Source organism: uncultured Abiotrophia sp., assembly GCF_938010525.1.
GTDB lineage: Bacteria > Bacillota > Bacilli > Lactobacillales > Aerococcaceae > Abiotrophia.
Genome location: NZ_CALLVK010000019.1, coordinates 1 through 45,512, shown reverse-complemented (window position 1 = coordinate 45,512; position 45,512 = coordinate 1). Strand labels below are relative to the sequence as shown.

Genomic DNA, 45,512 nt, shown 5'->3' with positions numbered 1-45,512 from the left:
CCGATAACTCGATAAAGAAAAGTGCCGCAAAACAGAGGGCAAATAAGAGAAATGCTAATAGACTGTCGGGTTGCCTCAATAGATAAGAAAAATTATTAATGTCTAAATGGGTCTGGTTGCCCAGAACGAGAGCTAAGCGAAAAATCAGTTTGAGAAGATAGCCCCCCACATAGGTAATGGCTACTTGGAGGAGGGCTGCAATCGTCACAAAACTTAACAAATGACGAAATAAAAGCAAGAACAATTGCTTCAATGAGTGTCGCATGGTCTGCTGCATGGTCTCCCCTCCCCTTCAAGATTTTTTAAACACTTTCTATTGTAACCTAAAATCAGTCTGTCCTTATCAGTCCAAGGGCTGAATTAATCGGCAAAAAACCCGTTCTTGACGTAAGAACGGGTCCTAAGACACTGGTTATTTCTTGACGTAAATTGATTTGAGATAAAGGCTACCAATGCCATCAATTTTACATGCAATGTCGTGACCATCAACTGGCTCATCAATTAAACGGATGTTTTTAGCCTTGGTCCCTTGTTTAATCGTTGTCGTCGCATTCAACTTAAGATCCTTAATGACCGTGACACTGTCACCATTCTCAAGTTGATTGCCGTTGGCATCGCGAATAATCCCGGCTTCAGCACGAGCAACTTCGTCTTCCTGGGTCCATTCATGGGCACACATTGGGCAGACAAAGAGCTGGCCATCTTCGTAGGTATATTCAGAATCACATTGCGGGCAATTTGGTAATTTAGACATCTTCTTCCTCCTTTTTGCTTAGTCTCAGTATAGCAGAATCAGCTAAGAGGAATCAAGAATATTTTAGTAACTAGCGCTTAACAAAGGCTAGAATCTCCTCTGGACTTAGGGAGCTGTCACACTTAACATGAACCCCTTCTTTGTCCGAAAAGAGGAAACCTGGCACAGTTGGAACTTGCCATTGATCGCGTAATTGTTGCACCTGGCTCAAAGTTTCTGGATTTTGCGAGTGCAGATAAGCCACTTTTAAGCCAGCTTCTTGTGCTAATGGACTAAGTTTAGCCACAAAACGACGGCAGTATGGGCAGCTTTCACGGCCAATAAAGAGGATGCCACCATCTTTGGCGTCCATCAATGCCTTGGCTTCTTCAGGGCTGACAGCTTGGAATACTTTGACTTGTTCTAGGTAGTTTGCTACTTCATTCATGAATTAATCACTCCTTTGCATTTTACCCTTTTATTATACGATTTTTCCTGCCCATCACAAAATGCTTTGCTTAGTCAAAATGAATGTCTTTGAGTTTCTTGCGTTCGCGATAACGCCGGTAGAGATAGATAGCTACAATGACAGCTGCTAAGCCACAAAGTGCCAAGGCTAATGTCATGTAAAAGGCTTGCTCGCCTGTATCAGGCAACTTGACACTGCCCTTGCCCTTGTCTTGACTACTCTCATTGGCTTGATTTGAATTGGCTTTTGCTTTAGCTTGCTTTTTAGATTGGCCGGACGGGGTTTGATGCTTGGATTTGCTCTGATGATTGGAATTCTTAGCCTGCCGTTTATTGAGTCGCTCCTTAAGTCGCTTTAGTGTCTCGGGATTATTATCTCCTGACGATTCCGAGCTAGACTCTGACTGCTTTTGACTTGAGCTTGAAGTTTCTTGATGCCCTTGACTGCTAGGGTCTCTTGTCTGCCTATCATGGTCGGACGGTGTCCATTCTCTAGTAGAATTATGATAGTTGCTATCATCCAACTCACTATTTGAACTGTTAGTCTCAGGATTTTCTGACATCAAATCTGGTATAGTCAGGAAGCTTTCCTCCTCATCTTCAACTAGCTGCCACTTTTGACTGGTCTCATTATAATTCACTAAATGTAATTGATAATGCTCCACCAAGGCTTGCAATTTTCCTTGGGCTTCAGCACCATAGTGGTGGGCGTTAAGATAGTCGGCTAAACCTTGTTTAAGGGCTTGAAAAACCTCTTTGTTAATGGATGTCAGATAACGATATTGGCCGATTTTGAGTTGGTAGACTTGATCGAACTTTGCTTGCAAAGTCGCCTTATCACCTGATTGGTAGTAGTGACGCAGGGCTAGATTAGCCAAAATTTCTACGTCAAATAACGATAGTTCCTGCGCATACTGATAATAGGTCTCTCCTTCTGGTGAAAGTCGCAAGTCCTGTTTGCCCTCCAATAGCTTGTTAACCTCATCAAGATTGCTAGTTTCAGGTGAAAATAGTGTCTCAATCTCTTGGTACTTAAGCTTTTGATAGGCTAAGGGAACAATCTGCTTGAGCACTTGATTGACCTGTACCAAATAGTCAGCCAAGGTCTCACTAGCAGGATTGAGCGCTAGGCTCTCGGCACTAAGATAGTGACTAGAGTAAGGATAAAGCAAGCAGGCATTAAGTGCCGTCTTATTGGATTTGGATTGCTCTAATTGGTCTTCTTTATGGTCATGCTCATAATCCAAATTGGCTATATCTGACTTGATTTGGTCTAACTTGGTCTGATTTTCTTGTTTTTCAGCTTGCGCACTCGATAAAGCATCTTGCAAACTGGCCACTTGAGGTTGATTGGCTAAAGTGGCTGCCTGCTGGTCTTCACTAGCTTGAGCTAATTCAGGATTTTCTTTTACTAAATCTTGATAGGCACTATCTAAGACTTGATCTAACTGGTCGTGTAGGGTTTTGATTTTATCGTCTAAGCTAGCTAGCTCAGCTTGTACTTGCTTGGCTTGATCTTCTAGGCTGGCTAAGCTAGCTTCTTGATCCCGCATCTGACTTGCTAAGTCCTGGGAACTGCTAGTGTCGTTTGCATCTGCTTGGGTCATTTGTCGAATAAGGCTGACACAAGTTGAGGCCTCAACTGGTATCTTATTAACAGACTGAGATAAAACATAGGCTGATTGTGCCCCCACCTGACTAGCCACCATGACAACTAGTATGGAGCCAGTTGTCAAGATGCCCTTAAATTTTACTTTCATACTGCTCCCCTCCATATATATATACCCAAAATAGGCTAATTATATCCGAAAAATCGACATAAAAAAAGAAAAGCCCATCCCATCAGGCTTTTCTTTTATATAAAATATGTATGATTAATCCAGGTAGTCAACGACTTGAACCTTGTTAGTAAAGCGCGTCATACGTTGACGGATTTCGTCCATAAGGGCTTGTCCATTTGCAATATTGTATTTCTGCCAGTCAGCCAGTGGTACAACCAGGTATTCAGTAGACTCTGGTAGGCCAATATTATAAGTTGGCATAAAACGCATGCTATCCAGAACAACCTTACCATCATTTAGCTTACGGTAGGTAAATTCTGTGATCCCCCCAACCTTGGTTGCTGTCTCGTATTGACCCGTCAGGAAGTTACCATGTGAGAAGAGTCCCGCTTGAGATTCATTATAGTAGATAAAAGGCTCTAAAACGTGTGGATGACCACCTAAAACGAAGTTGGCACCAGCATCACGAGCCATTTGATGAGTAGCTATTTGGTCTGCCGTCGGCATGGTCTCATACTCTTCACCATTTTGAATAATGACTACTGAAACATCGACCTTACTATTCAAGTCCTTGATTTCAAGTGGTATGAGCTGCTTGTCGATCAGTGTTGCTAGATACTGCTGATTCTGAGGACGTTCCAAACCATTAAGGCCATATGCATAAGCCAAAAAACCAACCTTAATGCCGTTTCTTTCAATGATGCGAGGCGTATTATAGTCCTCCCAGCTCTCATAAGAACCCACATACATCATGTCTCGTTGTTTGAGGGCCTTAATGGAAGCTAATACCCCTTGTGCCCCCATATCCATGGTATGGTTGGACACATTGTTGACGATATCTACCCCAACATTTTTAAGGCTGTCAACAATCTGTGACGGTGCATTGAAGAAGGGATAGGTACCTAAGCCAACAGACTCCCCTGCTACAATGGTTTCCATATTAGCAACGGTAATGTCGGCATTTTCTAAATAGGACTTGACTGGCGCTAACATGCTATCAAAATTATAGCCATTGGCAGTTCGTGCCCGTTCATAGACAAAGTCATGCAAGAGAATATCGCCAATAGCACGCACGCGGACTGTTGATCCCTCTTGGCTCGACTCACTGCTTTGGCCTACGGACTGCATGGCTGACTCATTTTTATCAATGGTCATTTGAGCCTGAACCAATGACAGGGGCGTCCATAAAGTCAATAGACTCATGACTAAAAGAAGTTTGCGCTTCAACTTGAATTTGAATACTTGTTGGGCTTGCTTATTTCTTAGCTGCATAGGCGATTCCTCTCTTATTCTTGGATAGTAAATTTTCCCTTATCATTGACGTAGTTGGGGATGGACCAGATACCCTTTTTAGCATTCTTAGCTTGTTTTTGGGCCTGTCTTAGAGTCTTTTCTTGACTGTTGTTAGGGGGATTGACATAGGAAACCGAGGCCAAACCTTCCTTGACTAATTCTAGGGATACTAACTTGTCATCGGCATAGACATAGGCAAGCGCCCGGTCATAATCATCGGCATAGGGTCCCTTGTCGAACTCAAGGGTAACCTGCTTAGCATTGGTCAATAATTCTTGGTTGCGATGGGCCGCATCTTTACCAAATGGCTGTGGCTTGAGACCTTCCTTAACCGATTCTGGCGTATCAATCATCAGATAACGGGTCCGAAATTCATGTCCGTTTAAGGAGAGGACAACTGTATCCCCATCTACAATGCGGACAAAGTTAACCGGAATTTTCTGGCCTTTTGGCAGGACTTGATAGTTGGTCCCAGTAAAAGCCTTGATATCAAGCTTCTCACTAGTAGAGCCAGAATTTTGCGATCCTTGGCTAGACTCAGGGCTGTGATTCTTGTCCTTAGGGCTATCTAGGCCACCAGGACGGAAATACCAGATTAGGACTAGAATCAAGAGTCCAATTACTAAGCGAATCCAGTCTTTGCTTGTATAGTCTTTAAAGTTCATATATCCTCCTAGGGCTTTACAGTTTTTTGCATATGGTGGTAGTCATGGCCTGAGAAAGTAACTTGGTCACTGACTTCAAAACTCAAGCGATGGTAAAGGGCCTTGGCTCTGGGATTGACTAAGTCACAATTAAGGCCTAAAACAGTCCCCTCTGAGTGAACAGATTCAAGGTGCTTAACCAGGGCGGTCGCAATGCCCAATCCCCGAGCTTGAGGAGCAACGACTAGCATATCAATGTACCATTCATCGTCTCGACTTTCGCGAGTCAAGGAGAAATCTCCTAACTCTGTGTGATCACCAAAATGCTGCTCTATGAGGCGATCATATCTAGGCTCTAAATGGCCAGGGTAACCTAAGACAAGCCCCTGAATCTGGCCCGTATGTCTAGATTGATAGACCCAGCAATTTTGGTAATTATACTTTTGCTTAGTATCTAAGAGATGTTGAACCATAGCCTCTTTAAAAGTCTGAGAATCTAGTGTAACGTATGGTTCAAACTCCATATCTTGCCAGATAATGGCCATTAAATCATAGAGAGCAGGCACATCACTGGCCTGGGCTGGGCGTATCATAGGGCACTTCCTAACATTTACAAAGATTGAAAAACAAGCCCAAACCAAGGGCCTGGACTTGTTCTAAAGCTTAAAATACATAGGTTGCTTCTTCGGACGGAATCCGTCTTACTTCAACCTTAGTCCCTGCTTGAGCCTGACTATCCAGCCAATCCATTTCCTCTTGGCTTAAGGAAGTTGAGGCTGCAATATGACGTTTACCAGGCGACATATCCAAGTTACCAATATTGATATATGGGATTTTAACTCCTGCAGCTACCAAGCTACGTAGGTCTTGGATATTCTCAAAAATGAGTAACATTTTTTTATCTGAAGTCAGATTAGGCAGCTTGTCAATGGCTTGTTGTAAGGTGCAGTAGCGTGTATGGTATTCATCTGGAACAGCCATATCTAGCAAGCCTTGTTGTACCTTGTTTTGTGCAACAGCATCGTTGACGACAATGATTGTATTGATTTCGAGTTTACTGCACCATCGAACTGAAATCTGGCCATGAATGAGTCGATTATCAACTCTGGCCATTTCGATTGTTGGCATTGAGATTTCCTTCCTCTCATGACTAAATACTTTCTACAATCAATAGTATAATGCTATTTAAGGCTAGATACAACTGTATTGATGGAATCTTAGACATTTTTAATTTATCCTTTTTAACTTTTAGGACATTTTTAGTGATTAATAGCCAAAATTGAGGTATACTAAAAAGGTAAATATGTTATAAATATTAGGGGTGATCCTATGTACATTAAGACATCCGCTTTTGCTCACGCTGACTATTTTGATACCCTCACTAATTTTGAATTTGATAGTCATAAGCATACCAAAAAAGCCCTCACCATCAATCGTCAGAAGTCAGATAGTTTCCTGAAATTTCCTGATACTGTTACAATCACCGCTCACAGTGGTATTGCGCTGATCATTATGACCCACAATCCCTATCTAGTGGACACTTACCAAGAGTTTGTTTTACAAGGCTCGATTGAGTTACATTCTAATATTTGCTTTAACATCTTATCTATTACAGATGAATGTAGCATTCTGTTAGAACCCCGCTTTAACCATCGTCCAGAATTAGTGGCTGCTAAGCAAGCCCTTAAAGTCAGAGACTTTGTAGAAGAAATCAAAATTGAAAAAGTCTATGGTTTCTTCTATCAAGTCAAGACTGCTCCTTACCGTTTCGTCAACGATCAACATGACTACTTTGAAATGACAATTGTTGACCAAGGTGAACTTGTCCATGAAGTAGAAGGAATGAAGCATGTTGCCAAGCGGCATGATTGTATGCTCTATTATCCTAATCAGCGACACAGCCAAATGGTTAAGAAAGATGGCGTATCTACCTATCTATCTATTATGTTCCAAGCAAGTGGCATTAGTCCTGAACTTAAAAATAAAATTGTACATCTCAGCAATCACTACACCCAAGTTATCGAAAAAATGGTGGAATTATCTAATCGACCAAGTGCTCCCTTTTATGCTGATGAAATGATTACCCTCTTCAAGTCGGTCATTATCCAAATGCTTAAAAGTGATCAGGCCTTCTATGATGAACCAAGTACTTCTATGCGAGAAAATTACGAGAACGAACTTTTCCAGTCCATTGTCGATTATCTACATCATCATGTGGAAGCTGAGAATCAGGTCAATGATTTGGTTAATCACTTCAGTTTATCGCGCTCAACCCTACAGTTGCTATTTAAGAAATATGCCAACATGACACCTAAAAACTATATCAACCAACTTCGCCTAAAGCGTAGTAAGCTTCTAATCAAAGAATCTAAATTAACCCTATCTGAGATTGCTGAAACCTTGGGATACGGATCCCTACAGTACTTTTCACGAGTCTTCACCCAGGAATACGGCATGAGTCCTTCACACTATGCAAAACAACTTCTAAAATAAAAGAGCCCGGTTTACTCTATAAGGCGTAAACCGGGTCTTTTCTTTTATGCCAATTGTTCAAGCATATCTGGACGGAAACCAAAAAATGGTTCAACACCGTCCGCTACGACTACAGGTAGCGATTGGAAGCCTAGAGCTTGCACACGAGCCAGGGCATCACTATCTTGCATAACGTCTACAGCTGTATATTCCAGATTGTGCTGATCTAAGAAACGCTTAGTAAAATCACACTGCATACAGTTTGGTTTTGAGTATACCGTTATTTTCTTCATCGTTCGAATCCCTCCTTCGAATTTACTTTACTATCATACCCTGTTTCGAAGGAAAAGGCAATCTATATATAGTGAAAATTTTTGGTTTAACAAATTTTACCTACTACATATAGTGCTGCTTCACGAACGTTAAGCAGCATCTAGCCAGACAAAGTTCACTATTTTTTGGATGAGTTCCATGTCTTTTTTAGTTATTCGGAAGAGTTACATCACTAATACTATGATAAATAAAAGGAGCCAGGGGGAAACGATGCCCCAAATAGAAATTTTCGGTGATGGCTGTCTCCGTCATACTACTAAGATAGTCCACTAAAATTGGGCGCTGTCCCTTGTCGTCCAATTCATTGAATTGCCCCAGACAAATTTCGCTTAAATCATCTAAAGTAATTAACTGACTAAGCTGGACTAGCATGGACTGGATTCGCTCTAAGGAACCCGAACTAGCTTCCAGGTATAAGCGACGTCCTACTATATCTTGTGGCCAGAAACTAGTGCCGGCCAGTTTTAGAAAACAACGAATGTTTCCGCCAAAAGCTTGCAAATGGCCTTCTTGCTTATTTTGTAAGAAAGCCTCAAAGTTAGCGCGCGAAGCGCTATCTAACACCAAGGCCAGGGGAAAGAAATTCACCGGCAGAATCATGTCATGAGCCAAACAGGCATTAAGGATCACACTATTATCACTGTAACCCATATAGTAGACGGGCTTTTGACGATTTAGCTGCTGGAAGAATTTTTCCGGTAAGGCTGCTAAGGTTTGATTAGCCAAGTCTCCACCTGTCAAATCCATTATCCAGTCTACCTCAGAATCAGCTAAGGCCTGAGCCAAATAGTCTGCCCTAAGCTCGGCTGAACAGTGACCACCCGTTTCCTCATCTAGCCAAATACTAGGCCTAATCGTAACCTTAGCACCATATTGACTGGTCAGGAGTTTTACCAAAGTATCCAGATTATCGTGAGCTTGAGTGGTCTTGGCCTTGCCATTTGAGCACCCTAGTAGAACCACATGGCTAGCTTGTAAAAGTGTCATATGCGACTCCTTTCATTACGATGTCGCTTGGGCTTCAGCTTCAATCAAGTCTTCCAGATGGCGATACAGGACAGGGGCCGATAAGCTCTTGACTTGATCCTGGTCATAGATATGCTGAATCTGCCCCTTATGCATGAGCAGAATACGGTCGCAATATTCAATGGCATCTGGCAACTGGTGAGTAATCATGAGCGCCGTCAGCCCTTCCTTCTCAATCAGGTCAGAGGTCATTTGCATAACCTGACGAGAAGTACGCGGATCTAAAGCGGCAGTATGCTCATCTAAGAGTAGAAGCTCTGGTCTTTTGAGAGTGGCCATGATTAAAGCGATGGCTTGGCGTTGACCACCCGATAGAGCCTCAATTGGTACATTCAAACGATCTTCCAATTCCAAATGGAATTGACCTAGTAAATTTCTCATGGCCTCATAGTTATCCTTAGTAAGTGATCGCTTAAAGCCAGGTTTTTGACCCCGTCTAGAGGCCAACATAAGATTCTCAAAGACCGTCATACGTGGAGCGGTCCCCATGCGCGGATCCTGGAAAATACGACTAATGAGAGCTGCATTCTTGCTTTCAGCTTGGTTACTAATCACTTGCCCATTAAGTTGAATGCTGCCAGAGGTCACAGGCGTATGGCCAGTCAAGCAGTTGAGTAAGGTAGACTTGCCTGCTCCGTTAGTTCCAATAATCCCCAGAATTTCGCCCTTTTGGACTTGGAAAGAAATATCACTTAGTACCTGTAAAGGACTATCCTGCATACGATAGAAGGTCTTGCTAATAGATTGTACATCCAGTTGTATGGTCATTATCTTATCCTCCTATCTTAATTTTTTAGCTTGGATTTTTTTGCGCATAGCTGGCAAAGCCAAGAAGACGGCTAAGACTAAGGCAGATATCAAGCGGAAGTCAGATGGTAAGAAGCCAAGCTTGAGCACGGCCACCAAGAGTAAGCGATAAAGGACAGAACCCACGACAATGGCACATAGCCTCATAGATAGGGTCAACTGTTTGAAAAGCATCTCCCCAATAATAATGGAAGATAGCGCGATAATCACTGTCCCGGTCCCCATATCCACATCAGCATAACCATTCTGTTGGGCAATCAGCGCCCCACTTACAGCAATAATGCCGTTAGAAGCCATAAGGGCCAAGCATTTCATTAACTTAACCGAAATCCCCATACTATGCGCCATGACTTCATTGTCCCCTGAAGCAACCATGGATTGACCTAAATCAGTCTTAAAGAAATAGCCCAGCAAAAGAATGACAATCAGGGTTAGGATGGATCCCACGAGGAAAATACGACTAGTAGAATCTGCCATTAGGCCAGCTAATAGATCGTAGAGGGTCTTAACCTGGCGCAAACTCAAGTTAGCCCGTTCCATAATTCGCAGATTAATGGAATAAAAGGCAGTTAAGGTAATAATGCCCGCTAAAAGAGATGGAATTTCGAAATAGGTCATCAATAGCCCAGTAACTAAACCGGTCAGCATCCCTGCCACAAAAGCTGTGAGCAAGGATAAGACAGGATGTAAGCCTAGGGTTAAGGTCTTGACTGCGACTGCCGCCCCCACCGCGAAAGAAGCTTCACTTGTCAGATCGGCAAAGTTTAGAATACGAAAGGTAATGTAGAGCCCAATCCCCATAAGGCTGTATAGCAGCCCCTGAGCGATAGCACTATAATAAATTCCCATATAGAAATTACTCCTTGCTTAGATCCTTGAATTGAGAGGTCAGGTCGCTTGGTAATTGAATGCCTAACTTCTCAGCAGTTTGACCGTTATAGACTTTAACGGTTTCTTTAGCAAATTCGATTGGTAAATCAGAAATCTTGGTGCCATCAATAATTTTGAGACCTAGATCGGCTGATTGCTTACCGATATTAGTTTGGCTGATGGCTACTGATAAGAGGGCCCCTTCTTTGACTGCCTTCTCATAAGTTGGAAGAACTGGAATCTTCGCCTTGTCGGTAACATCTAAGAGTGTGCTAATTGAGCTAGCGATCGTATTGTCCGTTGGAATGAAGATGGCTTGACTCTTGCTTGCTAATTCTTCAGCTACTAAAGCCATGTCGTTGGTTGAGTCAATCGTCTTCACTTCTACCTTGTAGCCTAATTTTTCAGCAATAGCTTTAGCTTTTTCAACTTCAGCTTTAGCATTGTCTTCGCTAGTGGTGTACATCATCCCAATAGTTTTAACATCTAAATCAAGGGATTTGAATTGTTTGAAGAGGTCTTCCAAAGGTGCAAAGTCACTAACCCCAGTAATATTGCCGTCTGTCTTATCTAAAGCCGTCACTAATTTGGCGCTGACAGGGTCTGTAATACCAGCTAAAACAATAGGAATTTTGTTGGTAGCTTGTTGTAAGGATTGCGCCACTGGAGTGGTGATGGCAAAGATTAAATCTGGTTCCTTAGCCACTACTTCTTCCGAAATGTTATGAAGTAGGTTCATGTCGCCTTCCGCATTTTGGAAGTCAATTTCTAGGTTATCCCCTTCCTTGTAGCCATGGCTAGCGAGCGATTCCTTAATCCCACCAGTAATTTCATCCAAAGATGGATGAGTCACAAGTTGAACAATGGTAACTTTTAATTTGGCAGGTGCTGCATCCGCCACTAGGCCTTGGCCTGCAATAAGAATTAAAGCGAAGAATAGTGCAACAAATTTAACTACTTTTTTCATGATAAATCTCCTTTTCTCTAATAAAAATTACTTAGCAACAAAAAATCCGACGCCAGCTATGCGTCGGATTAGAAGTCCTATCTAAAAACCTCTGGATTATCTACGCATAGTCTTGACTCAGTGTCTATGCAGTAAACAGAGGTGTTAGGCTACATAGATACAGCAGTATGATAAACTGGGCTGTATCCATTGGAAATGTTCCAAGTCTACAACCTATCTATGCCAGAATTGCCAGTATTTTGTTGCTTGTGTTTGACTTTGAAACATTTGCCTCAACCTTTCATTAATTTATAATCATAGTTTAACCTTGTTTGCAAGCAGTGTCAAGACTAATGTGGAAAATTCTTACTCTTTAACTTCCATGGCTTGAATAAGCTCCGGATTTGGCGTTACACTTAGGGTTTTCTGCCCTTCGTAGATAACATAGCCCGGTTTGGCTCCATTTGGTTTTCTTAGAAACTTAACCTGTAAATAGTCAACTGGAACATTGGCTGACTGTTGAAACTTGGAATAATAGGCTGCTAGCATGGCTGCTTCTGTCAAGGTAGAATCTGAAGGATTTTCAGATTCAATAATGACATGTGAGCCTGGAATATTCTTAGCATGTAGCCACCAGAAGTTCTTATTGGCCTGTTTAAGGCTGAGTTGATCATTCTGAAAATTATTGCGACCTACTAAGATTCGTGTCCCATCACTTGCTTGATAAAGCCGAGGGCCTAAGCCCTTTTCTTGACGGCGTTTTTTGAGATTTTGTTGCTTGGCACTTAAGTAGCCTTGCTCCGCTAGTTCTAGGCGAATTTGCGCTACATCCAGGAGGTCAGCTCGACTAAGTTGTACTTGCACAGATTCCAAATAAGCAATTTCTTCTTGTGCAAGCTGCCTTTGGAGCTCGATATGCTTGAGAGCATCGCGGTATTTGGTATAGCGCTTGAAATAAGCCTGGCTATTTTCAATTGCCGTCTTACGCGGGTCCAAGTCAATTAATATCATTTGTTCATTGTCATAATAATTTGGTAAAGAAACTTGACTCTGTCCCTTTTGAATTTGGTAGGCGTAGGCAGACAGCAATTCACCCTTGACGCGATAGCTTTCTGATTGGGAAGCCACAGCTTGATCTCGATCCAAATTAGCTAGCTTAAGTTGGTTTCGTTCAATCAAATGCTGCAAACGTTGGTTCAAGTCCCCCGTCATTTGCTTAATTCGATCTAATCGAACGCGTTCCGCATAATAGAAAGCAATCAAGCCTGACAATGTCTCATGGGGCACCCACTGACCAGTCACACCTACTAAAGGCGTCATATAAAAATCAGGTTTCTCTGCTTCTAAGAAATAGGCGCCCCCTGCTTCTACTGCCTGACAGAAATCAGCTAGAACTGCCTCCCATTTTTTCCCTGATTGGACTTGGGCTAAGAAGGATTGACTGGCTAGTCGGCCTAGGCCCTGAATGTGGGCTTGAACCTGACCCGGGCTAGTCGCACTAGCTAATCGCTCTGCTAGTTCTACTCTATCCACCTGGCTGAGCTTAAACAAGTTGACTTGTTTCTGATCTTGAGGTGGCCGGCGATAGTCAGCACCGGGCTGCAACAAGCGATAGGAATTAAAAGCCATAGGTACATGTTTAAGACAGTCAATGATGCGACCTTGGCCATTAACCAGAATCACATTGGAATGCCGCCCCATTAGTTCAATAATCAAGCGATAAACCTGACTGTCCCCCAACTCATCTCGTCCCGTAAAATGCAGCTCAACAATCCGATCATTCTCGACTTGTTGAATATCTAGTAGCACGGCTTGCTCTAAGTGTTTACGTAAGAGCATGCAAAACATTGGGGCGTGTTCCGGGTTAGAGGGACGCTCATCCGTCAAATGGAGGCGATAGTATTGAGGATGGATAGAAACCAGAAGACGGAAATTTTGGCGTTGAGATCGAATAACAAGTTGCAGTTCTTGCTCAAAAGGCTGATAAATTTTGGCAACCTTCCCCCCTATTAAGTGGCTACCTAGCTCCTTAACCAAGGCATGAGTCAAAAAACCATCAAAACTCATCCCATCACATCCTCTCTAATTACTTGAATAAAAGAACAGCGCCCTAGGCACTGTTCTTACTTTTAGTCACTTAAACTACTGCTCAGCCACCATTTGCTCTAGTACTTTGAAGAGTTCTTCCCTTGGCACAGAACCTTGGCCACGTTTAAGAATTTCTCCTTTAGCATTGAGAATATAGGTTGTTGGCAGGCTGACAGCGTTAAAAGCAATTTGGTTCTGACGTTGATCGTCATAATAGATTGGTAGGTCAGTCAAGCCAGCTTCTTTCAAATAAGCTTGCGCCTTCTCTGCTGTCTCATCTGGACGGCTACCAGTTGCATTAATCATAACAAAATTAACTTTATCCCCGTATTTGCGGTAGGCTTCCAAGAAATAAGGCATTTCCTCCCGACATGGTGGACACCAAGAAGCCCAAATATTGATGATAGTTGGTTTACCAAATTTTGATGACAAGTCAATGGTATTTCCAAGCTCATCAAGCAACTTAGTCTCAGGAGCAGGCGTCCCCTTACGTTCTGGCTTGTTCACCCCGCGTACGGCCTGGCTACTAGACGACGTGGAACTTGCTGCCTCACTAGAGGAAGAATCAGCCTTGGCAACTTGTGAGCTCGACTCCTCAGATGTGTTAGTAGACACTGCCACTGAAGCAGGTTCTTGATTCGATTGGTTGGCTAGCCAGATACTAGTTCCAATCACTACTAATCCTAAAATGGCTAGGGCTGGATAAAGCAATTTCTTAACTTTGTTCATAAAAGCTCCCTTTCGACAGATAACTAGCGAGCCGCGTAGCTATCAGTTAATGGTGGTACAATTTGTTTTTTACGTGACACGACCCCAGGTAGCTCTAATTGTTGGTCCACCACTTTTTGACCAAAAGCAGCCTCTAAGGCAGATAGGTCTTGACCTACAACTAAACCAAAGGAATTGCTATCTAAGACATCTGTCACAACCAGCAAGAAGAGTTCATATCCTTTTGCTTCAACTTCTGCTTGCATTGCCTTTAGGAGAGCCTCTTTACGTGCCAAGAGCTCAGCAAAGCCAATGGCATTGACTTGAGCAATCCGTACTTGACGGCCATTCATGTCAAAGCTCTTAGCATCTAAGTTGAGTAAGGTTTCTTCGGATTTGCTTGCCAAGTTAGTCCCAGCCTTCAATAAATCCAAACCATATACTTGTGCATCAACACCTGCCAGTTGTGCCAAAGCTTGAGCAGCATCCACATCTTCAGGGGTGCAGGTTGGTGATTTAAAGAGTAAGCTATCAGAGATGATGGCAGACAGCATAAGACCGGCAATTTGGGCAGGAATTTCAATTCCTGCTTCACCAAACATCTTATAAAGTACGGTGGCAGTACAGCCAATTGGCTCACAACGATAGTATAATGGTTGCGCAGACTCAAAACCAATCCGGTGGTGGTCAATGACATAGTCTACTGTTAAATCAGCTAAATCATCAATAGATTGGCTGGCTTCATTGTGGTCAACCAAAGCCACATGGGCACCTGTCCCAGCCGCTGATTCAATCACTCGAGGCGCTTGAGCTTTAAAGTAATCAAGGGCAAAGGCCGTTTCTTCATTAGGTGTGCCAAGTGCTACGGCCTCTGCTTGGTGGCCTTTTTGATTAAGGTAGTAGGCAAAAGCAATAGCAGATGCAATGGTGTCAGTGTCTGGGTTTTTATGTCCGAAAACTAAATATTGGGTCATGTCAGTGGATCCTCCTATAAGATAATTACTGCCTTAATTTTAACATGTAGCTGGGAAAAATTATAGCCCCAAAGAGGTCCAGGCAAAGTCCCTCATACCCTTTCATTTTACGCTTTCACACACAGCTTGGCAACTTTCCCGCCTATAACTTGTCCACAAAAATAAATAGCCTTTAGTGATAGTAAATCACTAAAGGCTATTCAATCCTTAAGCTGTTAGATAACCGCGATAAGAGGCAGTTTCTAGAATACGTTTGGCATTCTCTACCCGATCAGGTGTTGGCGGCTCAATACCTGCTAGACGGTATTTAATCCCCAGGGCTTCGTACTTGTAAACTCCTAACTTATGATATGGCAAGACTTCAAATTTCAAGACATTCTTAAGCGTCTTAACGAAGGCACTAAGACGAATCAGGTATTCATCAAAGTCAGTTCGTTCAGGTACCAAGACATGGCGAATCCATACTGGTTGACCAATATCAGATAAATAGTTGGCTAAGTCTAGGATATTCTCGTTAGGCTGACCAGTTAACTTACGGTGGCCATCTGAATCAATGTGCTTAAGATCCAAGAGAATTAAATCTGTATACTTAAGCAATTCATTAAATTTACTAAAGAATGGCTCCTTGCGGGTGAATGGTCCCCCACATGAGTCTAAAGTAGTGTGGACTCCATTGGCTTTACAGATTTTGAAAAACTCAATAATAAAGTCAATCTGCAAGAGAGGCTCTCCCCCACTTACCGTAACGCCACCCTTCTTACCCCAGAAATCCTGGTATTGAACGGCCTCGTCAAAGAGTTGTTGAGGTGTGTAGTCATGTCCCCCACGCGTCGCCCAAGTATCTGGGTTGTGGCAAAATTCGCAACGTAGGCGGCAGCCCTGCATGAAGGTAATAAATCGAATGCCTGGGCCATCCACGGACCCAAAACTTTCGGTTGAATGGACATGACCAATTACTTGTGTTGTGGCTGTGTTCCCAAATTGCATTGCATTTATCTCCTTACCTATCTCTATATAAAGGGCAAAAGCGACGAGTTGCCCCGTCACTTTTCCCAGTCAAGACTCGACTATTACATTTGGCTATGCATAGTCCGGTTGATAACGTCTAATTGTTGTTCACGGGTCAACTTAATGAAGTTAACGGCGTAACCAGATACCCGGATGGTTAATTGTGGGTAGTTTTCTGGGTGTTCCATCGCATCCACTAAGGTGTCGCGGTTGAATACGTTGATGTTGAGGTGGTGACCACCTTTTTTAGAATAACCATCCAACATGTTGGATAAGTTTTCTTGTTGCACATCTTCTTCCTTCCCTAAGGCACGTGGGATGATGGAGAAGGTGTTAGAAATACCGTCTAGTGCGTAAGAGTATGGTACTTTAGCAACAGATGATAAGGAAGCCAAAGCCCCGTGAGTGTCACGACCGTGCATTGGGTTAGCACCTGGTGCAAATGGTTGACCTGCACGACGACCGTCAGGTGTGTTACCAGTCTTCTTACCATACACAACGTTAGAAGTGATGGTTAAGATAGAAGTAGTGTGTTGCGCATTACGGTAAGTTGGGTGCTTCTTAACTTTAGTCATGAAGCGTTTCAAGAGATCAACCGCCATGCTATCTACGCGGTCATCGTTGTTCCCATATTTAGGGAAGTCGCCTTCAACTTCAAAGTCAACAACTACGCCGTTTTCGTCACGGATTGTCTTAACTTTACCGTATTTGATTGCAGACAAGGAGTCAGCCGCTACAGAGAAACCAGCGATACCAGTCGCCATTGTACGGTGAATGTAGGTATCTTGAACCGCCATTTGAATGCGTTCGTAGCTGTACTTGTCGTGCATGTAGTGGATACAGTTGAGGGCATTGACATAAAGTCCTGCCAACCATTCCATCATATCATCATACTTTTCCATTACTTCTTCGAAGTCTAGGTATTCAGAAGTGATTGGTCGGAACTTAGGACCTACTTGAGCCTTAGATTTTTCATCGACACCACCGTTGATTGCGTAGAGCAAGCACTTAGCTAAGTTAGCACGAGCGCCGAAGAATTGCATTTGTTTACCAACACGCATTGCAGACACACAGCAGGCAATCGCATAGTCATCACCATATTGTGGACGCATTACTTCGTCGTTTTCGTATTGGATAGCTGAAGATTCGATAGACATCTTAGCTGCAAAGGTCTTGAAGCCATCAGTTAACTGTGGTGACCAAAGCACGGTTAAGTTTGGTTCTGGTGCTGGACCTAAGTTAGATAAGGTGTGGAGGTAACGGAAGGAGTTCTTAGTTACCAATGGGCGACCATCTAAACCAACCCCTGCAATAGATTCAGTTACCCAGGTTGGGTCCCCAGAGAAGAGTTCGTTATATTCAGGTGTACGCATGAATTTAACTAGACGTAACTTCATGATGAAGTGGTCAACTAATTCTTGCGCTTCTTCTTCCGTCAAGGTACCATTGCGTAAGTCACGTTCTACGTAGATGTCTAAGAAGGTAGAAGTACGACCCAAGGACATTGCTGCCCCGTTTTGTTCTTTAATAGCAGCTAAGTACGCTAAGTAGAGCCATTGGAAAGCTTCTTTAGCAGTAGTTGCTGGTTTAGAAATATCGAAGCCGTAGATTTCCCCTAATTTCTTAAGGTCTTTCAATGAACGATATTGTTCTGACAATTCTTCACGTAATTGTAAGATGTCATTGGTCATAACATCGCAACCGATGTTGTTGTAGTCTTTGAGTTTTTCTTCCATCAAACGGTCAACACCGTAGAGAGCAACACGACGGTAGTCACCAATGATACGGCCACGACCATAAGCATCTGGTAGACCAGTGATGATCCCAGACTTACGAGCTGCACGCATTTCTGGTGTATAAACATCAAATACCCCTTGGTTATGCGTTTTACGGTATTCAGTAAAGATGTGAGATACTTCTGGGTCTACATGGAAACCATAAGCTTCTGCAGACTTTTCAGACATACGAATCCCACCAAATGGTTGTAAACCACGTTTGAATGGTTTGTCAGTTTGGAAACCAACCACTTGTTCCTTGTCTTTATCTAAGTAACCAGGACCGTGAGAAGTGATGGTAGATACAACAGATGTGTCAGTATCTAAGACACCGCCTGCTTCACGTTCTTGCTTGTTCAAGTCCATTACTTGCGCCCATAAGTCTTTGGTTGCTTGGGTAGGACCTGCTAAGAAACTATCGTCTCCTTCATAGAGCGTATAGTTTTGTTGGATGAAATCGCGCACGTCGATTTCTTCCTGCCATTTTTTACCTTTAAAGCCTTGCCATTGTTCCATAGATATCCTCCTTAACTGAACTGTAAATTATCTAGTACAACAACTTTTATATGTTCATTATAACACTCACATTTTAAAATGCAAGCCCTTTAGCTCAGAAACATCAAGTAAAATATCTTGTTATATCAAGGTTTACACCGGTTTCACAAAGTCGTGCATATTGTGCAAAAGTTTGTGAAATATCTATCCTGTACTAATTCTGTTTGCTAATAATTTGTCATCTGTATTAGTACATTTGCTTCTAACCCTAGTCCTACACGTTTTCTTTTTCTTACAAAAAATCTATAACAAGCAATACTAAGACAGATCTATCTTCTTCTACAAGTAAAATGAACAAACTTTATTACCCTACCCTCACTATCTTGCACAAAGTCCAAGCAAAAAATAACCATCGCCCAATCAGACGATGGTTAAAAAACTAATTTACTTCTGAAGCCTGAGATTGGATGTCCAAAACTAAATAGCAGTCTAAGACGTTACCTAATTTGGCTAAATCAGGCGCTTGCGAGCCGTTAGCAAGGCGATCCGACAGTGGGATCTCACTAGCTGGAAAGACCACACTTTGTCCTGTATCCCCTAAAAGACAGACTTGGTGCTGAGCTTTATCAAGAGCTAGGACTTTCAATAATTGATGTGGATTGGTTTTTAATTCTTTTAGTAAGAGGACACCACGAGAACCACGTCCCAGTTCAGGTATGACAGTTAGGTCGCTGCGTTTCACATTGCCACGTTGAGTCAAGGCAAAGAGTTGCGGGCGTTTTGCTTCTTGATTAACGACTAGGCAGGCCACCACTTGGTCTTCTTCTTTCAACTTAATAGCTGTTACCCCCTTGGCTTTCAGACCCATTTCTGATACTAAGTCAGCTGAGTAACGCAAGCAATAAGAACGTTTGGTCAACAAGACCACTTCATAGTTCTGGCCGGTCTTAAGGCATTCTGCTGCTACCACTTCATCTTGATCGTCTAGCAGATTCATAGCCTTTGCCGTCCGCGTTTTATATGATCGGTAAGTTGTGAAGGCCGATAATGGCGTCTGCTTAATCATACCAGCCTTAGTAGCTAAGATAACTTTATGATCCTCTTGGTTGGCCACAAAAGCATTAACAAAGCGCTCGCCATCTTGAAGTTGATAGTTTTGGGACAGATGGACCCCAAGATCCTTCCATTTAATTTCAGGCAGTTCATGTACCGGAATATGGATATAATTTCCCTTGGAAGTGATAATGACTAATTCTTGGTGAGTACTGAGTTCCTCAACAAAGATTGGATAGTCAAAGTCACGTAAGCCCAAACTATTTAGATCAGATGAGGCAAAGGAACGCATACTGGTTCGCTTCATATAGCCTTCCTTGGTCAAGGAAACCATAACCTGTTCGTCAGGAATCAGAATATGGGTGTCGATTTCCAGGCTCTGAACTTGAGCTTGAATTTGACTACGACGAGGCGTTGCAAACTCTTTTTTAATGGCTTTAAGCTCATTAATCAAAACCTTATTGAGAATTTCAGGATTAGATAGGATATTTTGATACATCAAAATTCGTTCATTTAATTCCAAACGTTCCTGTTGCAAGGCCGTAATATCGGTATTGGTCAAACGATAAAGTTGTAAGGACACAATGGCTTCGGCTTGTTCTAAAGAAAAATCAAACTCGGCTACCAAGTTTTCCTTAGCATCCTGTTTATTATCAGACCGACGAATGGTAGCAATGACTTCATCCAGAATGGAAACCACGCGAATCAAGCCATCTACAATATGTAGACGTTTTTGGTCATTAGCCAAATCATACTGAGTACGACGGGTGACGACTTCCTGTTGATGACTGATATAGGCTTCCAACATCGTTTGTAAATTGACCAGTTCTGGTCGTCTTTTGTTGATGGCTACCATATTAAAATGGTAGTTAACCTGCAGATCAGTATGTTTTAGGAGGTAGGTCAGAATCCCCTTGGCGTCCACATCACGCTTGAGTTCTACAACCAGACGCACTCCATTGCGGTCAGATTCATCGCGAACATCCGCGATGCCTTCTACCTTACGCTGAATGCGAATTTCGTCTAAGCGTTGAATGAGTTTGCTCTTGTTGACTTCGTATGGCAATTCGGTCACCACAATCTGACTCTTACCACCTTTTAAGGTCTCAATATCAGTTTGCGAAACCAGGGTAATTTTTCCCTGCCCAGTCTTATAGGCTTGTTGAATGGCATCAATGCCTTGGATAATGGCCCCCGTAGGGAAGTCAGGTCCCGGTACTAACTCCAACAATTCCTCTAACTTAGGGCGCTTGTGGGTTAAGAGATAGATGACGGCATCAATAATTTCACCTAGGTTATGAGGAGGAATTTCAGTGGCATAACCAGCTGAAATCCCTGTTGCCCCATTGACTAAGAGGTTAGGGAAACGTGCTGGCAGAACCGTTGGCTCCTCTTCCGTATCATCGAAGTTAAGGATAAAATCAACGGTTTCTTGCTTAATATCACGCAGTAACTGAGCAGCAATAGGTGACAGGCGGGCTTCAGTATAACGCATAGCCGCGGCTGGGTCCCCATCCATAGAACCGTTATTTCCGTGCATATCAATCAGAGGATTACGTAACTTCCAGTCTTGACTCATGCGGACCATGGCTTCATAGACAGAAGAGTCCCCATGAGGGTGATAATTACCGATGACATTACCGACCGTCTTTGCGGACTTACGATAAGGATTGTCGGCTGTATTACGGTCACGATACATAGCGTATAGAATTCGGCGTTGAACCGGCTTGAGACCGTCTCGAATATCTGGCAAGGCCCGGTCTTGAATGATGTACTTGGAATAACGACCAAAGCGATCACCAATCACATCCGCAAAGCTTAATTCTTGAATCATTTCTTGGCTCATGCTTAGACCTCCTCATCATTAAAGAGTGAAAATTCACCGGAATCCTGGGCGATTAACTCAGGTCCTTGGGCTTCTTGACGCGCATCTTGTTGTTTGACTAAACTTTCATGATGGGCATGACTAGATTCTTGCCCTTGCGACATTTCCAGAAGTGAGTCTTCTGTATCTAGCGTAAAACTGACATGACGCTCAATCCACTTACGTCGTGGTTCTACCTTATTACCCATCAGGGTAGTCAGTCGGCGTTCCGCGCGTGCCCCATCATCAATCGTGACACGAATCAATAGACGGGTTTCCGGGTTCATGGTAGTATCCCATAGCTGGTCAGCGTTCATTTCCCCAAGACCTTTATAGCGCTGGAGGACATAGCCTTTGCCAACTTTGGCAATTTTGCTGGCTAATTCTTCATCTGTCCAGGCATATTCCACCACTTGCTTCTTACCTGATCCTTTAGATATTTTGAAGAGCGGAGGCATAGCCAGATAGACCTTGCCCGCTTCTAACAAGGGCTTCATATAACGGTAGAAGAAAGTTAAGAGTAAGACTTGAATGTGGGCACCATCCGTGTCCGCATCGGTCATGATAATGACTTTGTTATAGTTAATCGACTCTAGGTCAAAATCTGCCCCTACTCCAGCCCCAATTGTATAAATCATGGTATTGATTTCCTCGTTTTTGAGGATATCTTGCATAGAGGCTTTTTCGGTGTTGATGACCTTACCACGAAGTGGTAGGATGGCTTGATATTGACGGTTACGACCAAGCTTAGCTGAGCCACCTGCAGAGTCCCCTTCGACTAGGTAGAGTTCATTCTTGCTAGCATCTTTTGATTGAGCCTTGGTTAATTTACCGGAAATCGCTCGTTCTTGGGCCTGCTTCTTAGAACCAGAACGCGCCGCGTCACGTGCCTTACGAGCCGCTTCTCGCGTTTCTCTGGCCTTAATGGCCTTACGCAAAATCATCTGAGAGAAGTTACCATTCTCATTGAGATAGGCCGTCATTTTCTCGTTAACGAAGTTTTCTACCAGTGGGCGCGCCTTAGGCGTTCCGAGTTTTTCCTTGGTTTGACCTTCAAATTGTAGGTATTCCTCAGGAATACGTAGCGAAATAACCGCTGTTAGCCCTTCTCTGACATCTGAACCTTCCAAGTTCTTATCCTTGTCTTTGAGCAGCCCCACCTTACGTGCATAGTCATTGAAGGCCTTGGTCATGCCGGTCTTCATCCCAACCTCATGGCTACCCCCGCCACCTGTGCGAACATTATTGGCGAAGGATAGAATGGTCTCAGAATAGCCATCATTATATTGAAAGGCAAAATCAATTTCAAAGCCCTCAACCTCACCAGCAAAACCAGCGATATCTCCAAGAGTATCTTTCTCTTCATTTAAATAAGTAATGAAGTCAATCAGACCTTGGCTGAAGTGGAAGACTTCATGATAATCAATGCGTTCATCAATTAGTTCAATCGTTAAGTCCTTAAGTAAGAAAGCTGACTCGCGCAAACGTTCTGCAATCGTCTCACTGTTTATGCTAGCATGACCGAAAATTTTGCTGTCAGGCATAAAATGCACGGTAGTCCCATGTTTAGACTTGTTGGAGTTTTTAGTCTTAATTAGTTTAGTAACCGGAACGCCCCCATTCTCAAAGCGCATCTGATAGGTATAGCCATCACGGTCCACCTCAACCTGCACCCAAGTAGAGAGCGCATTAACCACTGACGCCCCTACCCCGTGAAGGCCGCCGGCAGACTTATAGCCACCTTGACCAAATTTACCCCCGGCATGGAGGACAGTAAAGACCACTTCAATGGTTGGCTTACCGGAAGCATGCAAGCCGACTGGCAAACCACGACCATTATCTTGAACCTTAACGCTGCCATCTTGACAGATGGTTACATTAATATGGTCTGCAAAACCTGACAAAGCTTCATCGACAGCATTGTCCACAATTTCATATAAAAGGTGATGCAAGCCACGTTGATCAGTAGAGCCGATATACATACCCGGACGCTTGCGTACGGCTTCTAAACCCTCTAGGATTTGGATGGCATCATCACCATAATTTGTTAATAATTGCTGCTTATCAGCCATTATTGTCACCTCAACTTTTTGTTTCAACTGTTCTATCATACCAAATACTAGGTCTAGATTTCAATTAAATCTTTCATCTGGCCCATTCTAGCGCATCATCCGCCAAATAGCAACTGAAAGATGTCCTCTGGCCTTTTTTTTACTAGGAATTCGTGATACACTAAAGGGGAATTTAAAGGAGGCTCTCTATGCATCTCAAAATCCTATTGATTATTGCTACCTACTTACTAGGTTCCATTCCTACTGGGGTTTGGTATTCACGTCTACGCTATCGCCAAGATGTGCGCCAAACCGGCTCTGGTAACAGTGGTGCGACTAACATTGGACGTACCTATGGCTTTCAGTCAGCCGTCTTAGTTGCCATGATCGATGTCTTAAAAGGCTGGATTCCAGTCCTCTTAGCCAAATGGCTCTTCACAGATAATGCTTGGGTGATCTCGGCTGTCGCCCTTGCAGCCTTAATTGGCCATGCCTATCCCATCTGGGCCAACTTCAAGGGCGGCAAGATTGTTGCTACTTCTATTGGTGTTTTGCTAGGCTTCCATTTCTGGATTGCCTTGGTCATGGTTATTAGCTTCTTTACCCTACTCTATCTAACCAGTACCGTTAGCTTCTCAGCCATGGTTGCTTATAGCTTGACCGCCTGCTATCTCTTCTTGACTCAGCCCAATAAAATCTACGGTGTGACCTTTATCATGATCGCCCTCTTCATGATTTATCGTCACCGCCAGAACATTGAGCGCCTACTGCGCCATGAAGAAAAGACTATCAGTTTTGGTCTCGGTCTCTGGCTCAATCAGCATGGATCCAAGGATTCATCACAAACTAAATAAAAGCAAACACGCTTAGCTCCCAACAGAGTTAAGCGTGTTTTTTTACTTATCTTTTTCAGCCAGATAGGCCTCAATGGCATGCATAAAGTCATAGCCATACTGAGATAATTTCTTCTGCCCCACACCAGAGATGGTCAGAAAGGCTGTCTCCGTCGTCGGGAAATGACGACACAATGCCCGCAAGGTAGCATCCGAAAAAATAATAAAAGGTGGTACTTGGTGCTTTTGGGCCAAATCATAACGGACTTGCCGTAAACGCTCAAAGAGTACCTGATCATAGGCATCGTGGCTCTCATTACCACGTGCCTTGACTTGACTCATCTTAGCAATACTCATGGCCAAGGTATGCTTAATGGATACCTGCTCCTGTCCCTTTAATACCGGCTTAGCCTTAGAAGTTAGGTTGAGAATGGGATAGTCTTGCCCCACCATCTTAAGATAACCTTCTACCACCAAGGCACTAATATATCGCTTGATTTGGGCTTCTGGTATGTCTTTCATGAGCCCATAAGTAGGTAAGTCAGCTAGATAAGTCCCTTTGATGTCAGCTTTCTGACTACCCTTAAGGACCTCGGCCACCTTAGTCAAACCATAACGTTGGCCCATACGATAGACACAGGCTAGAATTTTTTGCGCAGGCAGCGTAATATCAACCTGTTCTACTGTCGTTGTGCAATTGGTACAGGACTGACAGTTCCTTTCATGTGGGGCTTCACCAAAGTAACGTAGCATAAACCCCCGCAAACATTGAGTCGTTCGGCAATAGTCAATCATTTCATTGAGTTTCTGGCGACCGATTGGATCGCCACCTTGTTCAATCAAGTAGACATTGGTCATAATGTCACGGTCTGAATAGAACAAGGTACAACGAGAGTCTTCGCCATCTCGGCCAGCGCGACCAGCTTCCTGATAGTAGGATTCCAAATCCTTGGGCATGGCATAATGGATGACCTGACGCACATTGGATTTATCAATCCCCATACCAAAGGCATTAGTTGCTACTACTACCTGAATCTCATCAAATTGAAAGGCGCGTTGAGTGGCATGACGATCCGACATGTCCATCCCAGCATGGTAGGGTCTGGCCTGAATTCCGGCCTGATTTAGCTTGCTCGCGACAGACTCCACGTCTTTACGTGTGGCACAATAGACAATGCTGGGCTCGCCACTTGCCAATAATTCCTTGAGCCTTCTCATTTTATCGCTTGGTTCTTCCAAGGCAAAGAAAAGATTAGGTCGATCAAATCCTGTCACCATTTCAAAGGGCTTTTGTAGCCCTAAATAATGGACAATGTCTTGCCTAACCTGTTGCGTGGCTGTCGCCGTAAAAGCCGCCATAATCGGCCGTTTGTCTAGATAGTCCAGCAAATGAGGAATGGCTTGGTAGGAAGGACGAAAGTCATTGCCCCATTGGGAGATACAGTGGGCTTCGTCCACTGCTACCAGACTGACCTCTACTTGACTAACTAAATTCAAAAAATAATCATTTGACAGGCGTTCTGGTGCAATATAAGCCAGTTTGACTTGCCCACTTCTTAAGGCTGCTACCGCTTGGCGATTTTCTTCCAAGCTTTGCCCACTATTAATCAGTACGGCAGGTATGCCCATGGCTACCAAGCTAGAAACTTGATCTTGCATGAGGGAAATAAGTGGCGAAATCACCAAGGTAACCCCTGGCATGAGCATAGCTGGCACTTGAAAGCAAAGAGACTTACCAGCAGAAGTTGGCATAATGGCCATAGCATCCCGTCCAGATAGAATAGCATCAATAATGGCTTCTTGACCGGGACGGAAATGATCATACCCATAATAGGCTTCTAGAACCCCCATTTTGGTTTGGGGCGCCAATTCAAGGGAATGCATATGTTTAGCCTCGCTTTCTGCTAATTCCTAAATTTCTTGTCTTAGTTTTTCTTAGTAAAGGTCAGGGTGTAGTCATGAGTGGATACATTGGATGGTCCCACTTCTATGACCTGGTATTTTTCTGGCCACTGGCCACTTGTCTCGCTACTATCCGCAATGCCCGCCCATGGTTCTAGGCAGACAAATGGTGCTTTAACAGGATAAGGAGACCAAATCCCCACAAAGGTCATGCCATGATGGCTGAGTCCAATGCTGGCTTGAGCGTCTTCTAAAAGCAACTCAGTCTCTGGCTTGATTTGATAGATGAGCGCGTCCTTCTTAAAGGTCTTGTGGCTAAGTTCCATTCGACTAAGCTCTTGGTAGCGCGCCTTATTAAGCTCAATTAAGCCACTCGCAACATCTAAGGGAATATGGCGCAACATCTCTTGCGGTTGGAAGCTAAGCCATACCCCGTCAAATTCTTCCTTGGCATTATGGCAAACATTAAAGGCCGGATGACCTCCGATGTTATAATAAAGGACCTGACTCGTATGAGGATTATGGACCGTATATGAAACAGTCAAACGTCTACCTGACAAAATATAGGAGACTTGCAACACAAAGTCGAAAGGATACAGGTTCTTAGTCTCATCATTTGAGGTAAGTTCAAAGGTAACCGCTTGTTGCGACTGAGCAATAACACGAAAGTAACTATCTCTAGCAAAACCATGACGTGGTAAGCGATAGGCTTGCCCCTGATAGGAGACAGCCCCTTCCTTTAAGCTACCCACAATCGGAAAGAGAATGGGTGCCTGTCGTCCCCAGTAGTTGGGATCTCCTTGCCAGATGAATTCATAACCAGACGCACGGTCCAAGACAGAGGTCAATTCAGCCCCCATCTCTTTAATTTTTACGATCACTTGCTCATTCTCTAGTTGTATCATGGATCTACCTCCTCAAATCTCGTTTTACGAGTTACTTATAAGATATAGTGGCTTAAATCAGGACTTTCTACAATCTTATCTAAACGTTGACTGACATAGGCACCATTAATCTCAATACGGCCCATATTCATATCAGCAGCTTCATAGAGTAATTCCTCTAAGACGGTCTCGACAATGGTGTGGAGACGACGAGCCCCAATATTATCGGTTGTCTCATTTAATAGCACCGCGTATTCCGCCATTTTATCAATGGCAGATTCCGTGAAGATAACTTCTACCCCTTCAGTTGCAAGCATGGCTTGGTATTGATGCAAAATAGCGTGAGCTGGCTCTTGTAGTATACGGCGGAAATCATCCACCTTAAGGTCGGTCAACTGGACACGGATTGGGAAGCGGCCCTGTAATTCAGGAATTAAATCAGAAGGTTTGGCCACATGGAAGGCACCCGATCCAATAAAGAGTATATGATCAGTTGAAATAATACCGTACTTAGTCTGAACGTCACTACCTTCAACAATTGGCAAGATGTCACGTTGGACCCCCTGACGGCTAACTTCTCCTCCATGGTTGGAAGAAGTCGCAATCTTATCGATTTCGTCGATGAAGATAATGCCACTGTTCTGAGCCAATTCCAAAGCCTGTTGGTTGATATCATCTTGATTAACTAGGTGATCTGACTCTTCTTCTGTCAGTAATTCGAGGGCTTCCTTAACGGACACACTGCGTTTGATTTTTTTCTTAGGCCGTAAGTTTTGGAACTCGGATTGGACATCCATCATTTGTTCCATCATAGGATTTAAGTTGTTGAGTTGCAGTTTCTTCTCTTCTAATTCAATGGTGACTTCCTTGTCATTAAGTAAGCCTTGGCGCAATTGCTCCTTGATTTGGCGGCGACTGACCTTAATGTCATCTGTCACCACTTCCTGAGGCTCCTCCTGGCTTTGAGTCATTTTTTGCAACATGGCCATAAAATCATTAGGTTGAGCTTGTTGTTTCTTCTCTTGTTTAATACCAGGTTTAAGAGCCTTAGCTAGACGAGTCAAGGCACGTTCATAGGCCTCTTCTCTCACTTCTTGATGTTTAATCTTCTTGACCATGCGAATGCTGGCTTCAACCAAGTCACGTACCATGGCCTCTACGTCACGACCAACATAACCGATTTCGGTATACTTGGTCGCTTCTACTTTGACAAAAGGAGCATTGGCGATTTCAGCCAAGCGTCGCGCAATCTCGGTCTTCCCGACCCCAGTTGGCCCAATCATCAAGATGTTCTTTGGCTTTACTTCAGCCTGCATAGCTGGATCTAGCTTGAGACGGCGCAGACGATTGCGCAAAGCAATGGCAATGGCACGTTTGGCTTCATCTTGTCCGATAATGTATTTATTTAACTCATTGACGACATAACGTGGTGTTAATTGACTCATAATCAATTCATCCCTTCTATTATAATGGCAAGTCAGCCCTCTTAGGCTTCTTCCACACGGATTTGGTCATTGGTGAAAACATCAATCTCACTGGCAATTTGCAGCGCTTGTTTGGCAATGTCTACGGCATTCAATTCTGGCGCGTTACGCTTAAGAGCACGGGCTGCCGCTAAAGCATAGTTGCCTCCTGAACCAATGGTCAAAATGCCATCATCTGGCTCAATGACTTCACCGGTCCCACTGACCATGAGGAGATTGTTCTTATCCATGACAATCAGTAGGGCTTCTAGCTTCTGTAATGTCCGATCAGAACGCCAAGACTTGGCTAGTTCGACTGCCGCTCGGGTTAATTGTCCTTGGTGCTCACTGAGCTTGGTCTCGAACATTTCTGATAAGGTGATAGCGTCCGCTACACCACCCGCAAAGCCAACTAGAACTTGGTTATGATAAATGCGTCGAATCTTACGGGCAGAGCCTTTCATAATGACTTGTTGGCCCATTGTAATTTGGCCATCCCCAGCCATGGCTAGTTGATTATCTTTTTTTACAGCACAAATTGTTGTCATGATGGTCACTTCCTTTTAGCGTGATTATTTATCTTGCTTGGCTTGTTTGGCCCTAGGATGGGCTTTAAGGTATTGGCTGCGCAATTGGTCTTTAGTTACATGCGTATAAATTTGGGTTGAACTGAGGTTGGCGTGGCCCAGTAGTTCTTGAACCGTTCTCAGGTCTGCCCCCTTATTTAGCAAATGTGTGGCAAAAGAATGCCGCAATTTGTGGGGATAAATCTTCAAGTTCATAGCCTGTTCTTGAACCAAACTGTTAAGTCGCGTCCGAATCTGTCTAGGTGTCATTTGAGCACCCTTGTCAGTCAGTAGCAGGTATTGACTCTTCTTAGAGTCTATTTTTGGTCTTAGATACGTCAAATAATCCCGAATAGCTTGGGTTGCCGAATCACCCAAGGGGACGATACGCTCCTTATTCCCCTTCCCTAGAACACGAATAAGTTGCACCTCTAGGTTGAGGCGATCTAAGCTCAATTCGCTCAGTTCACTGACCCGCATGCCTGTCGCATAGAGAACTTCTAAGAGCATTCTGTCACGCCAAGCTGCATCATCTTCCCGCTTATAAAGGGCATCGAAGAGTTGAGTCAGTTCTTGTTCATAGAAGAATTGTGGCAAGCTCTTCTTTTTCACCTGGTACTGAACCAATTCCATGGGATTAGTCTCAATCCACCCCTGGCTTAGGCAGTAGGTAAAAAATGATCGAAGGCTGGATAACTTGCGACGAATACTGGTTTTGGCGTAAGCTTGTTCATTGAGGTAGGCCAGATAGAGTCTTACGTCTTGGTAGGCAATTTGCTTCAAATGTCCGCCACCGCTGGTCTCAATAAAAGACTGAAAAGCCGCTAAGTCTTGTTGATAGGCAGCCAGGGTCTTCTGGGAATAGCGTCTTTCAACACTGATGTATTGGAGAAAACGCGCAATAGCTTCCTGCATAAGACCACCATCTTTCATTCTTTCTATGTCTTTTAGTGTATCACTTTTTTGCTCTTGAAGCGACTGCCCCGCCTCATTTGCTGTCATTTGTTAAGAATTGATAAACAAAAAGAGATTAAACCACGGTTTAATCTCTTTCATGCCGGCAAGGGACTTACTTACTTTTGAATGTCTTCTTGATAGTCACAGTGACTGCAAGCAACTTGTTTGCCCTTGCGACTTGTTTTTTCTACTAGATAGTGTTGGCAGACTGGGCAGTCGCGACCAACCGGCTTATCCCAAGAGACAAAGTCACAGTCAGGATATCGATTACAACCAAAGAAGAGACGATTCTTCTTGGATTGGCGTTCGACCACTTGGCCCTGATGACACTGCGGACAGGTCACGCCAATGGTTTTGACGATAGCTTCTGTATGGCGGCAATCCGGAAAGTTGCTGCAAGCATAGAACTTACCAAAACGGCCAATCTTAATGACCATATCGTGGCCACATTCAGGACAGGCAAACCCAGCAGGCTCATCCTTGATATCAATCTTAGCAACTTCTTCTTCGGCCTTGGTTAAATTGCCTTTAAAGCCTTCATAGAAGGATTCTAGGACTTGTACCCACTGGAACTTGCCTTCTTCAATGGCATCCAGTTCCGTTTCTAAGCCAGCCGTAAACTCGGTATTCACGATATTAGGGAAATAACTCGTCATGAGATTATTGACAATCTCGCCTAGTTCAGTTGGTTCAAACCGCTTAGCTACCATTTTGACATAGTAACGTTTGCGCAAGGTTTCAATAGTTGGTGAATAGGTAGATGGACGGCCAATCCCCTTTTCTTCTAAGACCTTAACCAGGGAGGCTTCGTTGTAACGAGCAGGTGGTTGGGTAAAGTGCTGACTTGGATTCATATCCGCCACCTTGACTGCTTCTCCAACTTTTAAGTCTGGCAGGAAGTTATCCTTAGTCCCTTGAGATGGATAAACCTTAAGGAAACCAGGAAATTTAATCTTAGAACCATTTGCACGGAAGCTTGCGCCATTCTGACTTAAGTCACAACGAATGGTATCGTAGACTGCATCTGCCATCTGACTAGCCACAAAACGGGACCAGATCAAATTATAGAGTCTATATTGGTCCTTAGTTAAGGATGCTTGGATGGACTCTGGAGTAAGTGTCACATTAGATGGACGAATAGCTTCATGGGCATCTTGTGCACTTTGACCATTACGAACTACTTTTCCAGGTCCAAGGTATTCAGATCCAAAGGTCTCATCAATATAATCCAGGGCCGCTTGACGAGCACTTGGCGCAATGCGGGTTGAATCCGTACGCATATAGGTAATCAAACCGACGGTGTTGCGGCCAATGCTTATCCCTTCATAGAGCTGCTGAGCAACCATCATGGTCTTGCTAGTACGGAAGCCAAGACGATTAGACGCTTCTTGTTGTAGGGTTGAAGTTGTAAATGGCGCTTGAGACTTGCGACGACGCTCCTTCTCCTCAATCTCATCCACCTTGAATGGGGCCTTTTGATCAATGCGTTTCATCACGGTTTGGACATCCTCATGACTCTTAAGTTCACGCTTTTTGCCATCTAATGCATAAAAATCAGCCTGAAACTTGCTTTTGCTCTTAAGGAAGGTTGTCGGAATATCCCAATACTCTTCTGGTTTGAAGTTGCGAATTTCCATTTCACGGTCAATAATCAGTTTCAATGCCGTCGACTGTACCCGACCAGCAGATAGGCCTTTTTTAACTTTCTTCCATAATATAGGTGAAATAGAATAACCTACTACCCGGTCCAAGATACGACGCGCCTGTTGAGCATCGACCAACTCTTGGTCAATGGCACGTGGATGCTTGAAGGCCTCCTTAACAGAATCCTTGGTAATTTCGTTAAAGACCACGCGATTCTTGTCATTAGGATCCAACCCAAGAATGTGTGAAAGATGCCAAGCAATGGCTTCCCCTTCGCGGTCCGGGTCGGCTGCTAGGTAGACTTTTTCAGCCTTTTTGGCGTATTTACGCAGTTCTTTAATGGTATCTCCGCGACCACGAATGTTAATGTAGCTAGGTTCAAAATGGTTGTCGATGTCCACACCCATTTTACTTTTAGGCAAATCACGCAAGTGTCCTTTGCTGGCTACTACTTTATAGTTCTTACCCAAGTATTTATCAATAGTTTTTGCTTTTGTCGGTGATTCGACAATCACCAGATATTTATAAGTCACCTGATCGACACATCCCTTTCTCGAGCAAGGGGGCTTGCTTCAATGTAAATCGTATCAATCTTAGACGAAACCGGATCGCTTGTCAACACTTTTAATTCTTTATTGCTTGGAGACGATAGAGAGTTTCCAGCTCTCCCAAGAAATCTGGCAGACTATAAATGGCATTAGCTCCCGCTTCAATTAACTGATTACATCCGGCTGAATTGGTCTCACTCAAATGTCCTGGACAGACATAAATCTCTCGATTATACTGTAGGGCAAAATTAGCTGTGATGAGACTCCCGCTCTTCAAGGCTGCTTCCACAACCACCAGTGCTGGCGCAATCCCCGCCACCAATCGATTACGCATAATAAAATGATGTTTTTTGATTCCTATATGAGGCAAATACTCTGACAAGAGCAAGTGGGATTGCCCTAATTCAGCCATAAGGCTTGTATGACTTCGTGGATAACAGGTGCCAAAACCAGCTGGTAAGATGGCAATGGTTTTGCCGCCAGGGGTATTAAGAGCTGTTCGATGAACTATAGCATCTACTCCCAAGGCCATCCCTGAGACACAGACATAGCCTGAATGACATAAGGCTTGAGTTAGAGAATTCGCATCTTTTTGGCCTTGGAGACTTATGGCTCGAGTCCCAACAATGGAAATTAGTGGCTCTTGTAGCCATTCAATATGCCCCTGATAATAGATTAGTAAGGGAGGCTTAGGAATCTCTAACCAAGCCCTAGGATAAGTAGGCTCTCCAATCATAAGCGTACGCTTAGCCAAATCCTTGACTCGCAGATAGCTTTGGTCATCCAGATAAAAATGGAAGCCTGGATTTTCTAATATGCCTTCTTCTTTCTGGACTTCTATCAGCATGGCCTGACAGTCTACAAGGCTAAGTGCATGACGATGACAAGCTCTATTAATGGCATGCTTAAGGTAATACCAAATCTCACGATAGTTAGCACCTTCAAGGCTTAAAAGAATGAGTTGTTCCTTCATCGAAAAATCCATCAAGATTCCCCCTTCATACTATATATAGGCAAAAAGGAGAATAAAACACGTCTTTAAAAGATAAAAAGTTACAAGACTATATAAATAGTAAGAAAAGCATATATAAGAAAAAACTGGGATTGAATCCCAGTCCCCCTTATTCTAGTTAAAGATCTTATATGCTACCTTCTTTAGATAAGCTATCTAGCAAGTCAAGCCCTTGACGGGAAATTCCATCAATAATGAAGTGATATGGCTGTCCTTGGTCATCATAGAGAATAAGACCTGACAAATAGCCTTCGTGCTTAAGGTATTCTAAAGCTGAAATCACCTGGTCTTGGCTATATGAATGTGCATCTACAAAGTCTAATAGGTTTTCCAATTCGAAATGACCGGGCAGCTGACGATCAAGCGCTAAAAGTAAGTCCCACACTAGAGATTTTCTTGGTCTCATAACACTCTCCCTTTCTGATGAATAAATCAGGCATCCTACCACTCATTTTGTTAACTCATGAGCATTTCTTCGCCAAATAAACCCTCGCTTTAAAATAGATTATACAACTATCATAAAGCGTTTTCAACAAACTGTCAAGTAAGTATAGTTAAGCCAGCAGACTAGATAAATCTGCTGGCTTAAGGGCTGTCTAAAGTGTCTTCTTTTTCTTGGCTACCTTACTCAAGCTAACTTTAGCTAAAGTATTGTAAGCCTGGAATTGATTAATAAAGGCATGGTCGCTAATCTCACGCTTAAGTTCTATGATATAGTCTAACTTAAGCAAGGAATCGCCATCTTCAAAAGAAATGGAGGCTAGTTCTACAGACTGACAAAGCGCTTCAAAAATACCCTCAAAGAGCAAATCATAATCTTGATCAGCCGAAATTTTCACAGTAAGATAACGACGGGATTGGCTTGTATTAGCAAAATTGACATGCTCCAAAATCAAGAGCAGACAGGTCAAGACAAGGGTAAAGACCAAGGCTAGGAAGACATAGCCCATCCCACAAGCTAAACCGATAGCAGTCGCCATGAAGATAACTAGCATCTCTTTGGCACCCCCTGCTGCAGAACGGAAGCGAATGAGACTAAAGGTCCCGGCCACCGCCACACTGGTACCCAAATTACCATTCACTAAGAAGATCATCATGGCTATAATGGTTGGCAAGAGAGCCAAAGTTATAACGAAATCCTTTGTATAGAGCGTCTTGTACTTATAGACCCAAGCCAACCAGAGGCCAGTTATTAAGGCGACTACCAATGACATCATTAGCATTTCAGGCTTTGCATTGGCTTCATTAGCCACATAAACTGATAAGTGATAAAGATAAGCTCTCTAGGAGCTAATAGATATACTACAGCTGTCGTTTATAACCATCTTCTATATATGTAGATTTTGCGATTTAAGTAGTTCCTACTTTTGTCATGTGATTGTTATACTTGAAAAACTTCATATAAAAAGTCTAACGAGAGCTCTATCGTCTCTCGTTAGACTTCAAATCTATACATGTTTATTAATCATCTACATCTGGGTCGTCTGGATCATATGGATCATCCACGTCATCTTTGTCATCAGATTCATCGTCATCGCTATCTTTCAAGATGGACTGCACATTGAGTAAAGGTCTAAATACTGATGGTGCCTGTGATGACTCTGCATTAGAAGCTTGACTAGCTATATGTTCAGAACTTGCGAGACTCTCACTTGGTTGAGCATTCGAGACTAAAACTTGGTTGGTCTCATGAACTCGTAAAATTTGCCCATCTATCACACTAATTTGGTACTGATAAACGGTATTTTGATATTGAAAAGCGACAAAATAGCGGTCCTGAGACAGTTCTATTTCTAAGGCTTGGACTTGATCCAATGTCAAGCCCACCTCTGCTAAGGCATAATCTCTGGCTTGATTGCTGGAAACTCTGAGCTCGCTTATCTGACTATCTGTCACCTGATTAGCAGGTGGTTGTGCCATCACAAAGACAGAACGTGATAGTAAGACTAAAGTAGTCACTCCTAGAATGACCAAAACGGATAAGAAGCGAATTGGATAGCGATTATCCATAATGGCTAATATGCGTCGCTTCAAATTGAAACGATTGGAATAGAAGCAAGTGGTTAAAGCTACTTGGTTTTTCTTGCTTCGGTCAATCATGGTCAGAATTGTCTCACCATAGAAGATGCGATAGCTAACATCTTGTTGGGCTAATACGGTAGCATCACAGTACATTTCCCCTGCTTCCAACAACTCTTTGCTTGCGAAACGAACCAATGGGTTGTACCAGTAGAGGCTCTTAATAAACATGGCTAAGAGACTAACATAAACATCTCCGTGCTTATAGTGGACTAATTCATGATGGAAAATTAAACTAAATTCTTCCTCTGTATAGTCAAGCTCAGGAAGCACAATGGTTGGTTTTCTGAAGCCAAATAAGAGAGGACTGTGCACCAAAGGGCAATAAATTAGCCCAATTTCGCGTTTTACACCCACAAGAGCTTGCATCTCAGCTAAGTTTTCCCAGATGGCTAAATCTTCAACAGGGTCGCCCCATCGTTTGAGCATGGTCTGGAACTTGATGTAACTATAGAGCTGACGTCCAAGACAAATCAAGACACCTAACAGCCAGACCAACAAGATAGCATGCAAAATGTTAAAGGACCATGTAGGAGTTGGCACTGGTGCTCCTGAAGCTTCTAATGGTGTCGACCCTAAATGAGTCGGAGCTGAGGTCGGGAGTAATGGTGCGGGTGGCTGCACCTCAATTAAGCCTAAACTAAAGGCTGGTCTAAATGGTAACAAGAGACTCAGGATAACCCCAATCCAGATATAATATTTACTCCGGACTGAAAGTCGATTCTTGAAGAGCATAAAACAAATACTGACAAGTGGGATTAAGCAAGAAACTGACAAGCTAGTCAAAAAAAAGTTAAAGAGTAAATCTTGCATCTAGTCCCCTCCTCACTAGGATTTATGCTGATTAAGCAGATCACGCAATTCGTCCATGTCAGAATCAGTCAAGGAATTTGAGCGGAACAAGTTATTGATGAAACCACTGAGAGAGTGACCCTTGTAACGATTTAAGAAGTCAGAGGCCTCTACCTCGAGATAATCTGCTTCCGAAACGAGTGCCGTATAATGGCGTTCACGCCCCACTCGTTCGCTATTAAGGTAGCCCTTTTCGGTTAAGCGAGCTAAGACCGTGAGCAAGGTTTGTGGCTTCCAATGGTTGTCTTCACCTAGATATTCAATAATCTGGGCAGAAGTAGTGGGCTGTGGCAATTGCCAGATGGCCTTCAAAATGGTAAATTCGCCATCAGCTAGTCGTTTAATTTTTGCTGCCATAGAAATCTCCTTTCGTATGATAAAATCAATCTTTCTCACTTTAATTCTACAAATGTCTAAGGGTTTTGTCAAGCCTATCTTGTATTCTCTATAGAAAAATCGGTTCCTTGTCGGAACCGATTGAATTTTAAGATTCATATGCTTTGTACATGGACTTAACCGGTTCAAAAGACCGGCGATGAATAGGAGTATAACCTACTCTATCTAAGGCATCTAAGTGCTCCTTAGTCCCATAGCCCATATTCCGGTCAAAACCAAACTCTGGGTAAGTCTTGCTGTATTGGACCATTAACTCATCTCGATATACCTTGGCGATAATAGAAGCCGCCGCAATGGATAAGGAACGTTGATCGCCTTTGACCAAGGACTCTTGTGGCAAATCAGAATCAATATTAATGGCATCTAACAGCAAATAATCAGGTTTTACATTTAGGGCTTCAACAGCAGCCTTCATGCCCTGGCGAGTGGCTTGATAGATATTGTCCCGGTCAATAATGGCCGGAGGAATGGCCACAATTTTAAGATCAAGGGCAACTTCGCGGATTTGGCGGGCGAATTCAAGGCGTTTAGCATGTGACAGTTGCTTAGAGTCTGTTACCCCGACTAGTAAATTCTGGCAATCTCTAGGTAGGACAACTGCTGCTACCACAACTGGACCAGCCAGAGGACCACGCCCTACCTCATCTAAACCCGCAATCACTTGATAGCCAGCCTCATAGGCAGCTATTTCATGATTGAGTCTTTTTTGGTGTTCTTGATAAACTAACTCTTGATTTTGTATACGTTTGTGGCATTGTTCAAGCAATTTTTGGACACTTTTGCGCTCATCATTGGCCAGCGTCACTAAAAATTCATGAGATCTATCGTTTACCTCTAGCAAGGCTTGCTTAATTTGACTAACAGTTAACTTAGCCATTAATTTTCACCTACAGTAGAAACATCCAAAGGTACTTGATCCAAGGTCAAACTACCTAATTGGTGCTGACGATAATCGATTACTAATTTTGTAGACGCCTGGTCATAATCCTCTTTAAAGCCCAGTCGCTTGGTAATAACTAAAAGTAGTTCTACTAAGGGCAGTTGGCACTCTTGCTCAGTCACGCGGTAACGCTGCTTAAGCATATCTGAATGATTGGCCAAGACTAATTCTAATAGATAAAGGGCCAAATCATCCATATGGACCAGTTGGTCTTTGATGGCACCGGTTAAAGCCAATTTTTTGCCCACTAAAGGGTCATCAAACTTAGGCCACAGAATCCCTGGAGTATCCAGTAACTCGAAGTTACGCCCTACTTTTAGCCAACGTTGCGCCTTGGTTACCCCTGGCTTATTCCCGGTAATGGCCTGGTTCTTACCCACAAAGCGATTGATTAAAGTGGATTTACCTACGTTAGGGATACCCAGAATCATGAGGCGAATGGCACGCGGCTTGACCCCTTTTGCAGCTTGTTTGGCAAAGTAATCTGACATAAGTGCCTGACACTGCTTCTCAAGTTGTTTGAGACCTTTACCGTGCTGAGCATCGATAGCTAAGGCATGAATACCTTGACTTTGATAATAATTAATCCAGGCCTGGGTCTTGACAGAATCAGCTAAGTCCGCCTTGTTGAGGACCATGATGCGGGGCTTATTGCCTACAATTTCGTCAATCAAGGGATTGCGACTGGATTCAGGAATGCGAGCGTCGACTAGTTCAATGACAATATCGACAAGGTTGAGTTTTTCCTTGGCTTCACGTTTGGCCTTGGCCATATGGCCAGGAAACCATTGAATTGGTTGTGACACGAACTTTCCTCCTAGGATATAGTTTAAGGTGCGCTAATAGACAGGGAACCATCTGCTTGGAGCTGATACTGCGCCATGCGTCTCATTTGGTTGAAGGGCCAATAAACCAGATCCGCTTTCCCCTGAACCGAGGCAATGGGTACCAAACCGAACTGACGGCTATCACCCGACCCAGGTCGATTATCCCCCATGACAAAGTAGTAACCCTCTGGAATAGTCTCAATTCCCAAGGTATCCCACAAGGAAAAGTCTTGGGTAAATGGATGGCTATCAGCTTGAGATTTATAAGGTTCTAGATAAGGTTCAGGCACTGGTAAATCATTGAGATAGAGTTGGTCATTGTGCACTCTCAATCGATCACCAGGCAAACCAATAACCCGCTTAACATAGGAATTTCCTGATCCTTTTGGATCAGGAAATACCACTACATCAAAGCGATTAATCTTAGCACTAGGAAAGAGCAGCATGTGCTCTCCATGATGGAGGGTTGCCTCCATAGAATGGCCATCAACCTGAAAAGGCTGCAGAATGTACTGCCGAATACCTGTTAGGATTAAGACGGCAATCATGAGATAGAAAACCACATTGACCAGGTCACGGCCTAAGTTTCTTAGCGATCTCATGAGTTATTTCCTTGCTTAAGTACTTCTTTGGCCTTGTCGTACTGCGCATCATGAGTCTTGAGATAATCACGGGTTGCCTCGTTGAGGGCATCTGCTGTCTTACCAGTTACTTGACCATCTTCAGTCAATCCCTTATCTTTTTGGAAGGCCTTGACAGCAGCTTCCATCTTATCATCAAAGTATTCAGTAGACTCTAATTCATAGCCTAAAGCTTTAAGAATTAAAGCAAGATTTTTTACCCCATCGTTAGATTGGCCTTTGGCAAGGGTATCATCGTAGCTGAGGCTAACTGCCTTAGCCACCGGTTCTTGTTCGACAGCAACGGTCGGCTCAATTCCTTGTTTATGAATCCACTCACCTTTTGGCGTTAACCATTTAGCAATCGTTAGCTTCAATTCGCCAAGATCTGATTGATTAAGAACTTGTTGAACCGTCCCCTTACCAAAGGTCTTCTCGCCTACTAAATCATGTTTGGTGTTTTCCTTAATAGCAGCAGCTAAAATTTCACTAGCAGATGCTGAACCACCATCGATCAAGAAGACATAAGGCTCCGTGATTTTGAAGTCACCATATAATTTAGAATCCGCTGAAAAGACAGTCGGATCACTGCCACGTTCTTGAGTTTGAAGGATGACATCGCCATCTTTCAAGAACATATTGCCGATAGCAAGGGCCTGACTTAGGAGACCACCTGGATCATTACGTAGGTCGAAGATGAAGCTCTTAGCCCCGTCTTCACGGGCTTTCTTAACAGCATTCTCCAATTCCTTACCTGTATTCTCACCAAATTGGATAATTTTAATGTGGGCAATGGTTTTGTCTTGCTCATCCAAATTGCTAGTAACGGAATAATTTGGAATAGTGTCGCGAGTCAACTTAACATCAAAGTTTGACCCGCCACGACGAATGACTAGTTTGACTTCAGAACCCTTAGGGCCACGGATAAGTTTCATGACTTCTTGGGTCGTCTTGTCCTTAAGCTCTGTCCCATCTACGCTAACAATGACGTCATTTGGCTGCAAACCTGCTTTAGAGGCAGGTGTGTCATCAAGGGCACTAATCACAACCATTTCGCCACCTTTGACTTGGAACTGAACCCCAATCCCTTCAAAGGAATCACTCATGGCATTATCGAAGGCATCCGATTCTTCCTTGTTGAAATACTCTGAATATGGATCTTCTGTGGCAGACACCATCCCCTTAAGAGCACCTTCTAGTATTTTCTCCTTGTCTATTTCCTCAATGTAGCCTTCGCGAATAGAACGATAGACTTCCTGAATCTTCTGTATATCTTCATCCGATAGCTGTTCTTTTGAACCAAAGAGGCTAAACGGCGCTGCAGTCACTGGAACAGTCGTTGAAAGTACACTGGTTGTCACTAGTAAGGCAGAGAACCATTTCAATCCTTTGCTTAACTTCATCGAATCCCTTCTTTCCAATAATTAATTCGCTTATTTGCTTTGGAGCGCGTAAGCTGTTTCTAAGGCAACTTCCATCATTTGTGTGAAAGTTGTTTGGCGTTCTTCAGCCGTTGTTTCTTCACCCGTAATTAAGTGGTCGCTGATGGTACACATAGCTAAGGCTTGACGGTTGTGTTTAGCTGCCACGGCATAGAGCCCAGCTGCTTCCATTTCCACAGCTAAAACCCCATAACGAGCTAGTTTACCCTTGTCCATCTCTTCATTATAGAAACGATCGCTAGATAAAATATTACCGACATGGATATTTTCCTTAGGTAACTTTTCTGCTGCTAAGTGGTAAGCAGTATCTAGAACCTTGAAATCAGCTAAGGCTGCAAAGGAGACTTGACCATTGAAGATATTGATTAGGCAGCTAGAGTCTGTCGTCGCTCCTTGGCCAAAGACAATATCACGAACCTTAACAGATTCTTTCATCCCACCAGCAGTCCCGATACGGATAATCGTCTTAACGCCATAACTTTGATAGAGCTCTTCTGCGTAAATCATAGCTGAGGGAATCCCCATACCTGAACCCTGCACAGAAACTGGAACGCCCTTATAGGTCCCGGTAAAACCGAACATGTTACGTACAGTATTATAACGCGTCACATTCTCTAGGAAGGTTTCAGCAATATATTGGGCACGCAATGGGTCCCCTGGAAATAAAACAACTTCAGCGATTTGGCCTTCTTGGGCTGCAATATGAATCGACATAAAATGTAATCCTTTCTATTTGTTATAAAGATACTGTTGCCACGCATCATCAAAGATGGACAGTAGGCGTGAGTAATGAGGGTTATCTTCCATGTAACGTGAGATTTCATCAAACTCTTCGCTACGCTTGGGAAATCCTTGATCAGAGTGGATGGCGTTAGCCAAGCGACTCATGCGGTCCTTGGCACCATAGTCCACCGACCGAGAAATATAATCGTAAAAACTCTTTGCCATTAGGTCCTCCTTTGTGTTCGTATACAACCATTCTACCAAAAATAGGCCACAAGATGCAAAACATAGTCCCTAGGGCTTTAACTTTCTTTCTCAAGTCATTTGCGGTACAATGAAGCTAAGGAGGGAAAATATGAAAGAAACACTTAAATTATCCTATACTAAACAAGTCATCATTGAAGTCCTCAATGCTGCAACTCATGGTATTGGTGCCCTCTTGAGCATTATTGCCACGGTTGCACTCATTCTCAAAGGCGTGCAACATGGCTCACATCTAGAAATCGTATCCTATGCTATATACGGGGCTAGCCTCTTCCTATTATTCTTGAATTCAACCCTTTATCATTCCTTTAGCCTAACTCGCTATAAGGACGTCTTCCAGAAAATCGACCATTCTTCTATCTATCTCTTAATCGCAGGAACTTACACCCCCTACCTCATGGTTTCAATTGGGGGGCTTGTGGGTTATGGTTTCCTAGCCCTTGTCTGGGCCTTGGCCATTGGAGGCATTATCTTCGAAGTCTCTTCTATCGGCCGTTGGCCAAAACTCAGTACCTTCCTCTATCTAGGATTAGGATGGCTCAGTGTCTTCATCATCTACCCCTTAGCACAATCTATTCCCTTAACCGGGATTCTACTCTTAGCTTTGGGTGGTGTCACCTACTCACTGGGAACGATTTTTTATCGTATGAAAGACAACAAATGGATGCACATTATTTGGCACCTTTTTGTATTAGGCGGCGCCGTCTTTATGTTTTATAGCATTCTATACTATGTGTAAAAAAATCCAATGGTTGCATAACCATTGGATTTTTTCATCCCTTTATCACTCTCAAGAACTATTATAGTCTACTCTTTAACTTACAAACTATTTTAAGCCCCTAAATCGACTCGTTTTGATTTTCTTCTTATCAATTCCCTTATCCTTAAGGAATTTGGTCATAGCATTAACATCATCGGCCTGTCCCGCTAATAGATAAGTCGCATCATTACCATAGCGCTCAACTGCTTCATTTAAATAGGCTTGACTTTGAGAAAGACTGGAGCTGCTCTCATAGCTTAGATTTGCATGATTTTTAGCTGAAACTTCCAGTTCATTGTTAAAGACCATCACCCCTTTACTTAAGTGGCTCAAGACCAATTCGCGTTTACCTAGCTCTTCTTTGATGATTGGGCGAATGGCCGCAATACCGACATCTGAGGCAAAACATACGAAGGGTTTATTGCTGTCTGCCGTGGATAAGCTTGAGTCCAACCAACTTAGCTCTACTTTGCTTCCCGCTGGCAGATTAGTTAGACTTTTTTTGTAAGGACTGCCACTATTATGAGTCAAAATTAAAATTTCACCTTCATTTGAATTTGAAGCAATCGTTAGCCAACGGCTACTTTCCCCATCTTTAGCTTTGCTTTTGCTTGCACCCGTTACAACCTCGCTAGCGGTTTGAGGATTATCTATACTATTTGGTAAATAAATCTTAGCGTGTGCACCTGCTTTCCATTGCATATTGTTAGGTTTAGCCAAGTGTATGAGGCTTAAATCCCCCTCTAGTTTTTCAATAGAAAGGACAGATAGCGTTTGACTACGCCCAAGATAAGCGATAATGCCCCAAGCGATAATACTTAAACTTACAATGACTACTAGGATAGTGATTAACATCGTTTTACCTCTTTTCATTTCTTGTTTTTTCATGACTTTATCCTCCTAGCACAAGAATGAACATATATTATATTCATTCATTTTGCGGCAAAATAAAGAGTTACTCTTTATTTTAAGACGCCTTTAACGAAATTAGTTGCTAATATTTCAAGTGTTCTATTTAAATCTGGCACATCTTGTTCTGTGATTTGCATATCCATGTAATAGAAAAGATTGTAGACACGTAAAATATCCTGAATTTTATCTTGGGAGTAACCTTCTGCTAACATTCGACTGGTAAAAGTTTCGACTAGAAAATTGTGGAAAGGATTTGAAACTTTCCCTTCTTCGGAAGAATAATATCCATGTAATTGATCTGCGATTGCAGGATTATACCACTCCTTAAGGATTTTATTGGAAGAAACCAAGGAACGTGACCGTGCAAAAATTTGGCTAACTAGTTCAACCATATCCATTTGCCAATCAATTTCTTCAATCATAGCTTGACGAGCACGATTGTTTTCATCAATGTAGATATCCAAAAAAATGGCTTCTTTACTATCATAATAATTATAGAAAGAGCCGACTGCCATGCTAGCCTGCTTGGCAATTTCTGAAATTCCCGTCGCTTTGTAGCCTTTTTTAGAAAAGACTTCATAAGCGGCTAACTTTAGAGCTTGCTTTTTATCCAATCTTATCGTTCCTCCTTTTGTGTAGTTGAGTGAATAGATTTTATATTCATTCATATTCTACAATAGAAAGTTTAGCTTGTCAAACAAATTCTCCTCTCATCAACAAGTAAATCCTAGTACTTGTAGCACTAGGATTTATATCTCTCTATTAGTTTGACAAAATAAGTGCCGCAATCAACGGGCTAATAAAGACATAGAGTAAACCCGTCACGCCAATTGCCAGACCTGCCATGGCACCCGCAACTTGGCCATATTTGAAGGCTGTACCGGTACCTACTGCGTGCCCTGTTCCACCTAGGGCTAACCCAACTGCTACATGGTCATCAATCTTCAATATTTTTAAAACAACAGGCCCCAAAACGCTTGTCAAAATCCCAGTGGCCACTACAACCACTAAGGTCACGGTTGTCATGCCTTGCATCTTGTCGATAATCCCCACCGCCATAGCAGTCGTGACTGATTTAGGGAAAAGCGAAATCGCTAGGAAGAAATCCATACCAAAAAGCTTAGCAAGGAGTGCGGTAAAAGTCGTATTAACTAAAACCGCAATTGAAGTCCCTAAGAGAATACTGCGTATATGGTGTCTCATCAAGTGGAAGGTTTTATAAAGCGGAATTCCCAAAGCTACTGTCGAAGGCACAATTAGAGTGTTAAGATAATTGCCTCCCACGTAATAAGCACGATAAGGAATAGCGGTTAGCTTGAGGACGACAATAATTAGGATGGTCGCAATCAGAAGTGGCGTCGTCAATGGGTGAGGCCAACGTCGATTGAGTCGCATACCTAGATAGTAAGCTAGAATGGATAGTCCAAGACCAAATAAGGGATTTTCCCAAAAATCAGCAGTCATCTAGTTTACCTCCTCAGTAAAGTCATCCACAAAACGATCCTCGTAGTTGCCTTCATAGCGGTTCTTAACATAATTAACCACTAAGGCAATAACCACAATATTAAGTAAAATAGCACCTACTATGATGAGCACAATTGGCCCTAGAAAAGGCGCAATGGCCTCATAACGGTCCATAATCCCGACAGCAGCTGGCAGAAAGAGAATGGTCATATTAGCCAAGAGAAAGTTACCTACTGCATTGACATGACGCAAACGCAGGAGCTTAAATTCAAGAGCTAAAAATAGGAGGATTAAGCCCAAAATAGAGCCGGGGATCGGTAATTGAAAATAAGTCGAAATCCCCTCTCCTATAAAGGCCAATAAGACAATAATCATGAACTGGATATAAAGTTTCACAATGAATCCTCCTTTTCTCACTTTACAAGTTTACCCTTTTTTAGCCAGATTGCAAGTCATAAAAAAAGGATTGGCCCCTAAGTCCAATCCTTAGCTTGATTAATGAGCGACCTTACCTTGGTTAGCCACAGCAGACATTTTAGCTACTAGAGTTTCTTGGTCGCCTAGGTAATAATGTTTTATAGCTTGGAAGTTGTCATCAAATTCATAGACTAGTGGCACTCCTGTCGGAATATTCACTTCCATAATTTGATCTGAGCTTAATTTATCAAAATACTTAACGAGCGCACGAAGTGAGTTTCCGTGTGCTGCAATGATGATTCGTTGCCCTTCTGCCATTTGTGGCCGAATCACGGATTCAAAGTAAGGGACGACCCGTTCTATGGTGGTAGCTAGACTTTCCGCCAAGGGCAGACTTTCCTCTGTAGGCACACGTCGGTATTGGTCTTGCAAACGCGGGTTGCGACTATCACTAGCATCTAAGCTTGGGGGCAAGACATCGAAAGAACGACGCCAGATTTTAACCTGCTCTTCGCCATATTTCTCTGCCGTCTCAACCTTATTCAAGCCTTGTAGGGCGCCATAATGACGTTCATTTAACTGCCAAGCCTTATGGACTGGCAGCCAAGATCGGTCTAA

At 43.1% G+C, this 45,512-nt stretch carries 44 protein-coding genes and 1 pseudogene; 3 read left to right on the top strand and 42 right to left on the bottom strand.

From position 1 onward, the window contains the following. From Q0339_RS03840 to Q0339_RS03805, 8 genes and pseudogenes are all read right to left on the bottom strand, one after another. Positions 1-277: pseudogene (locus tag Q0339_RS03840) on the bottom strand (hypothetical protein); the annotation flags it as partial. Positions 278-412: 135 nt separating this feature from the next. Beyond that, positions 413-754, bottom strand: coding sequence for a zinc ribbon domain-containing protein YjdM (locus Q0339_RS03835; protein ID WP_035364310.1), 342 nt, complete (start codon positions 752-754; stop codon positions 413-415). Between the two features lie 70 nt (positions 755-824). Further along, on the bottom strand, positions 825-1,181 hold the full coding sequence (gene traF, locus Q0339_RS03830; protein WP_070755595.1) for a conjugal transfer protein TraF: 357 nt from the start codon (positions 1,179-1,181) through the stop codon (positions 825-827). Positions 1,182-1,251: 70 nt separating this feature from the next. Continuing rightward, on the bottom strand, positions 1,252-2,961 hold the full coding sequence (locus tag Q0339_RS03825) for a hypothetical protein (protein WP_298077481.1): 1,710 nt from the start codon (positions 2,959-2,961) through the stop codon (positions 1,252-1,254). A gap of 114 nt (positions 2,962-3,075) precedes the next feature. Further along, positions 3,076-4,254 carry a CapA family protein gene (locus Q0339_RS03820; RefSeq protein WP_298077480.1) on the bottom strand — a complete coding sequence of 393 codons (1,179 nt, stop codon included), beginning with the start codon at positions 4,252-4,254 and terminating at the stop codon, positions 3,076-3,078. Between the two features lie 14 nt (positions 4,255-4,268). Continuing rightward, positions 4,269-4,940, bottom strand: a complete 672-nt coding sequence (locus tag Q0339_RS03815; protein ID WP_298077479.1) for a thermonuclease family protein — start codon at positions 4,938-4,940, stop codon at positions 4,269-4,271. An 8-nt stretch (positions 4,941-4,948) separates the two neighbouring features. Continuing rightward, positions 4,949-5,512, bottom strand: coding sequence for a GNAT family N-acetyltransferase (locus tag Q0339_RS03810; RefSeq protein WP_298077477.1), 564 nt, complete (start codon positions 5,510-5,512; stop codon positions 4,949-4,951). A 70-nt stretch (positions 5,513-5,582) separates the two neighbouring features. Next, positions 5,583-6,047, bottom strand: a complete 465-nt coding sequence (locus Q0339_RS03805) for a PTS sugar transporter subunit IIB (RefSeq protein ID WP_298077476.1) — start codon at positions 6,045-6,047, stop codon at positions 5,583-5,585. 201 nt (positions 6,048-6,248) lie between these two features. Between Q0339_RS03805 and Q0339_RS03800 the strand changes: the two genes are divergently transcribed. Next, complete coding sequence (locus Q0339_RS03800; protein WP_298077475.1) at positions 6,249-7,412, top strand: response regulator transcription factor; 1,164 nt, start codon at positions 6,249-6,251, stop codon at positions 7,410-7,412. A 44-nt stretch (positions 7,413-7,456) separates the two neighbouring features. Here Q0339_RS03800 and nrdH read toward each other — a convergent pair whose 3' ends face one another. The 12 genes from nrdH to parE all read right to left on the bottom strand — a co-directional run bounded on the left by nrdH (position 7,457) and on the right by parE (position 23,410). After that, complete coding sequence (gene nrdH / locus Q0339_RS03795; protein ID WP_070755589.1) at positions 7,457-7,684, bottom strand: glutaredoxin-like protein NrdH; 228 nt, start codon at positions 7,682-7,684, stop codon at positions 7,457-7,459. A 187-nt stretch (positions 7,685-7,871) separates the two neighbouring features. After that, positions 7,872-8,711: an LD-carboxypeptidase gene (locus Q0339_RS03790; protein ID WP_298077474.1), complete on the bottom strand. Its 840-nt coding sequence runs from the start codon at positions 8,709-8,711 to the stop codon at positions 7,872-7,874. 15 nt (positions 8,712-8,726) lie between these two features. Beyond that, positions 8,727-9,518: an ATP-binding cassette domain-containing protein gene (locus Q0339_RS03785; protein WP_298077473.1), complete on the bottom strand. Its 792-nt coding sequence runs from the start codon at positions 9,516-9,518 to the stop codon at positions 8,727-8,729. 12 nt (positions 9,519-9,530) lie between these two features. Next, on the bottom strand, positions 9,531-10,406 hold the full coding sequence (locus tag Q0339_RS03780; protein WP_298077472.1) for an ABC transporter permease: 876 nt from the start codon (positions 10,404-10,406) through the stop codon (positions 9,531-9,533). A gap of 7 nt (positions 10,407-10,413) precedes the next feature. Beyond that, positions 10,414-11,394, bottom strand: coding sequence for an ABC transporter substrate-binding protein (locus Q0339_RS03775; RefSeq protein ID WP_298077471.1), 981 nt, complete (start codon positions 11,392-11,394; stop codon positions 10,414-10,416). 345 nt (positions 11,395-11,739) lie between these two features. Further along, on the bottom strand, positions 11,740-13,440 hold the full coding sequence (locus tag Q0339_RS03770; RefSeq protein ID WP_298077470.1) for an NFACT RNA binding domain-containing protein: 1,701 nt from the start codon (positions 13,438-13,440) through the stop codon (positions 11,740-11,742). Positions 13,441-13,515: 75 nt separating this feature from the next. Further along, entirely contained in the window at positions 13,516-14,190 is a 675-nt protein-coding gene (locus tag Q0339_RS03765) for a TlpA disulfide reductase family protein (RefSeq protein ID WP_298077469.1), read from the bottom strand. A 23-nt stretch (positions 14,191-14,213) separates the two neighbouring features. Continuing rightward, complete coding sequence (locus Q0339_RS03760) at positions 14,214-15,143, bottom strand: manganese-dependent inorganic pyrophosphatase (protein ID WP_298077468.1); 930 nt, start codon at positions 15,141-15,143, stop codon at positions 14,214-14,216. A gap of 207 nt (positions 15,144-15,350) precedes the next feature. Then, a complete protein-coding gene (gene pflA, locus Q0339_RS03755) occupies positions 15,351-16,130 on the bottom strand; it encodes a pyruvate formate-lyase-activating protein (RefSeq protein WP_298077467.1) in 780 nt (259 codons plus the stop codon). An 83-nt stretch (positions 16,131-16,213) separates the two neighbouring features. Next, a complete protein-coding gene (gene pflB, locus Q0339_RS03750) occupies positions 16,214-18,442 on the bottom strand; it encodes a formate C-acetyltransferase (RefSeq protein ID WP_298077466.1) in 2,229 nt (742 codons plus the stop codon). A gap of 418 nt (positions 18,443-18,860) precedes the next feature. After that, complete coding sequence (parC, locus tag Q0339_RS03745; protein ID WP_298077465.1) at positions 18,861-21,320, bottom strand: DNA topoisomerase IV subunit A; 2,460 nt, start codon at positions 21,318-21,320, stop codon at positions 18,861-18,863. 2 nt (positions 21,321-21,322) lie between these two features. Continuing rightward, entirely contained in the window at positions 21,323-23,410 is a 2,088-nt protein-coding gene (parE, locus tag Q0339_RS03740) for a DNA topoisomerase IV subunit B (RefSeq protein ID WP_298077464.1), read from the bottom strand. A 188-nt stretch (positions 23,411-23,598) separates the two neighbouring features. On the opposite strand from parE, the gene plsY reads away from it, so the two are divergent. Further along, positions 23,599-24,243, top strand: coding sequence for a glycerol-3-phosphate 1-O-acyltransferase PlsY (gene plsY / locus Q0339_RS03735; RefSeq protein WP_298077463.1), 645 nt, complete (start codon positions 23,599-23,601; stop codon positions 24,241-24,243). Positions 24,244-24,285: 42 nt separating this feature from the next. On the opposite strand, the gene recQ is transcribed toward plsY, so the two are convergent. The 17 genes from recQ to Q0339_RS03650 all read right to left on the bottom strand — a co-directional run bounded on the left by recQ (position 24,286) and on the right by Q0339_RS03650 (position 41,302). Further along, positions 24,286-26,106, bottom strand: a complete 1,821-nt coding sequence (gene recQ / locus Q0339_RS03730) for a DNA helicase RecQ (RefSeq protein ID WP_298077461.1) — start codon at positions 26,104-26,106, stop codon at positions 24,286-24,288. Between the two features lie 41 nt (positions 26,107-26,147). Next, the gene (locus tag Q0339_RS03725; protein WP_298077459.1) at positions 26,148-27,029 is read right to left on the bottom strand and encodes an aldose 1-epimerase family protein; all 882 of its coding nucleotides are present in this window, start codon (positions 27,027-27,029) and stop codon (positions 26,148-26,150) included. Between the two features lie 35 nt (positions 27,030-27,064). Continuing rightward, positions 27,065-28,453 (bottom strand): ATP-dependent protease ATPase subunit HslU, encoded by a 1,389-nt coding sequence (hslU, locus tag Q0339_RS03720; RefSeq protein ID WP_298077457.1) that lies wholly within the window; start codon positions 28,451-28,453, stop codon positions 27,065-27,067. A 41-nt stretch (positions 28,454-28,494) separates the two neighbouring features. Next, positions 28,495-29,019, bottom strand: a complete 525-nt coding sequence (gene hslV, locus Q0339_RS03715; protein ID WP_298077456.1) for an HslVU peptidase proteolytic subunit — start codon at positions 29,017-29,019, stop codon at positions 28,495-28,497. A 24-nt stretch (positions 29,020-29,043) separates the two neighbouring features. Further along, the gene (gene xerC, locus Q0339_RS03710) at positions 29,044-29,970 is read right to left on the bottom strand and encodes a tyrosine recombinase XerC (protein WP_298077455.1); all 927 of its coding nucleotides are present in this window, start codon (positions 29,968-29,970) and stop codon (positions 29,044-29,046) included. A 140-nt stretch (positions 29,971-30,110) separates the two neighbouring features. Then, on the bottom strand, positions 30,111-32,171 hold the full coding sequence (gene topA, locus Q0339_RS03705) for a type I DNA topoisomerase (protein WP_298077454.1): 2,061 nt from the start codon (positions 32,169-32,171) through the stop codon (positions 30,111-30,113). 91 nt (positions 32,172-32,262) lie between these two features. After that, entirely contained in the window at positions 32,263-33,159 is an 897-nt protein-coding gene (gene dprA, locus Q0339_RS03700; protein WP_298077453.1) for a DNA-processing protein DprA, read from the bottom strand. A gap of 166 nt (positions 33,160-33,325) precedes the next feature. After that, a complete protein-coding gene (locus tag Q0339_RS03695; protein WP_298077452.1) occupies positions 33,326-33,583 on the bottom strand; it encodes a hypothetical protein in 258 nt (85 codons plus the stop codon). Positions 33,584-33,794: 211 nt separating this feature from the next. After that, complete coding sequence (locus Q0339_RS03690; protein WP_298077451.1) at positions 33,795-34,415, bottom strand: DUF4956 domain-containing protein; 621 nt, start codon at positions 34,413-34,415, stop codon at positions 33,795-33,797. A gap of 244 nt (positions 34,416-34,659) precedes the next feature. Next, positions 34,660-36,090 (bottom strand): M56 family metallopeptidase, encoded by a 1,431-nt coding sequence (locus Q0339_RS03685; protein WP_298077450.1) that lies wholly within the window; start codon positions 36,088-36,090, stop codon positions 34,660-34,662. A 15-nt stretch (positions 36,091-36,105) separates the two neighbouring features. Beyond that, positions 36,106-36,486, bottom strand: coding sequence for a BlaI/MecI/CopY family transcriptional regulator (locus Q0339_RS03680; RefSeq protein ID WP_298077449.1), 381 nt, complete (start codon positions 36,484-36,486; stop codon positions 36,106-36,108). Between the two features lie 127 nt (positions 36,487-36,613). Next, positions 36,614-37,402 (bottom strand): ribonuclease HII, encoded by a 789-nt coding sequence (locus Q0339_RS03675; protein WP_298077448.1) that lies wholly within the window; start codon positions 37,400-37,402, stop codon positions 36,614-36,616. Beyond that, positions 37,402-38,271 (bottom strand): ribosome biogenesis GTPase YlqF, encoded by an 870-nt coding sequence (gene ylqF, locus Q0339_RS03670; protein ID WP_298077447.1) that lies wholly within the window; start codon positions 38,269-38,271, stop codon positions 37,402-37,404. The genes Q0339_RS03675 and ylqF overlap by 1 nt, the downstream gene beginning before the upstream one ends. A gap of 23 nt (positions 38,272-38,294) precedes the next feature. Next, positions 38,295-38,894: a signal peptidase I gene (gene lepB / locus Q0339_RS03665; RefSeq protein ID WP_298077446.1), complete on the bottom strand. Its 600-nt coding sequence runs from the start codon at positions 38,892-38,894 to the stop codon at positions 38,295-38,297. After that, positions 38,891-40,315, bottom strand: coding sequence for a S41 family peptidase (locus Q0339_RS03660; protein WP_298077445.1), 1,425 nt, complete (start codon positions 40,313-40,315; stop codon positions 38,891-38,893). The genes lepB and Q0339_RS03660 overlap by 4 nt, the downstream gene beginning before the upstream one ends. A gap of 30 nt (positions 40,316-40,345) precedes the next feature. Next, positions 40,346-41,068, bottom strand: a complete 723-nt coding sequence (gene deoD / locus Q0339_RS03655; protein WP_298077443.1) for a purine-nucleoside phosphorylase — start codon at positions 41,066-41,068, stop codon at positions 40,346-40,348. A gap of 15 nt (positions 41,069-41,083) precedes the next feature. Further along, positions 41,084-41,302 (bottom strand): YozE family protein, encoded by a 219-nt coding sequence (locus tag Q0339_RS03650; protein ID WP_298077442.1) that lies wholly within the window; start codon positions 41,300-41,302, stop codon positions 41,084-41,086. A 130-nt stretch (positions 41,303-41,432) separates the two neighbouring features. On the opposite strand from Q0339_RS03650, the gene Q0339_RS03645 reads away from it, so the two are divergent. Continuing rightward, the gene (locus tag Q0339_RS03645; RefSeq protein WP_298077441.1) at positions 41,433-42,080 is read left to right on the top strand and encodes a hemolysin III family protein; all 648 of its coding nucleotides are present in this window, start codon (positions 41,433-41,435) and stop codon (positions 42,078-42,080) included. Between the two features lie 87 nt (positions 42,081-42,167). On the opposite strand, the gene Q0339_RS03640 is transcribed toward Q0339_RS03645, so the two are convergent. The 5 genes from Q0339_RS03640 to Q0339_RS03620 form a co-directional block, all read right to left on the bottom strand. Beyond that, on the bottom strand, positions 42,168-42,974 hold the full coding sequence (locus tag Q0339_RS03640) for a ferredoxin reductase (RefSeq protein WP_298077484.1): 807 nt from the start codon (positions 42,972-42,974) through the stop codon (positions 42,168-42,170). Positions 42,975-43,063: 89 nt separating this feature from the next. Further along, a complete protein-coding gene (locus Q0339_RS03635) occupies positions 43,064-43,627 on the bottom strand; it encodes a TetR/AcrR family transcriptional regulator (RefSeq protein WP_298077440.1) in 564 nt (187 codons plus the stop codon). Positions 43,628-43,775: 148 nt separating this feature from the next. Then, a complete protein-coding gene (locus tag Q0339_RS03630; RefSeq protein WP_298077439.1) occupies positions 43,776-44,477 on the bottom strand; it encodes an LrgB family protein in 702 nt (233 codons plus the stop codon). Then, positions 44,478-44,873: a CidA/LrgA family protein gene (locus Q0339_RS03625; RefSeq protein WP_298077438.1), complete on the bottom strand. Its 396-nt coding sequence runs from the start codon at positions 44,871-44,873 to the stop codon at positions 44,478-44,480. It abuts the gene before it with no gap. A gap of 99 nt (positions 44,874-44,972) precedes the next feature. Beyond that, positions 44,973-45,512, bottom strand: a 540-nt coding sequence (locus Q0339_RS03620) for a 2,3-bisphosphoglycerate-dependent phosphoglycerate mutase (RefSeq protein WP_298077436.1), incomplete at its 5' end; no start/stop codon positions are given.

What these genes read in the sequence shown, in the direction of transcription:
- Q0339_RS03835 (WP_035364310.1), bottom strand. Translation starts at nt 754, where the DNA reads ATGTCTAAATTACCAAATTGCCCGCAATGTGATTCTGAATATACCTAC.
- traF (WP_070755595.1), bottom strand. Translation starts at nt 1,181, where the DNA reads ATGAATGAAGTAGCAAACTACCTAGAACAAGTCAAAGTATTCCAAGCT.
- Q0339_RS03825 (WP_298077481.1), bottom strand. Translation starts at nt 2,961, where the DNA reads ATGAAAGTAAAATTTAAGGGCATCTTGACAACTGGCTCCATACTAGTT.
- Q0339_RS03820 (WP_298077480.1), bottom strand. Translation starts at nt 4,254, where the DNA reads ATGCAGCTAAGAAATAAGCAAGCCCAACAAGTATTCAAATTCAAGTTG.
- Q0339_RS03815 (WP_298077479.1), bottom strand. Translation starts at nt 4,940, where the DNA reads ATGAACTTTAAAGACTATACAAGCAAAGACTGGATTCGCTTAGTAATT.
- Q0339_RS03810 (WP_298077477.1), bottom strand. Translation starts at nt 5,512, where the DNA reads ATGATACGCCCAGCCCAGGCCAGTGATGTGCCTGCTCTCTATGATTTA.
- Q0339_RS03805 (WP_298077476.1), bottom strand. Translation starts at nt 6,047, where the DNA reads ATGCCAACAATCGAAATGGCCAGAGTTGATAATCGACTCATTCATGGC.
- Q0339_RS03800 (WP_298077475.1), top strand. Translation starts at nt 6,249, where the DNA reads ATGTACATTAAGACATCCGCTTTTGCTCACGCTGACTATTTTGATACC.
- nrdH (WP_070755589.1), bottom strand. Translation starts at nt 7,684, where the DNA reads ATGAAGAAAATAACGGTATACTCAAAACCAAACTGTATGCAGTGTGAT.
- Q0339_RS03790 (WP_298077474.1), bottom strand. Translation starts at nt 8,711, where the DNA reads ATGACACTTTTACAAGCTAGCCATGTGGTTCTACTAGGGTGCTCAAAT.
- Q0339_RS03785 (WP_298077473.1), bottom strand. Translation starts at nt 9,518, where the DNA reads ATGACCATACAACTGGATGTACAATCTATTAGCAAGACCTTCTATCGT.
- Q0339_RS03780 (WP_298077472.1), bottom strand. Translation starts at nt 10,406, where the DNA reads ATGGGAATTTATTATAGTGCTATCGCTCAGGGGCTGCTATACAGCCTT.
- Q0339_RS03775 (WP_298077471.1), bottom strand. Translation starts at nt 11,394, where the DNA reads ATGAAAAAAGTAGTTAAATTTGTTGCACTATTCTTCGCTTTAATTCTT.
- Q0339_RS03770 (WP_298077470.1), bottom strand. Translation starts at nt 13,440, where the DNA reads ATGAGTTTTGATGGTTTTTTGACTCATGCCTTGGTTAAGGAGCTAGGT.
- Q0339_RS03765 (WP_298077469.1), bottom strand. Translation starts at nt 14,190, where the DNA reads ATGAACAAAGTTAAGAAATTGCTTTATCCAGCCCTAGCCATTTTAGGA.
- Q0339_RS03760 (WP_298077468.1), bottom strand. Translation starts at nt 15,143, where the DNA reads ATGACCCAATATTTAGTTTTCGGACATAAAAACCCAGACACTGACACC.
- pflA (WP_298077467.1), bottom strand. Translation starts at nt 16,130, where the DNA reads ATGCAATTTGGGAACACAGCCACAACACAAGTAATTGGTCATGTCCAT.
- pflB (WP_298077466.1), bottom strand. Translation starts at nt 18,442, where the DNA reads ATGGAACAATGGCAAGGCTTTAAAGGTAAAAAATGGCAGGAAGAAATC.
- parC (WP_298077465.1), bottom strand. Translation starts at nt 21,320, where the DNA reads ATGAGCCAAGAAATGATTCAAGAATTAAGCTTTGCGGATGTGATTGGT.
- parE (WP_298077464.1), bottom strand. Translation starts at nt 23,410, where the DNA reads ATGGCTGATAAGCAGCAATTATTAACAAATTATGGTGATGATGCCATC.
- plsY (WP_298077463.1), top strand. Translation starts at nt 23,599, where the DNA reads ATGCATCTCAAAATCCTATTGATTATTGCTACCTACTTACTAGGTTCC.
- recQ (WP_298077461.1), bottom strand. Translation starts at nt 26,106, where the DNA reads ATGCATTCCCTTGAATTGGCGCCCCAAACCAAAATGGGGGTTCTAGAA.
- Q0339_RS03725 (WP_298077459.1), bottom strand. Translation starts at nt 27,029, where the DNA reads ATGATACAACTAGAGAATGAGCAAGTGATCGTAAAAATTAAAGAGATG.
- hslU (WP_298077457.1), bottom strand. Translation starts at nt 28,453, where the DNA reads ATGAGTCAATTAACACCACGTTATGTCGTCAATGAGTTAAATAAATAC.
- hslV (WP_298077456.1), bottom strand. Translation starts at nt 29,019, where the DNA reads ATGACAACAATTTGTGCTGTAAAAAAAGATAATCAACTAGCCATGGCT.
- xerC (WP_298077455.1), bottom strand. Translation starts at nt 29,970, where the DNA reads ATGAAAGATGGTGGTCTTATGCAGGAAGCTATTGCGCGTTTTCTCCAA.
- dprA (WP_298077453.1), bottom strand. Translation starts at nt 33,159, where the DNA reads ATGAAGGAACAACTCATTCTTTTAAGCCTTGAAGGTGCTAACTATCGT.
- Q0339_RS03690 (WP_298077451.1), bottom strand. Translation starts at nt 34,415, where the DNA reads ATGATGTCATTGGTAGTCGCCTTAATAACTGGCCTCTGGTTGGCTTGG.
- Q0339_RS03685 (WP_298077450.1), bottom strand. Translation starts at nt 36,090, where the DNA reads ATGCAAGATTTACTCTTTAACTTTTTTTTGACTAGCTTGTCAGTTTCT.
- Q0339_RS03680 (WP_298077449.1), bottom strand. Translation starts at nt 36,486, where the DNA reads ATGGCAGCAAAAATTAAACGACTAGCTGATGGCGAATTTACCATTTTG.
- Q0339_RS03675 (WP_298077448.1), bottom strand. Translation starts at nt 37,402, where the DNA reads ATGGCTAAGTTAACTGTTAGTCAAATTAAGCAAGCCTTGCTAGAGGTA.
- lepB (WP_298077446.1), bottom strand. Translation starts at nt 38,894, where the DNA reads ATGAGATCGCTAAGAAACTTAGGCCGTGACCTGGTCAATGTGGTTTTC.
- Q0339_RS03660 (WP_298077445.1), bottom strand. Translation starts at nt 40,315, where the DNA reads ATGAAGTTAAGCAAAGGATTGAAATGGTTCTCTGCCTTACTAGTGACA.
- deoD (WP_298077443.1), bottom strand. Translation starts at nt 41,068, where the DNA reads ATGTCGATTCATATTGCAGCCCAAGAAGGCCAAATCGCTGAAGTTGTT.
- Q0339_RS03650 (WP_298077442.1), bottom strand. Translation starts at nt 41,302, where the DNA reads ATGGCAAAGAGTTTTTACGATTATATTTCTCGGTCGGTGGACTATGGT.
- Q0339_RS03645 (WP_298077441.1), top strand. Translation starts at nt 41,433, where the DNA reads ATGAAAGAAACACTTAAATTATCCTATACTAAACAAGTCATCATTGAA.
- Q0339_RS03640 (WP_298077484.1), bottom strand. Translation starts at nt 42,974, where the DNA reads ATGAAAAGAGGTAAAACGATGTTAATCACTATCCTAGTAGTCATTGTA.
- Q0339_RS03630 (WP_298077439.1), bottom strand. Translation starts at nt 44,477, where the DNA reads ATGACTGCTGATTTTTGGGAAAATCCCTTATTTGGTCTTGGACTATCC.